Raw genomic sequence first — 56,051 nt, forward strand, 5'->3', positions numbered from 1 at the left:
TGGATGTGCTGACCAAAGTGGCGCCGCGCGTGACCGTGAGTTCGGTCCGCAATACAGCGGTCAACCTGCGCGATGAGATGGAGGCCGGCCACGTCGACCTGGCGATCGGCCTGCTACCGCAACTGAAGGCGGGATTCTTCCAGCGCAGGCTGTTCCACCAGCGCTACGTTTGCATGTTCCGCGCCGGGCACGCGTTGGATAAACCAGCAATAACGCTTGATGAATTCTGCGCGGCGGACCACGTGGTGGTGGTGGCAGCCGGCACCGGCCACGCCGACATGGATGCGACCATCGAACGCAAAGGCATCAAGCGCAAGGTCAAACTGACGGTGCCGCATTACGTCGCGGTCGGCCACATCATCAGCACCACCGACATGATCACCAGCGTACCGGAACGCTTTGCCCATGCCTGCGTGGAGCCGTTCAAGCTGCGTTACGTTGAGCATCCGGTGGTCAAGACGCCGATCAATATCAACGTCTTCTGGCACGCCAAGTACCACCGCGACCCCGGCAACCAATGGCTGCGCAGCCTGATCTTCGACCACTTCTCGGATCAGGCCACGCCGCCAAATGAATCCCCGTAGAGCGACGGGCAAGCTGCCTGTTGCCGCCATCGGTGGAAGACTGACTGCCAGCGAACCATGTAGCGCGCTTGATCGTTGAGGTTGCAAGCCATTGGATCGGCTCGACCTGGCATGGTGTTTTACGGTATCGGCTGAATGGGGGGCTGGTGCTCCGAGCCGGAATCGAACCGGCACGCCTTGCGGCGGCAGATTTTAAGTCTGCAGTGTCTACCAATTTCACCATCGGAGCCCAAGCTAGCCCGATATTATGACATGAACCAGCGATAACTGCCAGACAAGCAAACCAACCGACGTCATTCCCACGAAAGTGGGAATCCATAGAACGCCTGCAAGGCAAGCGCCGTCTTACGACGAAGGCGGCTTGCGGTCGCGCGCCACTGGCGGCAGACGGTGTTTAAGCAGGCCAATACGCTGCGAGCGATAAATCCCGCTATGGCCCGAAAACAGGTAAGCCACCACACAGGCCAGCGCCGCGAAAGGTCCGATCTGCGGGCCGAATAACTCGATAGCCATGATGGTCGACGCCAGCGGCGTGTTCGCCGCGCCGGCAAATATCGCCACAAAGCCCAGTCCCGCCAGCATCGCAAACGGCAGTTGCAGCAGCGGCGCCAGCGCATTGCCCAGCGTCGCGCCGATGTAGAACAGCGGCGTGACCTCGCCGCCTTTAAAACCGCTGCCCAGCGACGCCACCGTGAAAGCAAATTTGCCGAGAAAATCCCACGGCGCCACCGGCTGCCGGAACGCCTCGACAATCACCGGGATGCCCAGGCCGATGTAGCGCGTGCCCAGCCACCACACCGCCAGCGCCACCACCACGCCGCCTGCCATCGGCCGCAGCGGCGCATAGGCGATGTGACGCTTCATGAAGGCCGACGCGGCATGCGTGGATTTGGCGAAGGCCATGCCCGCCAGTCCAAACACGATGCCGGCCACCAGCACGGCAGCCACGCTCCAGAACGTGATCGGCGCGATGGTGCTGATGGCATAGTGCGTGTGATGCACGCCCCACGCCATGCCCACCTGGTCGGCCGCGATCGCCGCCACCATGCAGGGGAAGATGGCGTCGTAACGCAGGCGTCCGATGGCCAGCACTTCAAGACCAAAGATCGCCCCGGCCAGCGGCGTGCCGAACACGGATGCGAAGCCGGCGCTGATACCGGCCATCAGGACGATGCGGCGTTCGCTGTGGCGCAGCCGGAAGATCGGTGTCAGTTGGTCGGCCAGCGTGCCGCCCATCTGCACCGCCGTGCCTTCGCGCCCGACCGAGGCGCCAAACCAATGCGACACCACGGTGCCGAACAGCACCAGCGGGGCCATGCGCAGCGGCACGATGTTCTTGGGATCGTGGATTTCGTCGAGCAGCAGGTTATTGCCGGCCTCAACGCTGCTACCGACCTTCAGGTAAATCCAGCCGACCGCGAAACCGGCCAGTGGCAGCAACCAGATGATCCAGGGATGGGTTTCGCGCCAGTGGGTGGCGTAATCGAGCGACAACAGGAAGAACGCCGACGCTGTACCACCGAGCGCGGCGATCAGGCACGCCAGCACAGTCCACTTGCCGATATAAGGCAGCAACAGCAAGGGTTCCGGGTAGCGGGAGGGTTTGGTCATAGAGCTGTCCATGGTAGCAAATCCGTCGAGATCGATCAAATCTCATATCGGTTGCCCCATTCGCATCAGGCGAGGCTGGTCTGGATTGATGCGCAGACCAGATCCGGGACGGCATGCGTGCGGCCACGCCCCGCCGACTTGGCCTGGTAGAGGGCGACATCGGCACGCTGCAGCATGTCTTCAATGGTGTCGCTGTTGTGCATCCGCATGGCGATGCCGCCGCTGTACGAGAGCTCAAAGCCCAGTTCCTTCATCGCATGCTGCGCTAACCACTGGCGCATGCGTTCGTCATAAGCCATGATCGAGGCGAAGTCGGCGCGGTTGAGTAGCACACAGAATTCCTCGCCGCCGTAACGGCAGAACTGATCACCGGCGCGCCCCACAGCACGCAAGCAATTGGCAAAAACCTGCAGCGCGCTGTCGCCACCGGCGTGGCCGTGCGTGTCGTTGATTTGCTTGAAATAGTCGAGGTCAAGCATCAGCACGCCGAGCGGCTGCTGATAGCGCAAGCTGTTGGCGAGGTCGATGTCGGCTTTCAGTAACCAAGCCCGGCGATTCAAGGCGCCGGTCAAACCGTCCAAGGTAGCCAAGCGTTCCAACTCACGCGCCGCCTCGTCGCGGTGCGCCAGAAGGATGGCCACCACCGACATCATCATCATCGAGTTCGATGACAAGGCAAACACGCGGTTGACCATGTACGGTCCGAAAAAATTCGGGAACTCCGCGGTGTAGAACGCGCCGAGCACGGCGCGGCAGGCCAGCACCAGCATCTGAACTGTCAGGCATATGATTAAGAGCCAGCGCCAGCGCCCTACTGGCACCTTGGGCGCTCGGCACAGGGAAAATATGATGGCCGCAATCTGCAATGCCAGCAGGCCGTTGGACCAACCTACCCTGAAGGAATAACTGGAAAAACCGATGGTGTAGCCCACGGTCATCAGCACGGCGATAGCGACTGGCACATGAGCAATGGCCTTGCGGCCGTACCATAATTGAAAGGCCATGGCGTTGAACACCATGCCGCCCGAAACACAGCCCATCGAGATAGCCGAAAGCGTATGATCGACCCAGGCGCCCCGCTCAAAGGTGCTTGACCAGAGCAGCAGAATCCAACCCACCGTTTGCATCGCGATCCCGGCCTGTGCATACCGCGCGGCGAGATTCACTCGTCCCATGAAATACGGCAGTGCCACGGCCATGATCGACAAGTTGATTGTCATGCCGAAAAACAGGGTCGATACGTCGGTGGTAGCCACTCATCACACTTTCAAAACACCTCAAGAACCGCATTATCCCAACAAAACCACATCAACATGGAAAATTTGGAAGTAATTAACCTGAGGAAATTTTCTCTTAGTGTTTTTCTGTTTAGCCCCAATGGAATTCATGATGAGCGTGCGCAAGCCGTATCGCGTTGAGAAGGGAGGGAGCTATGAGCAAGGCGTCCGCGCGATAGTCTAGTTAAGGTGTGCTGACATCACTGGGCAAAACCGAGTTCGAGGAAGCCACCGACGGCCACCGCCTTCCACTTTTCGGTCAGGTCAGCAATCACATCACGCACTTCGGAGATCGCTACTGTATCAACATCGAGCATAGAGCACGATCTGGCATTGCACGTGACGCGGTACATTTCGAGCAGATCCGACGCGGGTGCGTTCCCACCAGACCACGCGTCTCCCTGGAAAACTTCGACAAGGCGCTCGACCGCATCGCTCTGTGCCTCGCCCTGCATTTGAAAAGCAGCCGCCTCGCCGTCCTTTACTCTGGTGAGAAATCCACGAGCATTCAGCGTGTGTTCCACCGCGTAATGCACCATGTCGTGCGGAATAATTCCCTGCTTCGGGCAATCGACCAACTCGGACGGCTGCCCTTCACGTACGACCTCCATCAGATCAGTTTTTCCACTGCCCTTTTTGAAGATGAGCTTCATTGCACGTTATCCTTTGTTTCCAATTAACTTGTTGGATTACTTGCGCCCCGTTATCTCAGCTAATAGCTCTGGTGGGATGGGCTGGCCATTCGAACTCAAATGACGTACTGTTTCATGCAATAAATTCATTCGTGTAATTTTTACTGTGGCCCATGCAATGACTCCCGCAATCGGGACAAGCAGCGCGATTATGGGAATTAACAGCGGTGACACATCGCTTAGAAAACTCATTTTTTCTCTATTTTGGCAATAAATTTAACTTCAGAATCGGCGGCGCAAGTGCGAGCGTCAATCATAATGATGCTCAGTTAAGCCGAAAACCACCGCGTCATTCCCGCGAAGGCGGGAACGACAGCGCTTAACTGAACGGCATTGGAGCACTAGAGCAGCACATCATACCGGCGTCTCGAAACTCTAACTCATCTGACAAGTTCTGTCAGGTGAAGTCTGCACCCGCAGCGTTAATGATGATGGTGCATATCACCGTCCCGCTTCACGTCCGCCGGGGTTGACGGCTTCGCTGGCGGCGCATCGGGCGCGCGCGGCGCGGCGGGAAGTTCGCCGGTCCATTCGCGGGCCACCGTGCCTTGCGGATGCGGGTACCAGCCCGGGTCCTTGTAGTCGTTGCGCGCCAGACCTTCCCTCACCTTCACCACCGTGAACATGCCGCCCATTTCCAGACCGCCGAACGGCCCGGTGCCGGTCATCATCGGCAGCGTGTTCTCCGGCAGCGGCATCTTCATGTCGCCCATGGCGGCGCCCTTGTCGCCCATGACCATGTAGCCCGGCACCAGATTGTTGATCTTCTGTGCCACGCCGCTATGGTCAACGCCGATCATGGTCGGCACGTCGTGCCCCATCGCGTTCATGGTGTGATGCGATTTGTGACAGTGGAAGGCCCAGTCGCCCGGTTCGTCGGCGATAAACTCGATCGCCCGCATCTGGCCGACCGCGACATCCGTCGTCACCTCCGGCCAGCGCGCCGATGGACGCACCCAGCCGCCATCGGTGCCGGTCACTTCAAACGTGTGGCCGTGCAGATGCACAGGATGATTGGTCATGGTCAGGTTGCCGACGCGGATGCGCACCCGGTCGTTTTTGCGCACCACCATCGGATCGATGCCGGGGAAGGCGCGGCCATTAAACGTCCACAGATTAAAGTCCGTCATCGTATTGATCTTCGGCGTGTAGCTGCCCGGATCGATATCGTAAGCGCTGAGCAAGAAGACGAAATCGCGGTCCACCGCATGCAGCTTCGGATCGCGCGGATGCGTCACCCAGAAACCCATCATCCCCATCGCCATCTGCGCCATCTCGTCGGCGTGCGGGTGATACATGAATGTGCCGGCGTTCCTGGCGACGAATTCGTACACAAAGGTTTTCCCCGGCGGGATGCCGGGCTGCGTCAGACCGGTCACGCCGTCCATGCCGTTCGGCAGGCGCTGGCCGTGCCAATGCACGCTGGTGTGCTCCGGCAGCTTGTTGGTGACGAAAATGCGCACACGGTCACCCTCCACCACCTCGATGGTCGGCCCAGGACTCTGGCCGTTGTAGCCCCACAGATTGGCGGTCATGCCCGGCGCGATCTCGCGCACCACCGGCTCGGCCACCAGGTGAAACTCCTTGACGCCATCCTTCATCCGCCAGGGCAGCGTCCAGCCGTTCAGCGTGACGACCGGGTTGTACGGCCGGCCGTTCGGCGGCGCCACCGGGGCTGCGGTGGTGGCGGTCGAATGCACATGCGCTTCCGGCAGCGATGCCGCCCCTGCCTTGGTCACCATGCCGGCGCCGATCAGGGCCGCGCCACTCAAGAAAGATCTGCGGTTGGTCATGGTTTTACTCCTGTATTGGTTGGCAGACGGCCGCCCAGCGCGGCCTCCAGGTTGGCTTGGGCGGTCCAGTAGTCTTTCAGCGCGTTGATATAGCCGCTGACGGCGGTAGCTTGTTCGCGCGCATCGGCCAGCAGTTCGAAGACGCTCATCAGCATGCCGTTGTAGCGCAGCAGCGTTTGATCCGAGATCTGTTTGCGCAGCGGGACCACATGGTCGCGGTAGTGGCGCGCCAGCTCGTAGGAGGCGCGATAGTCGGCATAGCTTTCGCGCGCCTCGCTGCGGGCATCGACGGCGGCTTGCGTCAGCAGATTCACCGATTGCATATACGTCGCCTCGGCTCGCGCCACGCGCGCCGAGCCCCAGTCAAACAACGGAATCTCCAGCGAGATTTCGTAACCGCGCGTGGCGGTGCCGCCTTCCGTATTGCGTACCGCGCCCAGATCGAGCACGTTGACGAAGCGCGTGGTGCGGGTCAGGCCCAGCGTGGATGCGGTGTGTTCGGTATCCAGCCTGGCGGCCTGAATGTCCAGCCGTTCGTTCACGGCGGTCTGCTCGACGTCCGCCAGCTCGCGCGGTGCGGCCGGCAAATCCGGCAGATGATCCGGCAGACGATAGGCGGCGGCCTGTTCGCCGCTCAGGCCCAGCAACCTTGTCAGTTTTTCACGCGCGGCGACAGCGGCTTTCTGCGCATGCGTGACCTCCGCCACCGTCTGCGCATGGTAAGCCTGCTCGCGCGCCTGATCCAGCGCGCTCCAGTTGCCGGCCTTGCGCATGCGTCCCGCCAGTTCCGCGCTGGCCTGCGCCGACGCTTCGACCTGTTTGGCGTAGTCGGCAAGCTGCGTGGCGGCCACCGCCTCTACCCACGCCCGGCGCGTGTCGGCGGCAACCTTCAGCGCCTCGTTGGCCACCAAAAGCTTGGTCTGTTCAAAGCGCCGGCCCTCGATGCGGCTAGCCATCGGCGCGGTGATCAGGCTGACCAGATTGAAGGTCAGCGTGCGCTCGTAGCCGACTTCACCGCCGCCGTGGCTGCGCTTGAAATCGAATACCGGATTTTGCATGCGGCCGGCCTGCACCAGATCCGCCTCGGCCACGCCCAGCGACCAGTAGCTGGCCTGCAGGCCACGGTTGTTCAGCAGCGCCACTTGCACCGCATCGTCGGCGGCCAGCGGCTGCGCCAGTTTTTTGCTGATGACGGCGGCCAGCGCGCGCGCGTCGTCTTCGTTGCGCGGCAGGCGTCCCTCGACGCTGGCGCGGGCGCCGGTGCGTGGCTCGCTGATGCCGGCGGCGGTGCTGAAGCCACCATCACCGGACAGCGACGCACAGCCGCTCAACAGCAGCGCCAATCCGGCGCCACTGGCGAATTTATACAGAGAAGTCATGTCCTCTACCTCAAAAATCAATGGAAAATCCAGCTCGTGGACGGAGCTGTCGCGTGATCAGGCGTAGTGGCCTTGAGGGGGACGTTCCGGATGGGCCAGATCGACCGCGGGCAGGAAGCCGGAATAGAAAGGAATCACGCGCGATGCCATCGGCAACGCGGGTTCGGCAACTTGCAGCGTCAGCACCGGCGCGGCGGCCGCGCAGCACGCGGAACCGCTGCATTTCATGCTGCTGTGGGAGGCCGCGCCATCGTTGGCTTTCGGCTTGGCTTGCGCCATCGCCGCCATCATGGCCGCGTGATCGTGCGGCCCGGATGGCATGACCATCTGCGCATGGCTGGCCGACGCTGGCGCCGCGACGGCGCACAGCATCATCTGTGCCGCCGCGTATCCCTGATAAGGGACCGCCAGCAGCACCAGCCAGACGACGAGGGATCGGAACAGGACAGTCATGCCGCAATCTTATCACAGGCGGCAAACGCCGATTCCGAGGCCATGCTTAATCCTGCTTCGGCGTGCGGCCGATATTCTCGTCCATATTGGCCAGGTACCAGGTCAGCGACGTCATGACGGCGACATGGCGCTTCAACTCCAGCGGGCTAACCTTGTCCAGCGTGTCGGCCGGCGTGTGGTGGTAGCTGAAGTACGAGCTGGCGTCGACCAGCGGCATGAACACCGGCACGCCGGCGTGTTCCAGCGGGCTGGTATCGGCCGCGCCGGTGTAGTCGCGGCGTTCGAAGATGCCGGCGCCGATCGGCTGCAACGCGGTCGTCAGTGGCGCGAAGTATTTGACCATCGGCGGCGTCACGCTGCCGACAAAGCCGAATGAACGACCAGCGCCGCTGTCGGACTCGATGGCGGCGAAGTGTTTTTCCACCTTGTTCTTATTGTTTTCAAAGTAGGTCTTGCCGCCCTGGGTGCCGTTTTCCTCGTTCATCCAGGCGATCACGCGGATGGTGCGGCGCGGTTTGAGCTTCAGTTTATTCAAGGTGTCGATCACCGCCATGGCGCCGGCCACGCCGGTACCATCGTCATGCGCGCCGGTGGACAGGTCCCACGAATCCAGGTGCCCGGAGACGATCACCACTTCGTCGGCCTTGTCGGTGCCCGGCAGGTCGGCGATGACGTTGAAGCTGTCGGCGTCGGGCAAGGTCTGCGGCGTCAGGGTCAGGTGCATTTTCAGCGGGCCGCGGGCCGACAGGCGATCAATCAGCATCGCGTCCTCCGCCGTGACGGCGGCGGCGGGAATGCGCGCGCCGTCGGCCAGCAGCGTCACACCAGTGTGCGGAATGCGGTAGTTGGCGCCGCCGACCGAGCGCACCAGCGCGGCCACCGCGCCCAGTTCAGCGGCCGCCTTCGGCCCTTGCGTGCGGAAGCGCGCACCGGCGCCGTAGGCCGGGCCGGCATGGCCGCGCTCCGCCATCTCCTGGTCGAACACCACGTCGAACAACACGATGGCGCCTTTGACCTGCGCCGCCTTGGCTTTCAGTTCCTCAAAGCTGCGCACCACGATCACCGGCGCGGTCAAGCCGGCGGCCGGCGTGGCGCCAGAGCCACCCAGCGCGGTCAGCACCACTTTCTGCGTGATGCCGGCGGGACGGCCGGCATACTCCACCAGCTCCGCTTTCTCTTCGCCGCGTACCCAATGCGGCACCTTGACCGGTTCCAGCGTCACCTTGGCGCCCAGCTTGCGCATCGCTGCCGCCACCTGCTCCACCGCCGCCTCGGCGCCGCGCGAGCCGGACAGGCGCGGACCTACCAGGTCGGTCAGGTCGGCCAGACGTTCGTAGGCCCAGTCGCTTTGCATGGCGCTGTCGCGGATCTGGCCCAGCGTGGCGGCATCGTTGGCGGCGGCGATAGCGCCCATGCTCAGCAAACTGCTGGCCAGCACGGTCAGCGACAGGGTTTTCTTGATAGCGGATTTCATGCGGTTCCTGTGGTGGTAAGAGGTCAGAGGTCAGCCTTAAACGATAACTCAACATGACGCAATTGTCATCATGTTGATTTGCCATCTCAGTTAAACTAGGATGTCGGTTCACCGTTCCGAAGGATGCGTCTATGCTCAAGGGTCAACTCTGCACCGTCCGCCATCTGCTGACCGCCGATCTGAATACCTTCATCGCCCTGGTCAACGACCTGCCATCGCGCGGCGACTATTTTTCGACCCATTTCAAATCCCCGGAAACGATGCGGCGGGAATTCATGCAGAACAGTTTCGTCACCGAGGACAGCGAACTGTTTGTCATCGAGGATGCGCTGCACCACATCGTCGGCGTCATCACCCATTTCAAAAGCCGCACGCCAACCTCGCGTGAAATCGGCTACCGGCTACTCGATACCAAATTGGCCGGACAAGGATATGTAACGGAGGCCTGCCGGCTGCTGGTCGATTATCTGTTCAATGTCCACCAATACCATCGGCTCGAATTACTGACAGCACCGGAGAACGTCGCCTCGGCGCGCATCGCGGAAAAATGCGGCTTCCGGGCCGAAGGCACGCTGCGCCAGTCCTTCTTCATCAATGGCCATTACCAGGATGTGACGGTCTTCAGCCTGCTGCGCCCGGAATGGGAAGCGCGGCGTCTTTGAAGGTGTCTCCAAATGTAACAAGCCATTACCAGCATGGCCGGTTTGTAAGCATCTGTATAAGACATGGCATTTCCCCGTCCAGGATTTATAGTGGAGTCACTGGCTGAAGGATCATTCCGGTCCCGCGCCACAGCAAGGGGATTACCATGTTGAGCAAAAAATTATTGGGTGTAGCGTTACTGGCCACTGCAGCGGTATCGTCGCCGGTATTCGCCAGCGACCGTGATTTCAACACGGTGGCCGGCGCTGTGGTGGGCGCCGCGATTGGCAACAGCACCGGCGGTCGCGATGGCGCCATCGTTGGCGGCCTGGTTGGCGCGGCGGTGGGTAACAGCATCCGCACCTCGGATGACCGCTACTATCGCGGCGGCGGCCGCGACTACGTGGAAACGCGCGTCTACAGCCAGCCGGCCCCGGTCTACTATGAACGTCCAGCGCCGGTCTACTATGAGCGTCCAGCGCCGGTGTACTATGCGCCACCTCCACGCTACTACGAGCCGCCACCACGCGTGATTTACGTTGAGCCGCGCCCGTCCTATCGTGAGTATCGCTACGAGCGCTGGGAACACCGCCACCGCGATCGCTGGGATCGTTAAGCGATAGACAAGACTACAACCAAGCCCCGATTCGTCGGGGCTTTTTTCATGATCCCTCCGCTAACGGTCTTCGACGGGGGAATCATGACGACAGCAGACACAATCATCGCTTTGGAACTGGGCCACTACCGGCTGCGCGAGCAGATCGGCGGTTCGGCCTACGGCATCATCTGGCGCGCCAGTGGGCCGCAGACCACCAGCGACGTCGCCATCAAGTTGATCAACCAGGAGCAGATGACGCGCGCCCTGCCCGCGCAACGGGACCGCTGGACCGCCAGCGCCCATAATGAGATCGCGTTTTTGCAGTCGCTGGAGCCGTGGGACGAGCGGCATATCGTGCGCCTGCTCGACAGCGGCTGGCACGATGGCCTGCCGGTGCTGGCGCTGGAGCTGATGGGGTGCGATCTGGGCAAGCACATGGTCGCGCTGAAGGGTCGCGGCGAGCGTCTGCCGCTGGCGCGGGCGCTGGGCTGGATCGCGCAGATCAATCAGGCGCTGGCCAAGGTGCATCAATACGGCTGGCGCTATCTGGACCTGAAGCCGGCCAATGTGCTGCTCGATCCGCATCTGAACACCGTCAAGCTGGCGGATTTCGGCACCAACCGCGAATTGGGCAGCCTGGCGGCGCATTCGTATGCCGGCACCGCCAACTGGCAGGCGCCGGAGCAGTTCTTCCCGGCGGACGGCGGCGGCTACGCAACCGGCGCGCGCAGCGACTATTTTTCGCTGGGCGCGATGCTGTACTTCCTGGTCACCAGCGGCACGCCGCTGCGCTTTGGCGCCGAGTGCGGGCAGGCCTATCGCGAGCATCATATGGCTGGCGCCGACCTGCTGCGCAGCCGGAATGGCGGCGCGATTCCATCGGCTTTACACGCGGAAGAAGAGGAACACTTCGCCGGCGCCATTCCGCCCGATCAGCGCGATGCGGCGCTGGCGCTGTTGCGGACCTTGCTGCATATCGATCCGGCCCGGCGTCCATGCCATGCCATCCAGATCAGCCGTATGCTCAACGCGATACTGGGCATGAAATCGGCCCGTGGCGCACTTGACGCGGCTGATCCGGTGCTGGCCATGCATCGGCCCTCGTCGGTCAACGGCTGGCAAGCCATGCAGGCGCCATGATGGCCGACGCCACCACTCCCCCATCGGCGCGCCCTGCGCCACGTCGCTTGCCCCAGCAGCCCTACGGCGCGCTGGCCGGCCGGCGTAGCGCCGGCATTATGTTCACGCTGACGGTACTGGCAGTCCTGTGCGGGCTTCAGGCGCTTGCGCTGCTGCGCGCGCCCGGCGCGTGGCTGCCATCCGCCATTACCGTCACGCTCTCCGCTGGCGACAACATCACCTTAGGCCAGCACGAACTGGCGGCGCCACAGACGGATCGCCGTCAACTGTCCCTCAGCCGCGATACGCATGGCGGCTGGATGCTGCGTAACCTCAGCGCATACAGGCCGGTGGTGCTGATGCGAGACGCGGCCGAGCAACGCATGGGCAGCACGGCGCTACAGGGCTTGCAAGGGTTCCAGATCGACGGCGCGGTGTTCGCGGTGCGCTCGGCCGATGCAAAAACCGTGACCTTCGCCCGCGACGGCCATGAATGGCGCTACGACGGCTCGGTGTTGTATCGCGATGGACGCCAGCAGGCCAGTTGTCCGGAATCGCGTCTGTCCACCAGAATGGTAGCGGCGTGGAATCGCACGATGCCGCTGCCAGTGACGATCGCGCGTCCACTCAGCTTCGGCGGCAACCTCTATTGCGACAACCGGCTTGGCCTGGCGCAGGTAACGCCTGGCGCGGTGCAGATCGCCCGCGTGAACGGTAGCTTGCAGCTCTCTGCCGGCAATCCGGACGGCGACCGCGCCGCCTTGCAGGTCCTCAGCAGCGCCGGACCGCGGGAGTTGAGCAAGCAGGAAGCATCACTGGCCGGCGTGAACGCAATCGCGGTCGGCCGCACGCGCTTCCATCTGTCGGCCAGCGGCGATCAACTGACGCTGACGCCGAGCCGCCACGTCAAGCTATTCAGCGAGCCTGAACTCAAGCTGCCGCCTCAGGTCCGTTGGAACTGGCAGCAGCGCTCTCTATGGAGCGGCGCCCATGTGGACGCCGTCTGGATCGGCCTCGCCATCGGCGCAGTTGGTCTGGCAATCGGCGCACTGGCCCGCATCGCGGCAAGCATGAGCCCGGGCACGACCGCGCCGTGGAGCGCGCGCGCGGCGCTAGCCGGCGCGTGGTTGGCGACAGCCAGCTCGCTGGCGGCCGGCCTGATCGCGCTGATTTTACAGCGGGCCGGCCATCCGCCCAGCGCCGCATGCTCGCTGGTGCTGGGTGCCAGTGCGCTGCTGCTATGGCTTGCGCTGCCGGGCCGCCTGACACTGGCGACGGCCGCCGGCGCCATTCTGCTGGCAGCCGGCCTGCTGGCGCAACTGGAACTCGGCCTCGCCGCACCAGAATCATCCTGGTTACGCTTCTATCAAAAGAGCGCCGCGATGCTCGCCATGGGCGCGGGCTTTGGCGGCATGCTCCGACTGCTGGCACAACACTTGATGGCTCGCGGCACCCGCTTGGCACAACGCAGCATCGAATGGATACTGGCGCTGTTCGCCGCCGTGGCATTGGCAGCGCTGGCCGCTCAAGTCCTGTGGGGCGACGAAACCGGCGTCTTCGACCTGCAGCCGGTGGAACTGGCCAAGCTGGCACTGACCGCCCTCACCGCCCACTGCCTGGCGCTGCGGTTCAACTGGCACAACGGGCCGCAGCGACTGGCCGAGCACGGCGCCCGCTGGCTGCAACTGATCGCGCCCGCGCTGCTGTTCCTCGCCCTGCTTGGCCTCGCGCTGGTGCAGGTGGACGACTTCTCGCCACTGATCCTGCTGCTGGTGTGGAGCACCGGCATGGGGCTCGCCTACGCGCTCGCCGCCGGCAATCGCCTGCTGGCCGCGCTGCTGATCTGCGGCGCGATGAGCGCCATCGTCGCCATCGCCGGCCTGCGCGTGGCCGGCACCGATGACCTGATCCGCTGGGGTTTCTACGCCGACCGCTTTCTGGTCTGGCTCAATCCCGCCGAACATCCGCACACCGGCCAGCAACTGCTGCTGGGCGCACGCGCCATCGGTGAAGGCGGCTGGCTTGGCGCCGACCACTGGCTCGGCCTGCGCGCGCTCGGCCAGTCCGCAGGCGGCGCGGTCAACATCCCCGCCGTGCAGGACGACTTTGCGGCGTCCTTCTTCCTCAACCGCCACGGACTGCTGGGAGGACTGCTGCTGTGGACCGTGCAAGCCGCCTTCCTCTGCGGGATCGTGCTGGCCGCAACGCACGCCCATCGCGGCGGCGTCCAGGCCCGCAACTTCCACCACGCCTGGCTCGGACGCTTCCGCTACTTCGCCCTGTGCGGCGGCGCCGCCTTCGTGTTCGCGCACTTCCTGCTGTCGTGGGGGACCAACCTGGCGATCTTTCCCATCATGGGGCAGCCGATGAGTTTTCTATCGGCCGGCGGCAGCCACCTGCTGTTTTTCCTCTGCCCCCTGCTTACCTTCGTTGCGATATCTACTGAAGGAGTCTGAATCATGCCGACCTATGTTCAACACGCCGTCCTGGGGCGCATTCCGGACGTATTCAACGCCGAAGCGATCTGGCAGGCGCCGGGCCTGTCGCTGTTCTCGCGCCGCCCGCTGCTGCGCGACCTGCTGGAACGCAGTCCGCGCGAGCACAAAGGCCGCGCCGCCACCCGCTGCTTCTCGCACGTGACGCTGATGCTGCCGCAGGAAGATGTCGATGACGACTACCACCTGAGTCGCGGCGCCCGCGCGCGCGATCTGGCGCAAACGCTAGCGGCATTGCATCAAAAGGACTTCGGCGACCTGCTCGGTGGTGATCAGGTGCGCTATGACGTGGTGGGCACGGAGGCGCTGGCGCCCGGCGAAATCGAGGTCAAGTTCGGCCACGCCGTGTATCTGCCCGCGCCCGGCGAGAAAATTCTCTACAACGTCAACGTCTCGCGCGACAGCGCCATCTGGCATCCGGTATGCCCGGTCTACCCCAGTCAGCGCCTGGCGCTGATCGGCGGCGAAGGCGGTGAAGCCAGCGCCGTGGCGCAGGTCTGGCCATTCGGCCCGGACGCCGCGCTGCTGCTCCTCAACGATGGCCCGGACGCGCCGCCGGTGCTGCAAATGCGTCCCAAGGACGCCTTCGACTGCCGCTACGATCCGCGCAGCGGCTACTACACCATCAAGTCGCTGCGCGAGCCGCAAGGCGGCCAGCGGCTGCTGGTGAAAGTCGTCCGCGCCTCGACGCTGCCGGCGCGCGTACCGTCGCAAACCGCGCCGTCCAACAAACCAGCCGTGTGGCAAAGCCGCGCTGGTGCGGCGCCGATCGACCTGACCGCCGTACCAGCAGCCGCCAGCCACAAACCGGCCAACCGCGCCGGCGAAAGCGACGCCACCTACGCACCGGTATCCCCGCAGCGCGTCTCGCTGGTGGCACTGGCGCTGCCGCGTTTGAGCCGCTATCGCGACACCGGCGCGCAGTCGCTGGAGCTGCCGTTCGACCGGGCGCTCGCACTGTCGGCCAACGGACAGCCGGCCATTACCCTGGCGGTGGACGCGACCGACGATTTGTACGCCTGCACGACGGAAGGCCGGCAGCGCATCGACGCCCCGGCCACCTTTGCGCCAGTCGATGCGCGCGCCCTGCGCCTGCTGCCCGCCGCCCCTGAAATGGCGGACCGCTATCGCGCCGTGGTCTGCCTGCCGGAACCGGTCAGCGCCGGCGTCGCCACCGGCGTGCGCTTCAGCTTTGGCCGCAACTCGCCGATGCTGGCGTCCCTGCGGCTGCTGGACTCCCCACGTTTCATCAAGCGCGCCGAAGGTGTCTGCACCGCCAGCGCCGACCGCATCGGCTTGTCGCGCAACGCTTTCAGTTTTGAAGCGACCGACAAGGGGTACACCATTGCCCGCCAGAGCGCGACGCAAGCGCTGTACCACCTGGACGACAAGCTGCAATTCGTCGCCGGCATCGGTGATGCCCCGTACCTGCTGCCGCACGGCCACCATCTGGTCGCCGGCCACTACGTGCTGCGCTTCGAGGCTTGAGCACCATGGACGCCGCCAACCTCAACGCCATCGCCGCATTCACGGCGGGCCTGATCGTTACGCTGTTCCTGGCGGCCTACCTGACGCCGCGCGCGTGGTGGCGCCGTCCGAACGCGCGCGCGCTGTGTATCATGCTGACCGGCGCATGGGGATTCGGCAGCCTGATACTGTACGCCACGCACAGCGCATACGCCGTCGCCGCAGCACCGGCGAAGAATGAGGTAACCACGTCGGCCAGCACGCCCGTCAATCCCGGCACACTCACCGCCGGCCTACCGTTCCACGTCCACCGCGACCTGAATCTGCGCTCCGCCCCCGGCGTGCAGGCCGGCCGCGTGACCACCGTGCCCGCCGGCGCCGAGGTCACGCCGACCGGCGCGCGCGACGGCGACTGGTGGCAAGTGCAAACCATCATCGACGGCAGCGTCAGCACCGGCTGGGTCAGCAGCCTGTGGTTGCGCAGGAGTGGCGAATGATCCACACTCTCCCCACCGCCGCCGGCGGTTTTTCGGCTAAGCTGTGGTCTTTCGCCTCCCGCACCACGCCGCCCGCATCGATGACACACATCACCGACCATCTGAACTTCGGCCCCTCGCTGGACGTCGCCGCCCGCAGCGCCGCCAGCATCAGCAAGCTGCAGGAGCCGGAAAATCAGGACAACCTGCTCATCATCGACGCCGACGGCGCCGCCGTCCTGCTGCGCGACCAGCAGCCGCACACCACCACCGTGCCGGCCTGGCCGCAAGGCCACGTGCGCCTCGCTGTCCTCGACGGCATGGGCGGCCACGGTCACGGACGCGAGGCCGCCGAGGCGGTAGCCAGCGGCCTGCTGCGCATCCCCGCCTGCGTCACGCCGGAAGAACTGGGCGCGTACCTCGACCAACTGCACTACGAACTGCAAACGCACTTCAGCCGCCCGGACGATCACGACACCTTCCGCCGTCCCGGCACCACGCTCACGCTACTGGAAATCCCGCCTGGCGGGGCGCCACTGCTGTTCCACGCCGGCGACTCGCGGCTGTACGAAATCACGCCGCACGCCGCCACACCGCTGACGGTCGATCACGTTCCGGCCACCGCCTTCGCCATGCATGGGCTGCTGGGCGAGGACGAATGGCGGCAACAGGTGCATGGCGAGCACCGCGCGCAGATTTCGCAGGCCTACATTCTGGGCAATGCCTTCGCCAACCCGCAAACCCTGGACGACGGCCTGCTGCCGTTGGACGCCTCCAACCTGCCGCCCTTCCTGCGCCAACTGGCAGACCGCCGCGCCGTGGAAGTGAGCGCCGACGCGACCTACCTGCTGGCCACCGATGGCTTCTGGTCCTGCGCCCGCCCGCAGCCATGGATCGCGCGCTGGCCGCAACTGCTGGCCGGATCGGCGGCGACGGCGCTCGACGCGCTGTTCCGGGACTACGCGCACAACCCGCCGCCCCAGCTCCACATCGACAACCTGAGCGCCATCGTGATCCGCTTCGCGCCGCCCGACAACACCGGCAATATTGACGAAACAGCACTACCCACAGCACCAATTGCGTCGCATTTTTGATACCCGCACAGACGGCATTAAAAAATGGTTGCAAAGTTTGCCAAACACCGTGAAAACCGCATAAACTGACGGGTATTCCTTCGGTCGGTTTGTCATGAAAAAATGCAGTAATGCCCAGCACCCGCATTGCACTTTCTGGGTCTTGCCCGGAGCGCACACCTGCGAAGGCGGCCACGCCCAAGCGGAGCCCTCCAGCTTCGATCTGCTGACTGCCTTGCGTTCTACCCGTGCCGCCTCGCCGGCCACGGTGCTGGATGTCGTCCCTGCCCAATCGCCAGCCGTCGAACCGTCCCACAACTACGCCCGCCCGCACCAGCGCGCCCAAGCCGCCCGTCCGCAAGTGCACATCAGCGGCTTCGACCCGCGCGCCGCCGGCGGCCGGCAAACGCTGAAGATGGAACTGCGCGGCATGCCCGAGGCCTGCGCGCCGCAACTGACGCTGCAACTGCAATCGGACCTGATTCCCCACGGCGCGGCGCGCCAGCACTTCGTGCGCGCCGTCGGTGGCGAATGGCGACCGGTGTTCGCCGAGTTTTCGTCGCGCGGCAGGGAGCATGGCCAGTACCAGATCAGCATCGAGCTGCTTAGCCAGCATCCCGGCATGGCGGCGCGCAAATGGGTGTGCACCTTCGTCATCCTGGTGCCGCGCCTGGACGCCACGCTGACCGAAATTCACCGCATCTTCCTCAGCACCCACAAGAACGTGCGCGTGATGGCGGACGACGCCTCGATTGCCCGCGTCAGCGCGCAAGGCGGCGACAGCCTCGATATCGATGTCACGGCCCGCAACGCCGGCATCGCCCATCTGGACCTGAACGCGCCGTCCGGCAAGGTGGACCTGGGCTTCTCGACCATCGCCTGGGATGAGGACCTGATCGAAATCGATATGCCGCAAGCGGTAGCGGTGCATCCGCACGCCAGCCGCGCCGCGTCGCTGGTCAACGCCGCGCCCGAAGCCGGCGCGCAGCGCCAGATCCGCCTGTTCGCGATGGAAGAATGCGTGATCGGCCGCTTCGAACTGGTCGATCCGGAATCGGATGTCATGCTGACCCACTACACGGCGGACGGCCAGGACACCAATGGCCTCACGCGCCGCCTGTCCGGCCGCCATGCCGTCATCCGCCGCTCCGGCCTGGGATTTGAAATTGAGGATGTGTCGCGCTACGGCATCCTGCTCGATGGCGTCTGGCCGGGCAAGCACAAGCCAACCGCGCTGCGGCTTGGCATGCGGATCGAATTCAGCGCCAGCATCAAGGGCATCGTGACGTTGTCGGTGTCGGCCATCATGCCGCATGGCGTGATCCTGCACCGCGTTGACCACGGCGCCAATGCCGAGTGCTTCTGCCTGCTGGCGCCGGACACGCATCCCGGCTATCCGGTCAAATCGTTCGCCGCCGCGCCGCATGCGGCCGCGCTGCCGCTGATGTTCCACCGCGACGGCGGCTTCTGGCACCTGGACCAGTTGACCGGCAAGGAAACCGCGCTGGCGCCAACCGTCCCGCTGGATAAACTGAGCCGCGTGCCGCGTCACACCCGCTTCGCCAGCGATCCGTATCCGGAACACTGGATCATCCGCACCAGCGGCAACGATATCTACAGCACGGTGGCGGCGAACGCCATGTCCACCGCCTGATCCTTCTCTTTTAGGCCAAAGGCTTTTTGGGCGGCAGCGGAATCCAGTCCGTCTCTCCCGGCACCTTGCCAAAGCGCTGCGCTTCCCAGTCCTCCGCCGCCTGCGCGATGCGTTCCTTGCGCGACGAAACGAAGTTCCAGTACATGAAGCGATGACCGTCCAGCGGCTCGCCGCCAATCACCACGAAGCGCGCTTCGGTGTTGGCTTTCACGCGCTGCGGGCCGGCGGTGTTCAGCAAGGCCATGGTGTGCAGCGCCAGCGGTGCGCCGTCGATTTCCAGCTCGCCGACAATCGGGTAGATCGCCGCTTCCGCCGGCAGGTTGGCCAGCACTAATTCATGGCCGGTCTGCAGCACCACGTCCAGATACAGCGTCTGGCTGTAGGTCTGCACCGGCGAGGTCTGGCCGAAGGCCGAGCCAATCAGCACGCGCACCTTGGCGCCGTCCACCTTCAACTCGGGAATCGCGTCGGCGGGCGTGTGGCAAAAGCCCGGCGCCTCCTCCTCGTGCGCCACCGGCAGCGCGGCCCACAGTTGCAGGCCGTGTGTGCGGTGTGGCTTGCCGACCAGATCCTGCGGCGTGCGCTCGGAGTGGACGATGCCGCTGCCGGCCGTCATCCAGTTGACGGCACCCGGCTCGATGCGCTGGAAAGTACCAAGGCTGTCGCGGTGATCCATCGCGCCTTCAAACAGATACGTCACGGTGGCCAGGCCGATGTGCGGGTGCGGACGCACGTCGTGGTCGGCATCCAGCGGCACATCGACGGGACCAAAGTGGTCGAAGAAAATGAACGGGCCGACCGCCTGTTTGACGGCCGATGGCAAATAGCGGCGCACCATCAGGCCACCGCCCAGGTCTTTTTCGTGGCCCTTCAGCAGATTCGAGATGCTCATGATATTCAGCCCAGGACGGTGGTCACTTCGGTGGTCACGGAGGTCATCAGCTTGTGGACCGGGCATTTCTGCGCGGCCGACAGCAGTTCGGCGCGTTGGGTCTCGGTCAGGTCGCCGCTCAGGTGCAGCGTGGCGGCCAGGCGGTAGGTACCCTGGCGCTCTTCGCTGGCGTCGCGCTCCATGCTCACTTCCACATGCTCCAGCGGGATGTTCTTGCGCTTGGCGTACCACACCACGGTCAGCGCCTTGCAGGCGCTTAGCGCGGCGTCGTACAGGTCATGCGGCGATGGGCCGGCGTCGTTGCCGCCCTCTTCCACCGAGCCGTCGGTGGAGATGATGTGATTGCGCACATGAACGATGTGGCGCATCGGCAGGGATTGATCGCGCAGGGCTTTGATAGTCATTCTGTGTTCCTTGATGGCGTTAAATCAGAACCGACAATGTACACCAGTTGCACTCCGCACGCATGTAGGTCAGACTTTGGTTGGAAACGGTCGTTTAACTGAATATTGAAACCAAATGGATAACGTGAGTCCGCAACTGTTGGCAAGCTGGCTGTCGGCCCGCTCGCTCGCGCGCGGCTTGCCCGCGCCGGTGCCGGATCGCGGCGGCCTGCGTGTGGATACCGGCTTGCCGGCGGAACGGCGGCGCCATGTCTTCGCCGGTCCAGATCAAGGCATCAGCGCGCTGGCGCGGGACATCAATGAGCCGCATGTGTTCATCAAGATGTGCGGCCCGCGCGAACAATTGCTGTCGCGTGTGACGCCACGCTGGCACCTGCATCCGACCGCGTATCTGATGACGAAACCAGCGGGCATCAATCCCGTGCCATCGCTACCGCCAGGCTATTGGCTGAAGCTGACGACCGATGCCGGTGTGATCAGCGCGCGCATTTTTACCGAAAACGATATACCGGTCGCCAGCGGCTGCGCGGTGGAACATGAAGGCGTGTTCATATTCGACCGCATCACGGTCGACGTCATGCACCGGCAACAGGGATTGGGCGCCGCCCTGATGGCGGCGCTGGGAACGGCGCAGCGGTCGCAGGCGGCGCAACGCGTGCTGGTCGCGACCGAAATGGGCCGCGCCCTGTACTCCACGCTGGGCTGGCATGTGCTATCGCCGTATTCGACGGTGGCGCTTACGCCACCGAACGAATAATGTCGTGCAGGCTGCTGACCTCAAACGTCGGCACGGCCTCGGACGCGTTGGCCGAACGCTGCGGATTGAACCAGCAGCTTTCAATGCCGTAGCGGTTGGCGCCGAGGATGTCGGCATCAAGACGGTCGCCGATGATGATGGCTTCCGCCTTCGCGACCGGCCGCGCCATCTGCGCCGCGTATTCAAAGAAGCGTACGTCCGGCTTGGCGTAGCCGCAAGCCTCCGAGGTCGCCACAAACGAAATGGCATCGCGCAGGCCGGACTTGACGATGCGCCGATTCTGAATCGACTCCATGCCGTTGGTGATGATGCCAACCTCGCCGACGCCAGCCAGCGTTGTGCACAACTCCACCGAGCCGTCGATCAGGACCACCGTATCGGCCAGCGAGTCCAGATACAGGCGGCTGGCCGCCTCGGGGTCAAGCTCCAGGCTATTCTCCACAAAGGTCTTGCGGAAGCGCTCCACCTTGAGGAAGTCCTTGGACACCGAGCCGGTTTCAAATGCGCGCCACAGCGCGACATTGATCGCCTGATAGTGCAGGAACAGCGCCGTCAGATCGCCGGACAGCCCCAATGCCTGCAAGGTGCGGTCAAACGAAAGCTGCTCGGAAGCCTTGAAGTCGAGCAGCGTATCGTCCAGGTCAAACAGGAACAGCTTGTGCCTCATACTACTTTCTTGACGAATTCCGTCTTCAGGCTCATGGTGCCGAAACCATCGATCTTGCAATCGATATCGTGGTCGGCATCGACCAGACGGATGTTCTTGACCTTGGTGCCGACTTTGACGGTGCCGCCACCGCCCTTCAGCTTCAGATCCTTGATGACGGTGACGGTATCGCCGTCCTGCAGGACGTTGCCGACCGAGTCGCGGTAGACGCGCGCGCCTTCTTCCGCGTCCGCCGCAGCACCCGCAGTCCACTCATGGGCGCACTCGGGGCACACCAGCTGCGCGCCGTCTTCGTAGGTGTATTCGGAACCGCATTTAGGGCATGGTGGCAAAGCGCTCATATCAAATCCTGACTTTCAAAGCCCATCAGTATACCTCATGCGAGCTTGCGAGCGACTCTAAAGCCGACGATGTCATTCGCCAGCACGGCGGAAAAGCCGTTCCTCACCGCCGAGCGCAGATAGCGCGGGTTGTACAACCACGAGCCGCCGCGCAGCACACGCCGCACCGGATCGCCACCCTCTTCCCACGCGGCGCCATCGGCCGGTGCGCCGATGTAATTGTCGTGCACCACGTCCTGCGTCCATTCCCACACATTGCCATGCATGTCGAACAGTCCCCAGGGATTGGGCTGATAAGCGCCTGCCTTGCTGGTCCCCTGCAAATACCTGCCGCGCTGGCCGCCGTTGTAGGTGTAGTGGCCGTCGTAATTGGCCTGCTCGGTGCTGATCGTGTCGCCGAAGCTGAACGCGGTCTTGGTGCCGGCGCGGCAGGAATACTCCCACTCCGCCTCGCTCGGCAAGCGATACAGCTGGCCGGTCTTTTCCGACAACCATCGCAGATACTGCTGCGCGTCGATCCAGCTGACGCCCACCACAGGATGCTCGTCGGTCTGCGCGAAGCCCGGCTCGCGCCAGTCGGTGTCGGACTGCGACTCCCAGCCGCTATCCTGGACGAAGCGCCGCCACTGTCCCACCGTGACAGGGAAGCGTCCCAGCGCAAAGGAGTTCTCGATACCCACCCAGTGCGGCGGCTGTTCGCGGTCCAGCCATTTCTTTTGCGCGCCGGCTTTAACGGCAAGCGCCTGCTCATGTTCGTGAGACCCCATCTGGAAGCGGCCGGTGGGTATCAGCACCAGATCAGGGCCAAAGCCGCTGCCATCGAGGAAGCGGTCTCGCAGCACGCCGTTGGCGTCGGCCACCGGCGTGTTGGCGGTCAGCGCCGCCAATTCAGCCGCGTGGCGCTCCGCCTGCTGCTTGCGGTGACGCTCCTGCTCCAGGCGATACGCCGCTTCCGCCTTCAGCTGCGCGGCCCTGCGCTGCTGCTCCTCGCGTTCTTCACGCGCTTTTTTGGCGTCGGCATCCCGGCGCGCCTGCAACTGCTCGCGCAGCACCTGCTTGCGTGCCTGCGCGGCGGCTTCCGCCTCGGCGCGCTGCTGTGCTTCCAGCGCGCGGCGCTGCTGCTCCTGCCGTTGCTTGTCCGCTGCCGCAGCCTGTATCTCGGCCTGGCGGCGGGCCGCCAGTTCGGCCACCATGGCTTTGCGCTTTTCCTCGGTCTGGCGAGCCTGCTCCGCTTGCGCCGCCAGTTCCTTCCTGCGCTGGTCATCGCGCTCCACCTGTTCGCGGGCGGCTTGGGCGGCCTGCGCGGCCACTTCCTCATCGCTAGGGCCGGCGGCGCGGCGCAGTTCCGCTAACAGCTCGTTGACCGATGCGGGCCGCCGCACGCTCAGGTACGCGAAGCCTTCCTGCAGCACTTTCCACTGCCGCGCATTAAGGCCGCGCGGCGGCGACGGATGAAAATCAGCCGCACGCATATCGTCAAACGGCATGCGGCCTTCCAGCAATTGGTAAATCATGACCGCGACCGCGTACACGTCCAGCTTGGGCGCGGGCTGACGTTGATGCGTGCCCGCTTCCGGCGCGCGGTAGCCGGCGGTGCCGGCGTTCGGCGTCTGCAAGCCAAGACTGCTGCCAGCGCTGCGCGCGCGCGAAGCGATGCCGAAGTCCAGCAGCTTCACCTCACCGCGCTTTGTCAGGAACACGTTGCCCGGCTTGATGTCGCGGTGAACCAGCTTGTGCTTGTCCCAGGCGTAGTGCAGCGCGTCGCCGACCGGCGACAGCAGCTTGTAGATCGCTTCCAGCGACAGCGTGCCCTGCTCGGCCAGATATGCATCCAGATCCTGCCCTTCCAGATACTCCATGATGATGAAGTAGCTGGACGTAGCGGGGTCCTGCGCCCATTCGTAGACACGGACGATATTCTCATGCGCCAGCTTGCGCGCCTGCGTGGCTTCCTCGATCAGCAGCTTGGCGTGGGTAGCGCTCTGCGTCAGCTGCGGCGGCAGAATTTTCAGCGCGACCATGTCGCTGTGGCCCAGCTCCGCGTGCGTCGCCAGATCGGTCGCCAGCCACACCTGCCCCATGCCGCCCATGCCGATCAGGCGCTCCAGCCGATAGCGGCGGTTCTGCGGGCCGATCTCCTGGCCGGTCATCAGGCCCAGTTCCGTGCCCTGGCGCTGCGGCAGTTGCGCAGGCGCGGCTTGCCCTCCCGGCGGCGCGTACTCCGCATCCAGGATAGCGTTCTTGCGACGGTCGAACTCTTGGAGACTCAACAAACCGTCATCATGTAAGGCCCGCAGTTCGCGGATCTTGTCTCTTGCTGTTTGCATCTTTACCCGATAAGTTACTGCAGGGGCGCGCCGCATTCGGCGCAAAACTTGTCTTGTTCACGACCCTGCGGCGCCAGATGGCCGTTCGGGCAGCGGCGCGACGCCACCATGGTTGCCGCAGCCTCCGTCTTGGTGACCTTGATCAGATCGACCTGATGACGGCGGTCCTTGTCCAGTTCCGCGTCGCGGTGCGCGCGCTCTTCAAGCACCTGCGCATGGGCGATACGCGAGGCCTCCGCCGGCGTGACGCCATGTTCGGCGGCCACCACCTGCGACAAAGCCTGTATCTGCTCGGCCGTCATGCCGCCCTGGATTTGCAGCTTCATGATCTGCGCCACCGCCTCCACATTCGATGGTGCGGCCACCGCGGCGATCGCCATGTCGCTCAGGCGATTCATGGTTTCCATACGACGGATTTCGTGATCCTGCTGCGATTGCTGCGTGGTGAATGCGGCCGCGCGTTCCTGCTCGAATTTTCGCAGCTCGTGCTGCCATAGCGCTTCCTGCTCCCGCTGCTTCAGCGCCAGGCGCTGTTCATCAATCGCCAGCTGATCCAGCATCGCCTGTTTGGCGTTGGCCTGGTTCTGGCGCGCGTGAACGCCATCGGCATCGATGGTGCGCAGCAGCTTCTCGTACTGCGCCACCGCATCGGCCTGCGCGCCGGCGCGTTTCAGGTCTTCGATCTTCTGGTTGATTTCCCCGACCTGCACCGCGTTGGTGGCGTCCTTGACGGCGTCGTCACGCAGCAATTCGCGTTGACGCGCGAGGGCCAGTTGATCCTCCCACTCCTGCACGCGCTCCGCCTCTCGGCGACGGGCGGCGTTGGCCATGGTCATACCCTGAATGCGGGCGGCATGCGCTTCCGCTTCGATTTGCAGCGCGCGGGCTTTCTCGTCCTTTTCGCGCTGACGCAACGCGGCCAGCTCGTTGCGCTTGTGCGATTCGTCCTCGATCAGCAGCGCTTGTGCGATCTGGTTCTCGATCGCCTGCTGACGCAACTGGTGCGACAAGCGTTGCTGCGCGATCTGACGCTGCTCGGCGGCGTTCTGCTGCAGCACCTCCAATTCGGTGCGCATGCGAATCTGGGCCAGTTGACGCACATGGTCCCACTCGGCCTGCTCGCCATGACGGAGCGACTTATTCTTTGCCAGTTCATGCTCCAGGTCCGCCAGCACGGTACCCGCGCCTTTATCGATGGCGACCTTGCGCGTCTTGGCGTCCATCACGCGACTGTACAACTCCACTTCACGCGCGCGCAAGGCTTGCACGCGCTCCGCCTCTTTCAGCGTCAGCTCGGCCTTGTTGACGCTGGCGTCCTGGCGCAACTCCGCGCGGCGAAAGTCGGAATGCATCTTCTGCTCTTCGCGGGCGATGGCTTGCCACTCTTCGTCGTTATAAATCTGGTCTAGCTGCTTGGTGTGCTCCAGTTGCACATGGCGCTCGTCGGTCACCAGCCACAGCGTGCCGATGCGGGCGCGGTTATGGTCAAATTTATCGTGGCGTAGCGCAGCGGTTTCCACGCCATCCACCGCCAGACCATAGGTGGCCAGACGCAGTTTGAGCGCGGCTTGCAGACGTTCGTTCAGTTGCAGGCGCAGGTCGGTGTTGCCGGCCATTTCGCGGATCGAGCGACTGCCGACAAATTCGGCGGCCAATTGGCGTACCGATGGCTCCAGCAGCTCATGCAGGTGCGTGGTATTGACCACGCCCGGCACGGTCATGAAGTGCTGGGCGAAGGCCGGCACGTTTTCGATCCGAATGGCGACCGTGAAGCGGGCCGATATTTTCAGATGCTCGGCGGTGTGCAGGTCATCAAACGAGAATTCGACGGGCAGCGGCAAGGTGCGCGTGATGAGGATTTCCGCATGCTGGTTGCGCAGCAGGTGGTTCAGCCGGGTGAAGAAGCCTTCGATTTCGTATTCGCCCTGCGGCACTTCGGTGGCCTTGTCGGCCTGCAGAATATAGGCGCGCGTGGTGGCCGGCACGCGCAGTGTCTTGGTGAAGATGCCGGACAGCGTGCTGACGCCGAAGTACACGGCCAGCTCGTTATCGCCGGGTATCCAGCGGTTGTCGCGCAATACGGATTCGCTGCGCGGCGCTCCCAGCGTCAGGCCGCAGTGCTTGCAGTAGCCCGACTGGTCGCCGTTTTTGTGCTCGCAACGCGGGCATTTAACGCCGCCAAAACCAAACATTTGGAACATGCCAGACTCCTTCTACGATTCATCTTCCAGGCTGCCCTTCGATCTGCCGATTTTAGCAGGGCGAGCCCGATTTACTTCTTGTGCACCGTTTAAATCATGCCAATCTTGTCAATACAGGCCAGTGTCGCACCTTTTTGACGCAACCCGGCGGCGAATCCGGGGGGCAGCAGCTCTTGCCAGTCCCTGGGCAAGAGCACGCGGTCACCATTGTTTACTTGATTGAATATTAATTCCAGCTTCGGTTCGCGGCCATCCACGGTGTCGACGCGGCCCGCATGCCAGGCGCTGGAGCAACCGGTGGCGATGATGCGGCCGCGCGGGACAAATTCCCTGCCCCTTGCGATGCGGTCGGCCATGACCAGCGCCAGTTGGTAAGAACCGCCCTGGAAACGCGGCTGGCCAAAGCGGACCACGGTACGCCAGCGGCCCAGGCCCTTGCCGTCGTAGTGGCGGGCGGCGCTCAGCGTTTGCTTGACTTCCTGCTGCGCGGTCAGCTCCAGCCCCGGCGCGGCGATGCTGTCTTCTTCGCTTGTCGCCGGCGCTTCCAGCGGGAAGACGCTGACTTCGAGCCAGCCGAGGGTATCGTTGACGCCACCACTATGCAGCGGGAACCAGGTACGCACCGTGGAGACGGCGGCCGACGGGTCGGCGTGGCCGCTCAAGGCGCCCAGATGGGTGATGTCCAAGGTTTCATCCACATCGCTGGCGACGCTCACGGTGCCGGTCACGCGGCCGAGATGCCAGGCGTCCGAACTGCCTTGGGCCCAGGTCGGGCGGACAGGCTGGAGGCCACGCACGATGCGGTCCGCCAGGACGGCGGCCAGTTCCCAGTCACGTTCATTGTCGGCGGGGGCGATGTCCATGCTGAGCACCACCTGATCGCGACTATCGAGCCGTGCTTCGGTGTGGCGCGCGAGGCGGACGACTTGCTGCATGCGCGCCGCGATCGCGGGAGCGTTGGGGGCAATGCATTTGACATCGGCGCGATTGGCGCGCGGCCGGCGACTGGCGGTGATGGTCAACGTGCGGCCGTCGGCCAACTTGGTGCGGCATTCGGCGTTGGTTGGGACGACGCTGGTCGAAATGGTGCTCATAGCGAGGGCTCCGTGCGCGGTACATAGACGCTCCGGCGCAGCGACAGGCCGGTTTCCAGGTTGGCGCAAATGCGGTCCGCTTCGTCCAACAATAAAGGCCACTGCTGATGCTCCGCGAGCTGAAGGCGGGCCAGCAGCGACCATGCCTCGTCCAGCGCTGACTGCGCGATCAGCGTTTGAGCGCTGCGCATAGCCTGGTCAGCGACGGGCAGCGGCTGGCCTGGTGCAGCCCATGCCAGCGATGGCATGGTGTTGACGTTGAGTCCAGCCATGCCGAGACGGAGCAACAGGGACGCATGTCGCTGGAATATCTCCAGGCCTTCGGGCAGCACCAGCAGACGCAATTCACCGCTCAGGGCCGGCAGCTCAAGGAACAGACGGCGCAACGCGCGCGCATCCTGCTCGGCGATGTTCATCGCACCCGCCGATGGCTTGTCGTCGGCGTCCGTGATGGCAGGCGTGGCGATGTCGGCGACGCACCCGGCTTCTGCGGCTTGTTGGGTGCGGGCTTGCAGAATAGTGGCGTAGTCGATTTGCTCGCCCAGGTCCACCGGCACGCAATCGTCCACCGTCACGCCGTAGCGCGTGTACATCAGCTGATTCAGGCCGGCGCGGAAAGCGTGCCACTCTTCCAGCGAGATACAGGGCGGCAAATCGAGCGCGCCTTGCGCCAACTCGGCTTGCAGCGCCATCTCGGCAGCCGCCGCAAAATCGGCGAGCTCCAGCCGCCCCGCCGTCTCGCTGTACAAATACAAATCAAACCGCTGCTGCGACACGCGCGGATTGGCCGCATCCACCACAAACCGCAAGCGCAAGCCCCATTCCGGCGCCGAGGCGAAAGGAATCAAATCCACGGTGTACGGCCCCGGATGGAAGCAGAACGCCATCTCGCCCTGCTCGCACGACACCTTGCCAACCGCCACACGGCGCGCGTGGCCGGCAGCATTGAACATCACCATCGTGCTTTGCGCGGGCGCGAGGTCGCCATCATCGAGCCGCAGCGCGATCAGAGTGGCGCCAAGGCCACCGGTATCGGTGGCCTGTTTGCGGCGACGGCTGAATATTCGCATCATCTATGGCGCTACCGGTTCGACGGCAAAGCCGGCTCCATAAAGTTGAAAATGCTGACCCGGCGCGGTGTCGAAAGGCCAGGCACGCTCACACTCGCCGTCCGCGTCCAGGCGGCCTTGCAGCACGATCGCGCCGCCGCCGTCGATCACGCGCAACCGCGGCTGCTCGCGCAGCAGACGTTCCGCAAACGGCGCTTCGGCGGCAAGGCTCAGAATCACCTGCCAGCCGCCGTCCCGCGGCAGGAAGTGCAACGTCCAGTAACCATCATCGGTGGTCAGGGTTTGCAGCGCTTCGGCGGTGGAAGCCGCGCGCAGCATGCCGCTGCTGCCGGTCCATACCGGATCATTGACGGCCTGCGGCTGTGTGGCAGCGCGGCGTTGCAACGACAAGTGACGGAAGCGGCGCAATGTCAGTGGTGACGCGGATAGTGCCTGGCGCTCGTTCGACGTCAGCGCGCGGGTGCCGTCCAGCGCCGCCAGCAGCGTGGCGTCGGCCAGCATCAGACGGTCGCCCGGCGCTTCGCGCGACAACAGCAGGCGCTCTCGCAAGCGCGCATCCAGATCATCGTGTGGCAAGTTCAAATCGTTCTCCTTCATTGCGCGCCGGCTGCCTGCAGCCTTGCGATCGCTTCATTACGGCGCTTGCGCAGCGTCGGCATCGAAATCTGGTCCAGCGCCGCCAGTTGCTGCAGGGTTGGCAGCTCGCCGGTGGCCGGGTCCAGCCAGGCGTCCGGATACGTGTCGTCCGTCGCGCCCAACAGTTTTTGGTACACGGCCAGGCGAATCGGCAGCGATTCATCGCGCAATATGCGCACCGTCCAGCTGCCCGCATCCTGCGCGGCACGCGCCATTTCCAGATAGCGGAGGGGCAGGGAAAGGTCTTCGGCGCGGGATTGTTCAAGGGCCAGTTGTTCTTCGTCGACCAGCGGGCCGCTATCCAGGAGGTCATCGCTGTCTTCAGCGGCATCATCCTCGTCCGGCTCCGGGGCGGCGAGAATGCGGTCGTCTCGCGGTTGTCCGGCGCCGGCCGCCTGGGCGGACTCGCCCAGCACGCGCCAGTAGTCCTCCAGCCATAGCGCGGCTTCGCCTGCATCCGCTTGCCAGTCCTCGGCGCTGTCCATATTGGCCGACAGTTCTTCGTAATCGCCGATCTCCGCCAGCAGCGCGGCAATCTTGTCAGGGCTGTTTTTCAGACTGGCGAAGCGTTTGGATTTGGTGTGCAACGGCCCTGGCGTGCCGCCGAACCGCTCCAGTGTTTCGCTCCAGCGGATGATCCACTCGGCTTTGCAGCCGCTGATGGTTTTCATCTGCCGCACCTCGATCGGTGAGCCGGCCAGCGGGCGGCCCAGGATGGCGCCGACTTGCGCGGCATTCTGCTCCCAGGCCGCAAACAAGCCGGCGATCTCGCGATACGCCGTATCCAGCATGCGATAGGTGTAGATTTTGTTGGGCGAGCAATCGCGGCCTGTGGCGGCGATGTAGCTGTCCGCGTCCACCTTGTCGCGCAAGGTCGCGTACATATCGTTGACCTTCTTGCGCAACATGCCCTCGGCCGCCGGATCGTGCCAGAAGGCGCCACTGCGCGCATGCTCGCTGGCCATGGCGGCGATGAAGACAGTCCAGTAAGTAGTCTGCGCCTGCAACTCGTGCAGCAGCCCTAGCGACAATTCATACACGCTCTCGCCATAGCTGTTGCCTTCGGCCTCGCCGCGTGCGCTGCGGGCGCTGGCGCGCAAGGCGGCGGCCACCGCTTCGGTATAGGCGTCGAGCAGCGCCGCGTGCCGCGCGGAGTCGAGCACCTGGTGCATCTCAATCTGCCGGAAGGCCTGCAACGAACATAGCCCCAGCAGCTTGCGCACTTGTTCCCAGCCGTGCTCCTGATACCGGGTTCCTGGCAAGCGCATAAAGTCCTGTATATAAAGATAAGTCAAAAGGCTTTGCAAGCATGCCACAAAAAGGCGCCCGGCATTATCCCGTTTACAAGGCTATTTCCGCTTCTGTTCACCGTTCTGCGTTGCCAGCGTGGAGAGGATGGCGGCAATCACCGGCGCCGCATGTTCGCCACCGGTGGCGTCGGAGTGGCTGACGAAGGCCGCCATGGCCAGGCGGTGATGCTGGCCTGGCAAGCTGCCCGGCTCCAGCCAGCCGGTGAACCAGACGGTTGCCGTGTCCTCGCCGCTAGGCGCGGTGCCAGTCTTGCCATACAGGCCGGGACGCACGGTTGTCAGCGCAGCACCACGGAAAGCCCCTGCCCCTGTCCCAACATCGACCACGCCCTTCATGCCGGCCTTGATGCGGTCCAGGCGTATGCCCAGCGGCGGCGAGGCCGGCACCGTGCTGCTGACGCGATCCAGCGACAACAGCATGCGCGGCGCCACCACCCGGCCCTGCCCGACCGCCGCCGACGCCAACGCCATTTGCAGCGGCGTGACCTGCATGCGCAGGCCGATCGACATCTGGCGCAGTTCGTGGCGCGTGTGGATCGGATCGATGCGGGCTGGCGTGGCTTGCAGCGCATCCCAGGCGCGCCATTGAAATTCCGGCGGCAGCAGGCCGCCGTCCAGACGCAGTACTTGCTCGAAGCCCAGCCGGCGCGCCGCGCCAACGATGGGGCGCACGCTGTCCAACGCGCCGGCGTCCAGCGCTTGCAGATCGGGCGCGCCGCCGTCCGGACGGCCGAACAGGCTGCGGTCGCTCAATTCGCTGGACCAGGCAAACCAGGTATTCAAGCTGTAGGTCAGCGCCTGTGCGAGTCCGAGACGCCCCTCCTGCGCCCGACGATCCAGGCTTTGCTCGCGGTAGTTGGTGATGTGCGCCAGGCGCGGATTCATTGGATAGCTGGCGGCGTCGGTCTGGAAACCGTAGCCGCGCTGTACTGCCAGGCGGTTGATGGCCGGCAGCGGCAAGCCGCCCAGCAGAGCATCGATCTGCGGATCGTCTTGTGCGGCCAGTTCCAGGCCCAGCGCGCTGATTACTTTGAAGGTTGAGCCAGGGCTTTGGTGCGCGCCGCCATCGTGCTGCAAGGCTGGCAGGCGCAATGGGCTGCGCGCGGGGCTGGTGCGATCAAAGTCGCGCACTTCGGCCCAGTTGACGGCGTTGACCTCGCCCGCGCCGGCGCCCGCTGCGGCGAGAATGTCGCCGTTTTCCGTGTCGAGGATGATCAGACCGGCATGACGGCCTTCAGGCGCGGGCTGGCTACCGGTACAGCGCCCCTCCTGCCAGCGCCCGCGATGCATGGCGACGCATTCGAGCACGCGCTGGCTGAGGGTTTGCAATGGCAGGTCGAGCGTCAGTGTGGCGCTGGCGGTGCCGGAGGGCGCGGGCAACCGTGCCAGCATGCCGGCGACGCTGTTGGCGTGCTCGGTGCTGATGCCGATCAGTGGCGCGAGGCCGGCTTCTATCGCGGATTCGCTGGGCGCGCCGTCGGTCCATAACGTGGTGCCGTTGCGGTCCTGCAGCTGGACTGCCGCGCGCGTGCCGCCGCGTGCGGCGCTGTTCTCGCCGGGCGCGAGCGGCTGCCACATCAAGCGGCCGTCGGCCACGCGCAGGTGACGGTATTTCTGATCTTCCGGCGCATTGAAGTCCAGCGCTTGCAGATCGAACTGGATGCTGCGGACGCCGGCTTGCGGTGTGAGCGTGATTTGCTGAACATCGGTGCTGCTGGCGCAGGCCCGCCCGCTGCAGGCTGGCGTCAACTGGGCGCTGGCGCCGCTGATGCCGCGCGTGCCAACGCGGCCCGCCACCAGCAGTTGCAGTTCCTCACCACCGCTGGCCGCACGGGGCAGATTGAGCGTCAAGCGTACGACAGGATCATCACCAGTCGGCGGCCAGTGCGCGACGCGCGTCCATGGCTGCCAGCCTTGCGGCAAGGATGCGAACAAGCGCGATGCCGCCACCGGCATCTGGCTGGTGGTGGCGATCATGACCGGCGCGTTGCCGTTGGTGGCTCTGGTGGTGGCGCTCCATTCCAGCGGCAGGTCCGCCGGGCCTTTGACGCGCCAGGCCAACAGGCGGCGTTCGCTGTTGTAGATGTCGATTTGCTGGCGGACGTAGGCGCCGTCGGCCTGGTAGTAAAGGCGCTTGAAGAGTTTTTGCGTGACGGGTCCTGACTGGACCTGCTGCCAGCCATGCAGTTCCGCCGCCCGCTCGCTGGTTTGGGCGGCCTGCCATTGCGGCAGGTCACGTGGCGCAATGGCGACATTGCCGCTGGCGGTGAGACGAATCAAGCCCTGGGCTTGCAGTTGTTCGAACAGCGTCTGGTCTTCCAGCGCGCCGGCGGCGGCCTTGGGCACTTGATAGTCGCCGGCGGCGAGATAGGCGCTGACAGCGCGGCCGCGCGCCGGAAAGGCGGTGACCAGCGCGGCGGGCCGGCCGGCCGGCATGGTAAACGCCGACGGCGCGGCAGGACGGTACATCTGCACCACCAGCTCACCGGCTTGCGGACACATGGCGTTGCTGCGGCGCTCGATCCGCAGCGCGGTGTTGGCGCCCCATAGCAGCCAGCCTTGCTGACGCAGCGCGACCTGGCCACTGGCGCCCTGCTCGATCTGGCCGAAACTGGCGTCGCTGAGCCAGCGGGCATCGCCCTGGCGCACGCGCCAGCTGAGTTGCAACGGCTCGCTCAGCGGGTCGGTGAAGTCGGCGCGGGCGGCGCCTTCGATTTGTACCTCGGGCATGGCGTCGGCGCCGTTATCGCGGTCGGCGATCAGCAGCACGTTGCGCAGGGAAATCTGCGCGCCGCCTTCTTCATTGCGCTTGACCCAACGCTTGACATCGTCGAAGCGGTAGCCGATGCGCAGCGGCAGCAGGCGTGGATCGGTGGGGCTGCGCAGTTGGCTGCACAAGTCCACGCGGACCGCTGGAGCGGCTTGCAGGTTGGAGGCGATCAGCAAGGCGCCGCCGGGGTGCAAGCTGGCGCTGATGCCGGCGTCTTGCGGGACGCTGAAGGCGATACCCGGCAGGACGGATTGGTAGACATGGGCGGCGCGAATGTTGGCGGCCGATTGCGGCGTGCTGGCGGTGGTGGCGGCCAAATGACGGGCATGGCCGGCGATCAGCACACCGCCGCCCGCAGCAAACAGCAGGCCCACCACCGCGATCCAGACGCTGCGCGATGCGCGTGGACTGGCGGGCGCGCCGCGTGACGAAACCAGCCGGACCGCCGGACCGTCGCGCCGGCCGGCGCGCAGGTTGGCGCTACGGCGGCGCGTGCGCCGGCGCTCGGCCCAGGCTTGCAGGATGGTGCGGATAAATGGCGGCATATGCCCTCGCTATCGGTTTGCACTCCTTAGCCGGGGGAGGCGGAAAAACGGACCTTCGTCGCGGCAAAACGCATTTCGGGGCGCGGAAATCGCATCTCGTCGCAATCCCGACGCAGCTTGCGCGGCCTTTAGATACAGTGACTACATCGAAACTCACTCACCCACCGAAGGAGATTAAAATGAACGTCCTGAAAAACTTTGAAGCCCTGTTCGTCGTTGCCGCCACCCTGACCTGCGGCGCCGCTTACGCACTGGCCAGCCATACCGCCGTGACACAAGATCCAACCATGCAAACGGTCGTGGTCAGCGCCAAGCGCATGACGCCTGAACAGAAGCTGCAATCGGTGCTGGAAGAACGCGCCACCATGATGGCGGCGGAATCCAGCAAAGCCGGCACGATCTGATTCCGTACGCCAGCGCACATGAGAATTGCGCGGCTTTGTGTCATATGTAAAAAGTTGCATCAGACAGCACCACAACGAAACTCGCTTGATATAGTTCGTTCATCAGCAGTTCAAAGGAACGGAGGAAGTCATCATGATCAAGCCAATTTTCGTCACCGCCATGCTCGCACTGAGCGCAGCGGCATTTGCTCCCGCCACCGCCTCGGCGCAGGTCGGCGTGAGCATCGTGATCGGTAACGCACCGCCACCTCCACGCTTTGAAAGTCTGCCGCCGCCGCGCAGCGGCTACGTCTGGGCGCCGGGCTATTGGAACTGGGACGGCTATCGCCACGTCTGGGCCGCCGGCCACTGGGAGCGCGCGCGCCCGGGCAATTACTGGCGCAAGGCAGAATGGGTACGCGAGGGCGGCGGTTGGCGCTTTGCCCCCGGCGGCTGGGTGGTCACCAGCGGTCCGACCCGCGTCGATTACATCACCGTCGCCCCGCCACCGCCACGCTATGAGCGCGTTCCGCCACCACGCCCAGGCTATGTCTGGTCACCAGGCTACTGGGATTGGCGCGGCAACAGCCACGTATGGGTAGGCGGCAACTGGATCGCCTCGCGTCCCGGCTATGTCTACCACCAACCGGGTTGGGAACGGCGTGACGGCCACTGGTATCGTCAGGAGGCGCGCTGGGACCGTGGCCCGAACGGCGACCGCGATCACGACGGCATCCCGAACCGCTACGACCGTCACCCGAATAACCCTCGTCGCGATTAATGGACAACACGGCATTTGAACAATTGGCCACGGCCGCCTTCAAGGGCGAGCGCGTGGCCGCGCGTCGTTTGGCCACCCGCACGGACGTCAGCGAGGCGCAGGCACTATCGCAGGTGCTGACACTGGCCGCCGGCGCGCCCGGATTGGCGCATTTGCTGGCGGAGCGCGCGCTGCTTCGCCAGCGCGACGAACAGCGACGCACGGAGCGACAGGAAAACGCCGCCCACAAACTGGCGCGACGCCAGGCCGGCCGGCAGCCATCGGCCGCGTGGCAAGGCTGGTTCGACGGCTCGGCGCATCCGAATCCGGGCCGTATCGGCATCGGCGCCCTGCTGTGCGGGCCGGATGGGCAGCGGATTGAAATCAGCCGCCGCGCCGGACATGGCAACAGCAGCGAAGCAGAATATCTGGCGCTGACGGCGCTGCTCGAAGCGGCGAAACAGATGGGCGTGACCGGGCTGGCCGTGCGCGGCGACAGCCAGGTGGTGATCAACGATGTGAATTTGGGCGCGGCGCGCGGCGCCAAAGGACTGGAAGAACATCGGGCGCGCGTGCAGGCGCTGATGGCGGCGCTGGGCGAGGTGGAACTACGCTGGCTACCGCGCCACCGCAACGGCGAAGCCGACCGCCTGTCGCAACAGGCGGCAGGTCACGAGGATTAGGCGCCGATACGCAACGATGCCTTCTGCGCGCGCGACGGTTGCAGACGCGGCATGCCGTCCACCTTGAACACACTGACCGCATGCGCCAGCGCAGCGGCCTGCTGCTGCATCGATTCGGCGGCGGCGGCGGCCTGCTCGACCAGCGCCGCGTTTTGCTGCGTCACCGAGTCCATCGAGCCGATCGCCTGGTTGACTTGGGTGATGCCGGCGCTTTGCTCGCTGCTGGCGGCGGTGATTTCCGAAATCATGTCGCTGACCTTTTGCACGCTATTGACAATTTCGCCCATCGTGCTGCCGGCATCGGCCACCAGCTTGCTGCCCTGATTGACCTTGTCCACCGAGTCGCCGATCAGCGCCTTGATTTCCTTGGCGGCGGAGGCGGAACGCTGCGCCAGATTGCGCACTTCGGACGCCACCACCGCAAAGCCGCGGCCCTGCTCGCCGGCGCGCGCCGCTTCCACGGCGGCGTTCAGCGCCAGAATATTGGTCTGGAAGGCGATGCCATCGATGACCGAAATGATGTCGACGATTTTGCTGGACGACTGGTTGATCGAATCCATCGTGCCCACCACTTCCGCCACCACGGCGCCGCCCTTGACGGCAACCTGCGCCGCCGATGCCGCCAGCTGATTGGCCTGGCGCGCGTTGTCGGCGTTGTGCTTGACGGTGGACGTCAGTTCCTCCATCGACGACGCGGTTTCCTCCAGCGCGCTGGCCTGCTGCTCGGTGCGGCGCGACAGGTCGTGATTGCCCTCGGCGATTTCGGTCGACGAGGTGGTGATGTGATCGGTGCCGGTGCGCACCTCGGTGACGATGTTAAGCAGACTGGCATTCATTTCCTTCAGCGCCGACAGCAACTGGCCCGTTTCATCCTTGGCGCTGTCGTCGATATGGCCGGTCAGGTCGCCGCTGGCGACGCGGCGCGCGGCGGCCACGGCTTCCTGCAACGGCCGCACGATGCCGGTGGTGAGCAGCCAGGCGCAGGTGATGCCGAACACCAGCACCAGGGCGGCCAGCGCGAACAGCAAACGGCGGCTGCTGGTGGCCACTTCATCGATGTGGGCGGCGCTGGCGTCGATCTTGGCGCGCTGCATTTTCAGCAATTCGACGATCAGTTCCTGAAACTTGGCGGTGCCCGGCCGGAAGACGTTTTCAAAGATGCGGGTGGCCTCTTCCAGTTCGCCGGCGGTCTTCAGCTTGTTGATCTGGTCGCGCGAGGACAGGTAAATTTTGCGCTGCTCACCGATACGGATGAACAGCTCCTTCTCGTCGGCGTCACTGATCAGGCCCTCGATGCTCTTTTGCAGCTGGGACGAAACGGCCGACGAAGCCTTTGCCTCTTCGGCGAAGTAGGCGCCGAGCGACGGGTCGCCGCTGCGCGCGACGGCGGTGGTGCGGCGGATGCCGCTGTCGATCTTGCCCGACCAGTCGGAGATCATGCGCTCCTTGGCCAACGGCACCTGCATCATTTCGCTGGTGGCCGACGCCACGCCCTGCAAACGCCACACGCTGATGCCGGTGATCAGCATCGCAAACGCCAGAATGATCGTGAAGCCCAACCCCAGGCGTTTGCCGATACTGATATTCGCCAACCTATTCATTCGTGCACCTACCTCTCGGAGTAACAACAAAAACTACACTACGGCATCAGCACCGGGTTCTGCCCGCTGAGATCTTCGCTGGTGGTTATGCCGCCAGCGCCGTGCTTTCGATCAGGCCCATGTCCGCGCTGGACATCAGCTTGTCGATGTCGACCAGAATCAGCATGCGCTCGTCGATCGTGCCCAGGCCGACAATGTGTTCGGTGTTCAGCGCCGAGCCGATTTCCGGCGCCGGTTTGATTTGTTCGTGGGTCAGCGTGGTCACGTCCGACACGCGGTCCACCACCATGCCCACCACGCGGTGGCCGATGTTCAGGATGATGACGACGGTGAACTGGTCGTAGCTTGGCTCACCCAGGTTGAACTTGATGCGCATGTCGACGATCGGCACGATGATGCCGCGCAGGTTGACCACGCCCTTGACGAAGCCCGGCGCGTTGGCGATACGGGTGGGGGTTTCGTAGCTGCGGATCTCGCTGACTTTCTGAATGTCGATGCCATACTCTTCCTGGCCCAGGGTAAAGGCCAGGTATTCGCCGGCGGTGGATGCCGAGGCGTTAAGTTCGGTTACGTTGGACATAGGTTTTCCTCATTACAAAGTTATTGGGCATAATGTTACCCCAAGTCAAGATCAAAGACACCAGATAAATGCACCAAAGCAATAAATAAGCTTATTGCAATTTTCAGATTGCCAATTCGACCACTATTTCTGCTGCACAAGGCTGCCGCCAGCCTGTATGATTTGCCACCAATCGCCAATATTTCAGGGAGACTGATGAATAGCTTGCTTACTGGCTGGCACCCACGCCTGGTCGCCCTTGCCGCCGCCGCGCAGGGCACCGACGGCGCGCATGACACCAACCATCTGCACCGCGTCTGGCGCAACGCCAGCCTGCTGCTGGACGATTATCCCGAGGCCGACGCGCTGGTGGTGCTGGCTGGCTGCTATCTGCACGACCTGGTCAACCTGCCGAAGAACGATCCCGAGCGCCATCTGGCGTCGCGCAAGGCGGCGCTGCTGGCCAGCCGCCAGCTGGCGGCACTGGACTTCCCGCCGAACCAGCTGGCCGCCGTCGCGCACGCCATCGAAAGCCACAGTTTTTCCGCCGGCATCCGCCCGGAGACCATCGAGGCCAAGATCGTGCAGGACGCCGACCGGCTGGACGCGCTGGGCGCGGTCGGACTGGCGCGGCTGTTTTATACCGCCGGCCGCATGGATTCGGCGCTGGCCCATCCGGACGACCCGATGGCGCTGCAGCGCGACCTCAATGACAAGGCCTATGCGCTGGACCATATCGACACCAAGCTGGCCACGCTGCCCGGCAAGATGCAGACCGCCGCCGGTCGCCGCCTGGCCGAGGCGCGCATGCAGGAGCTGATCGCCTTCCGCGACAACTTCATCGCCGAATGGGCCGCCAGCCCGTCCTCGCCGTAACCTTTTCGAGCTTCCATGAGCAAAACCGACGCGGCGGCAGCGCCAGGCAATCTGAATTTTGTACTGGTCTGCATCTTTATCGACATGCTGGGCATCGGCCTGATTGTGCCGGTGCTGCCGGTACTGGTCGGCGAATTCACCGGCACCCGCGAAGGCCAGGCCTATTGGTATGGCATGATGAGCGCCGTTTTCGGCCTGATGCAGTTTCTGTTCATGCCGATGCTGGGCGCGATCAGCGACCGGGTCGGGCGCCGCCCGGTGCTGCTGTACTCGATGGCTGGCATGTGCATCAACTTCCTCACCACCGCGTGGGCGCCGAACCTTGCGTGGCTGTTCCTCGGTCGCGTGATCGGCGGCATGTCGTCGGCCAGCATGTCGGTGGCGTCGGCCTATGCGTCGGATATCTCGACGCCGGAAAACCGCGCCAAGAGCTTCGGCAAGATCGGCGCGGCGTTTGGCCTGGGCTTCATCTGCGGCCCGATGCTGGGCGGCCTGCTGGGCAGCGTCGACCTGCACCTGCCGTTCTATGTGGCCGGGACGCTGTCGGCGGCCAACTTCGTCTACGGTTACTTCGTGGTGCCGGAATCGCTGCCGGCCGACCGCCGCGCGCCGTTCGCGCTGGCCAAACTGAATCCGCTGGCGGCGCTGTACAAGCTGGCGCGCCGCACCGACATTCGCGGCCTGCTGGTGACCTACACGCTGGTGACGCTGGCCGCCATGATGTTGCAGACCACCTGGGTGCTGTACACCACCTTCCGCTTCAACTGGACGCCGGGTCAGAACGGCGCGGCGCTGTTCTGCGTCGGCCTGACGGCGGCGGTGGTGCAGGCCGGCCTGTTGGGCATGCTGATCAAACGCTTCGGCGAGGTGCGGCTATCGGTGCTGGGCCTGGTGTCCGGCACGATCACCTATCTGCTGTATGGCCTGGCGACGCAGGGCTGGATGATGTATGTGCTCATTCTGTGCAACGTGCTGTCGTTCGCCATCGGCCCCGCCCTGCAGAGCATCGTCTCCAAGAGCACGGCGGCGCATGAACAGGGCGAGTTGATGGGGTCGCTGCAATCGATCAGCAGCGTGGGCGTGATCATCATGCCGCTGCTCGGTTCCGCCATTCTGGGCGAAGTCAGCCACCTGCCCGCCGACGACTGGCGCGTGGGCAGCACCTTCTACCTGTGCGCGGCGATGCAGGCGATCGCCATCTTTGTCGCGCGCGCCTACTTCCGCAAACACGCGGCGCCGGCATAAAACCGCGCTAACGCATCGCCATTTCGGCGATGAACTGGCAGTAGGCCGGCCGCGCCACGGGATTCGACAGCACATCATTATGTCCCGCGCCAGGCACCAGCACCAGCCGCCTGGCGGGCGATTGCAACGCGGCATAGACCTTGCTCGCCAAACGCGGCGGCGTCACACCATCGTTCTCGCCCACCAGTACCAACGCCGGCCCAGCGTAGGCCGAAGCGGCGGCCACGTTGTCGATCCCCTGCAATTCAGGACTGGTCCGCAGGCGCACGAACGGCCACACATACCAGGGCAGCATGGCATTGCTCCAGTCGCGCGCATTGGTGGTGGTCGATTCCAGTATCAGGCCGCGCACGGCCGGCCGTTGCTGCGCCACATAAGCGGCGACAAAGCTGCCAAGCGACTGCCCATGCAGCACCACCTTTCCCGGATGGCGGGAGTTGACGTCATCGAAGATCCGCAACGCGTCCTGCTGCAACGCGGCGATGCTTGGCTGGCCCTTGCTGCGGCCATAACCGCGGTAGTCAAAGATCGTCACGTCAGCGCCGCATGGCGCGACGGCGGCCAGCACCTCGGCGCCATGCTGGTCCAGATGAAAGGCGTTGCCGCCGAAATAAAGCACGGTCAGCGCGTTGCCGGGACGGCTGGCGGCAACGCCGTGCAGCGCCGCGCCGGCGCTGGGCAATGCCAGCTCATCGAGCTTCCATCCGGGCGCGCTGGCGGCGTCCAACAGCTGGGTGCGCGGCGGATCATCCGGCCGGTCAGCACGCAAAACATTGCGCTCCCCTACCTGTACCGCACATCCCGACAAGCACACCACCATGGCTAGCGCCAACCGCATACTTTTCATGCCCCACTCCCGTTTTTAAATGTACAATTCACTATATAACAGCAAAAACTTACTGTAAAACGATAATTTAAGAAACATGAAAATTTCTCTGATCCGCGCCTTCCTGTGGCTGTGTGTTGCCGTGCAGGCGACGTTCTTCTTTTTCGCCTGGACCCGCTTCACGCCGGCCATTGGCGGCATCAGCATCGACATCACCGGTGAAGGCGTTAGTGGCGCGGCCAGGCTGGCAATGTCCGCGCGGCAGCGCGCCATTGGGGCGGCGCTCGCTGGCGTGCCGTTGCTGGTGCTGGGATATGGTTTGTGGCGGCTGGACCAATTGCTGCGGAACTTTCGCCGCCGTGATTGGTTCACGCCGCAATCGATCGGCCATCTGCGCGCCTTTGCCGGCGCCACGCTGGCCTCGACCTTGCTGACGATGATCGAGCCGCCGGCGCGCGCCCTCGCCTTCTGGTTGCTGGCCGGCGGCGAGCGTCACCTGTCGGCGGCAATCCGTTCGGAACAGTTGATCTTGCTGCTGGTGTGCGGTCTGTTTTACCTGGTCACGCGGCTGATGCAGGAAGGTAGCCGGCTGGCGGCGGAAAACGAGGCGTTCATCTGATGGCCATCGTCATCAACCTCGATCTGATGCTGGCCAAGCGCAAAATCAAATCGCGCGAACTGGCCGCGTATGTCGGCATCACGGAGCAGAATCTGTCGCTGCTTAAATCCGGCAAGGTGAAAGGCATCCGCTTTGCCACGCTGGAGAAAATCTGCGAGCGGCTCGATTGCCAGCCGGGCGATATCCTGGAACGGACGCCGGACCAGGATAGCGACACCGGCGAGCCGGATGCGACGTTGTAATTACTTCGCTTCGATCACCGGCAGTTCGACCGCGCTGTTGTGGTAGACCTTCAGCGTGGCCTTCTGATAGTCCGCCGGCTTGGCATAGAAGATATTCGGCACATAGGTTTGCGGATTGCGGTCGTACAGCGGGAACCAGCTCGATTGCACCTGCACCATGATGCGGTGGCCCGGCAGGAACACGTGATTCACGTTCGGCAGCGAGAAGCGGTAGCGCTCGACCGCGTTGGGCGGAATCGGCGACGGCGTTTCCAGGCTGTTGCGATAGCGGCCGCGGAAGATGTCCATGCCGATGCCCAGCTGGTAGCCGCCCAGCTCCGGCTGCGACGGCACTTCGTCCGGGTAGACGTCGATCAGTTTCACCACCCAGTCGGCGTCGGTGCCGGTGGTCGAGGCGAACAGGTTGACGACCGGCGCGCCGGCGATCTGCACCTTGGTTTTCAGCGGCGCGGTCACATAGGTCAGCACGTCCGGACGGTCGGAGAAGCTGCGCTGGTCGGACACCAGCCATGGCTGCCAAACATTGCGGTCGCCCATGCGCACCGGACGCGGCACGAACGGCACCGGCTTGGCCGGGTCGGACACGTATGCGTCATAGCCGGCGCTGTCCTTCGGCGCCTCGAAGCCCAGCTTGAAACCATCCTGCAGATAGATCGGCTTGAGCGGCGCGGCGCAGTTGTCAGCGCAGGCCAGCGGCCATTGCGGCAGCTTCTGCCAGCGATTGACGCCGGTCTGGTAGAACAGCACCGGCGGCGTGTCGGCCACCGGCGCGCCGTCCTTCAGATATTGATCGAGGAAAGGCTGCATGAAGTCGCGGCGGAATTCCAGCGCGGTGTCGCCGGTGAATTTGAGCGCGCCGAGCGTCGAGCCTTCGTAATTGACGCCGCTGTGACGCCACGGGCCGACCACCAGGTAGTTCTTGTTGTTGTCCTTGTCCTTCGGCTCCAGCGCCGCGTACACGGCGTAGGCGCCGTAGATGTCTTCCTGGTCCCAGTAGCCGACCACGGTCATGGTGGGCACTTTCAGGTCGCGCTTGGCGAGAATTTTGTCCAGCGCCTGATGCTGCCAGTAGCTGTCGTAGGACGGATGCTCGAACAGTTTTTTGGTGAAGTTGAGCTTGTCCAGGCCGAATTGCGCGGCGTAGCTGGCGGCCGACCCGGCGCGCAGCACGCCTTCGTAATCGTCGTAGACGCCGGTGGCCAGTTGCTTGCCGGCGCCGCGCGCGGCGTTCTGGCTGGCGATGTAGCTCAGGTTGGGCATGCGGAAGGCGCCGTTGTGGAACCAGTCGTCGCCACGCCAGCCGTCGACCATCGGGCTCATCGGCACGGCGACTTTCAGCGCCGGGTGCGGATTGGTCAGCGCCATCAGCACGGTAAAGCCTTCATACGACGAGCCGATCATGCCGACCTTGCCGTTGCTTTCCGGGGTATTCTTGACCAGCCAGTCGATGGTGTCCCAGGCGTCGGTGGACTGGTCGTTGCGGGTGTTGTTCAGCGGGCCGATCAGCGGGCGGGTCATCACGTAGTCGCCCTCGGAGCCATATTTGCCGCGCACGTCCTGGAACACGCGGATGTAGCCTTCGCTGAGCATGGTCTCGTCGCCCTGGGCGCCGGTGGCCAGCACGCTCGGGCTGACGTTGCGGCTGGCGCGGCCGCTGGCGTTGTACGGCGTGCGGGTCAGGACGATGGGCGCGTGTTGGGCGCCGTTCGGGATCAGCAGCACGGTGTGCAGCTTGACGCCGTCGCGCATCGGGATCATGACTTCGCGTTTGACGTAGTCGGCGTTGGGGATGATGGTGTCGAACTGGGCGGGAATGTCAGGCGCCATGGGCGGCGTTTGCGCAAAGACGGGGAAGGACAAGGCAAGCAACGCTGCAACGACGGTAAAACGCATGACGGCTCCACAAGAAAATTTCCGATGGAGCAATATACCACTAATGCAGCAGCTTGAAGAGCACAGCCGTCATGCCCGTCTGGACAACAAGTATGCCGCACATCCATTGTATTAGCTCAGCCTTGAGGGCTGCATGCGATTCGCGAAACTCCGCTCGCAGCTCGGTAAGGCGAATGTCCAACTAGTCTTTTGTGACCAAATGGCTATCGATCAATTGAAACAGGGCCGAGGCAAGTGACTTGAAAGCCACCGTATTGAAGTTGTTCGCCATTTTGGTCTCCTTTTCAGCTTAGGCGCGCGCGCAGAATGGTTCCTGAACTTGACAGACCGGTCATGACCTGCAACCATACGGCCATGATTTTTTATGCCCCGCTTCACACCCGCATGTATTGGCGCCGCTCCTAGCGAGCGCGGCCACTGTACACCCATAGTGATGTGATATTTTTATCAACGCCGCCCTAGTCTGGTGGCGTTTTTGCATCTCAAGCGCCAGACTCGGGGCAACGTTAAGGAACCTTGATGAGTCTGACCGAACCAACCACCGACGCCGTCGCCACCGCACTCGCCGCCGCACCGAAAGGTCCGCAAATCATCCTGACCGGCGACCGTCCGACCGGCCCGCTGCACCTGGGCCACTATGTCGGCAGCCTGCGCAACCGCGTCGACTACCAGCACCAGTTCAAGCAGTTCATCATGCTGGCCGACTCGCAGGCGCTGACCGACAACATGGACGACACCAACAAGGTGCACCGCAACGTCGTCGAAGTGGCGCTGGACTACCTGGCGGTCGGCATCGACCCGGCCAAGTCCACCATCCTGATCCAGTCGCAGATTCCGGAGCTGGCCGAGCTGACTTTCTACTACCTGAACATGGTCACCGTCGCCCGCCTGGAGCGCAACCCGACCGTGAAGGCCGAGATCACCCTGCGCGGCTTCGAGCGCGACATTCCGGCCGGCTTCCTCACCTACCCCGCCTCGCAGGCCGCCGACATCTCGGCCTTCAAGGCCACGCTGGTGCCGGTGGGCGAAGACCAGATTCCGATGATCGAGCAGACCAACGAAATCGTGCGCCGCTTCAACCGCATCGCCAACCAAGACATCCTGGTCGAGTGCAAGGCGCTGGTGCCGGACATCGGCCGCCTGCCGGGCATCGACGGCAAGGCCAAGATGAGCAAATCGCTGGGCAACACCATCAACCTGGGCGCCACCGCGCAGGAAATCAGCGCCGCCGTGAAGAAGGTCTACACCGACCCGCTGCACCTGCGCGTGGAAGATCCCGGCCACCTGGAAGGCAACGTCGCCTTTATTTACCTGGACGCCTTCGATCCTGAAAAGGACCAGCTGGAAGAAATGAAGGCGCACTACGTGCGCGGTGGCCTGGGCGACTCGATCGTCAAGAAACGCCTGGAAGTGGTGCTGCAAGAACTGCTGGCGCCGATCCGCGCGCGCCGCGAAGAGCTGGAAAAAGACAAGGGTTACATCATGCAGATGCTGAAGGAAGGCACCATGCAGGCGCGCGAAGTGGCGGCAAAAACCGCCGATGAAGTCAAGGCCGCGCTCGGCCTGAGCTACTTCTGATCGCGCCCGACGCGGCGCTGACCTTGCTGTGGCTGGCGTCATTCTACGGCGTCGCCAGCGTCGCCTGTTTTATCGCCTACGCGATCGACAAGTCGGCGGCCGTCGCGCGGCGCCGCCGCATCGCCGAACGCACCTTGCTGCTGATGGGGCTGTGCTGCGGCTGGCCCGGCGGCCTGCTGGCCCAGCGTCTGCTGCGGCATAAAACGGTCAAGCCCTCGTTTCAGCTGGCCTACTGGTGCAGCGTGGCCGCCAACGTCGCCGGCGTCTGGTGGCTGAGCACTGTCTACTAAGGATTTGCGACGATGTGGCAAGGCGTGTTGTGTGGTTTGCTGGCGGGTGCGCTGTGGGGCATGGTGTTTGTGGCGCCGGTCTTCCTCAGCCACTTCACGCCGCTGGAAATGGCGTGCGGGCGCTACATCGCCTATGGCCTGATCGCCGCCGTCGTGATGTCGACCCGCCTGCCGCCGCTGCTGCGCCGGTTGGACCGGACCGACCTGATCGCCATGGTCAAGCACGCGCTGAGCGGCAACATCGTCTATTACATGCTGCTCGCGCTCGGCGTGAAGTTCGCCGGCGTGGCGGCCACCTCGCTGATCATCGGCGTGCTGCCGATCTCGGTCACGCTGATGGGCCAGAAAGATCACGGCGCGGTGCCGCTCAAGCAGCTGGCGTGGCCGCTGCTGCTGGTCGCGGCCGGCATCGCCTGCATCAATATCGATGTCTTTACCCACGATGTCGGCAACGGCATGCCGCTGAACCACAAACTGTTCGGCGTGCTGTGCGCGGCCGGCGCGCTGGCGTGCTGGACCTGGTACTCGGTCGACAACGCGCGCTACCTGAAGCGCAATCCGCATTTCAGCAGCGGCGAATGGTCGGCGCTATATGGCGTGTCCAGCGGCCTGATCGCGCTGGTGATCGCGCTGGTGGCGCTGGCCTTCTTCCACGGCGACGTGACCGGCGCGGCGGCGGTTGCAAGCGGACGCGACTGGGCCTTGTTCTGGATCGTCAATGGCGTGATCGCGCTGGGCGCGTCGGCCATCGGCAACCATCTGTGGAATATCGCCAGTCGCAAGGTGCCGCTGACCTTGTCCGGTCAGTTGATCCTGTTCGAGACGCTGTTCGCGCTGCTGTACGGCTTCATCTACAAGCAGCAATTCCCGCGCGGCCTGGAAATCGCGGCGATGCTGCTGCTGGCGGCCGGCGTGATGTGGTCGGTGCGCATCCACGCGCTGGACGACCCCAGCGCGGCGCACGCCAATTAATCGAGCAAGCCGTTCTCGCTCAACACGTCCTGCACCAGCTCCAGCCGTAGCACCGGATTTTCCTGTAGCAGCAGACGCTGCTTCTCTTCCAGGTCCAGCCGCAGCAGTTCACACCAGCGGTTGGCCACCCAGCCGGCCTCATCCAAGCGGTACGGCGGCGCCAGCGACATGTTGGCGGTGGAAATCTGTTTCTTCTGTAGCGAGCGGATCAGCGCGCCCAGCGCGTTGGCCACGTCCTGCTGTTCGCTCGGGATGGGGACCACCATGTCTTCCGCCACCTCGTCCACCTCGGCCATCCAGAGGCCGTGTTTCAGCTGTTCGGCGGACTTGACCTGGAAGCGCGTGGTGCCGATGCAGGAAATTTGCAGCAATCCCGGCAGCGGCGCGCTCCAGTCGAGAATGCGCGCCATGGTGCCGCAGGCCGACAGTGTTTCATGCTGATCCGGCACGCGCACTTCGCTGCCGTCGAGCAGCGAGACCACGCCGAATTCCTCGCCTTTGGCGATGCAGCGTTTAATCAAATCAAGATAGCGCACTTCAAACACCTGCAACGGCAAATGGCCGTCAGGGAAGAGGATGGTTTTGAGTGGAAAAAGTGGAATGGATGGCATTTCGCAATCATCTCACGAAACGCTTCAGTCCGGCTCATTGCCGGATGAAAAAGCGACGCGGCGGCACGGCGCCGATTAAATAAAAAAGCTGGCGCGGGTTTATCCGCGATAAACCCGATCGACCAGCTTTTGCGCAGCGATTACTTAATCAGATAATCGTCTTTGTTCTTGCCTTCGAGCCATTTTGGAGCGCGGCCACGGCCGGTCCAGGTTTGGCCGGTCGCGTCATCGCGGTATTTGGTTGGCACCGGCGCGCGCGGCTTGGACGTCTTCACCTTGGCCGGGCCGCCCAGGTCGGCGATGGTCAGGCCATATTCGCGCATGATGGTCGCGATTTTATCTTTCGCCTTCGAGATTTCATCTTTGCGGGCGGTTTCGGCCAGATTCTCCAGTTCGGCGATCTTGGCTTTGTATTCCTGGTAAGTCGTCATCTTATTTCCTTCTTATCGATGGGTCAGATTTTATAAAAACCACAAGTGACAATGTGTGAGATTTGATAGGCGCAATTTACCATAAGTCAGCAGGTATATTCCAGATATATCCTAACAAATACCAATATAGCGATAAAAACGAATATTTTCCACAACTGTTTGCTGGTGAATATATAAACGCACCACATAAACAATCGAATCGCCTTTGCCGCGAATACGCTTTAGAAGCGGGTTTCCACGGTAAGGCGAAATTGCGCCTCGCCGTTGTTCACCGTGGTGCGGTTAAGCGCGCCGTTGGCGTCGGTATAGATGCTTTCGCTGGTGTAGTCCTGCGCCAGCAGGTTGGAGACGGCCAGCCGCAGCTTGTTTTGCGGATCAAGTTGCCACAAGGCGTAGACGTCGAGGTCGCGCCGCACCGAGGTGTAGCCGCCCTGGGTGCCGCTGATGCGCGCCAGGCCGCCATTGCGGAAACTGAAATTGCCGCCGGTGCTCAATTGGCCGCCGGGCGCCTTGTAGTCGACGCCCAACGTGGCGCTGAGCGGCACCTGCTGATCCAGGCGATTGTCCGGGCCCGGCACGGAGTCGACCCGCGACCAGTTGCGGCTGACACTGGCGCGCAGGTCCAGCTTGGGCGCGTTATCCATCAGCACGCTGGCCGGCAGCTTGGCTTCCAGTTCAATGCCGCGCGTGACTGCCAGGCCATCGTTGATGGCGTTCGCGACCCAGCGGCCCGCTTCGTAGAACAAGCCCTGACGGGTGTAGTTGCCGATGCGGCGGACCGAGGCGCTGGCGCTCAGCAAGCCGCCCTCGCCCCAGTAATGTTCAAACGATGCGTCCAGGCCCAGCGCCAGTTCCGGCTTCAGATCGGGATTGCCGCGACGGTCGGGTTCGGTCGGGCTGTTGTTGGTGGAGGTGAATCTGCGCGGAATCAGCGCGGCCGCCGAGGGCGCCTTGTAGGTGCGGGTCAGCGCCAGGCGGATCTGGTCTTTTTTGTTGGGCAGCTTGAGCAGCGTTTGCATCAGCGGGCTCAGCACGCTGGAACGGTTTTGCACGGCGTCGATGCTGCCGCCGTCGGCGCGGGTGTCCAGCCCCTCCCAGCGCACGCCGGTGTAGATCGACCAGTTGGGCGTGATATTCCACTCATCCTGGCCGTACAGCGCCAGCCGTGTGACGCGGGCATTGAAACCCTCGTCGCTATTCATCGGCACGCTGCCCGGCAGATCGGCATCGCGCTGGATGCGGCGGTCATCCCGTCCGGTGACGCCGGCGTCCCAGCCGAGCGACAGCGCATGTTCCACCGCCGCCTCGGTGCTGGCCGGCGTGCCGAAGGTGAACGGTGTCGAATACTTGCCCTGGCTGCTGAAGCCCTGCTCGCTGCTCGCCGAGTGCACGGTGCGGTACAGCGTGGCGGGCGCGCCACGGTTGCCGCCCAACTGCTGCGAATCGGTCGTGTTGCGGTTGGCGCTGACGGCGGCTTTCAGCTCCAGCCTGGCGCCCGCCTCCAGTTTGTGCACCCAGTTCAGGTCGGTGCGACCAAAGCCGCTGTGGCTGCTGTGGCTGCTGTAGCTGCTGTCGATACGGTCGTACTCCGGCCACGCGCCGAATCTCACATCGGTGCGGCTGCGGCCGTCGCTGGCGAAGCTGTTCCAGTTGACGAAGGATTGCGAGGTCAGCGTATCGCCGTTGTCCAGCATCCAGTTGATGCGCGGCGACAGGTTGATGCCGTCGCCGTGGCCGGCGTCCTGCGAGGTGATGTCGCGGCCGAGATTCGGGATGCCGGCGGCGTCGGCGCCGATTTCGCTGGTCGGCGTGGCGCGGTCGTACCGGAAACGCCAGGCGTTGGCGCCGAGCGAATACGAGCTGGCGCCATGTTTGTCCGACATTTGCAGGCTGGCGCTGGACGAACTGGCGCCGCTGCTCTTGGCCTGGCTGAATTTGGCTTCGCGCTGGGCGGATTTGATCGCCTTCTTGAGCACGATATTAATCGTGCCGGCGATCGACTGCGTGCTGAACTCGGCGCTGGCGGCGCGCAGCACCTCGATGCGCTCGATCACATCCGGCGACAGCGAGTCGATGGCGAACCCGGCCGGCGCGCGTTCGCCGTTGATCAGGATCTGCGTGTAGCCGGCGCCCAGGCCGCGCATGCGAATCTCGCCGCCGCCACGTCCGGCCGCGCCACCGACGGTAATGCCGGGCAGGCGCTTGAGCACATCATTAATCGAGGTGTCGCCATATTTCTGGATTTCCTCGGCGCTGACCACCGTTTTGCTGGCGGTATCATCACGGCGCGGATCATATTTGGCGGCGGAGCTTTTGATTTCCACCTTCACTATTTCCTGTTGTTTCGGCTGCTCCACGTCCGCCATGGCGGCGGATGCAACCCCAACAGAAAACACAGCGGCGGCGATTCGCGTCAAACGGATAGGCATCAGGCAAGCTCGGGCAAGTTTTCAGAATGCCGGAATTATGCCTTGGTTCAATAGAAAATATTCAATATTTGGCAATGAAATTTTGCCTGCAATCAAGCTAGCGCGGCTGGCCGCCGCACAATCGGCGATTTTTAAAACAGGTTGAGGAATAAGTCCGTGATCAGCCCCACCCATGAGAATGTGATCAACCTCCGCGCCGTGGTGCGCAAGGCAACGTTATAATGCGCGATCATTAATTTGTATGGATTGCCATCGTGTCCGATCGCCTTGCCGTTTTGCCGCAATACCTGCTTCCCAAGGGAGCGCTGACCAATCTCGCGGGCCGCATCGCCGGCGCCAGGGGCGGCAATTACACCACCGGGCTGATCCGCTGGTTTGTCGGCCGCTATAACGTCAATATGGACGAGGCGCTGGACCCGCATATCGCCCATTACAAAACATTCAACGACTTCTTTACCCGCGCGCTGCGCCCGGACGCCCGCCCGCTGGCCGACGCCGCCTACATCTGCCCGGTCGACGGCCGCATCAGCCAGTTCGGCGACATCGAGGACGACCAGATCTTCCAGGCCAAGGGCCATCGCTTCAGCACCACCGCGCTGGTCGGCGGCGACGCCCAACTGGCGGCGCAATTCCAGCACGGCAGCTTCGCCAATCTGTACCTGAGCCCGCGCGACTATCACCGCATCCACATGCCGGTCGACGGCAAGCTGACCCGCATGATCTACGTGCCGGGCGAACTGTTCTCGGTCAACCCGACCACCGCGCGCGGCATTCCCGGCCTGTTCGCCCGCAACGAGCGCGTGGTCTGCGTGTTCGACACCGCCCACGGCCCGTTCGTCATGACGCTGGTCGGCGCCACCATCGTCGGCAGCATGGCCACCGTGTGGCACGGCGTGGTCAACCCGCCGCGCCTGGCGCAAGTCACCGAATGGCAGTACGGCGACCAGAACATCGTGCTGAAAAAAGGCGATGAACTGGGCCGCTTCCTGCTCGGCTCGACCGTGGTCATGCTGTTCCAGAAGGATGTGCTGAAGTTCAATTCCGGCTGGCAGCCGGCAGCACCGGTCAAACTCGGCGAAACGATGGCCGACTTGAAATAAGCCCCCTGCGGATCGGCGGCTATGCGGACTGCGCGAAACTCTGCTCCAGCATATCGAGAAACGCCCTGGTCTTGGCCGGCATCAGCCGGCGGCCGGGGAACACCGCCCACGCAACCACGGTGGGAAACGCCCATTCCGGCAATACCCGGACCAGCTCCCCCGTCTGCAGCGCTTCCCGCGCAAACACCTCGGTCGAGGCGGCGATGCCGGCGCCGGTCTTGGCCATGCGCACCAGCATTTCCGGCGAGTTCGCCAGCAGCCTGACCGGCAACTCCCGCTGCCATTCGGTTTTACCACGCAGCAGCTTCCAGCGTATCAAGCCGTTCACGCGGGGCGGCAGACTCAGTAAATCGTGACGGAACAGATCGTCCGGATGCTCCGGCAGGCCGCGCAGGTTGGTGTACAGCGGCGAGGCGTACAGTCCCAGCGAGGTCAGCGTGATGCGCCGCGCCGCCAGCGTGGCGTCATCCGGCAAGTTGCCCATGCGGATAGCCAGGTCGAAGCCCTCCGCCACCAGATCCACCCGCCGCGGCGACAAATCCAGCTCCAGCGAAATGGCCGGATAGCGGTCCATGAAGCTTGCCATGGCCGCACTGACCGCGCCGTTGACGAAATCGGCCGGCATCGACACCCGCAGCAGCCCGGCGGGCGCGACCTGCCGGTGCTGCACCAGCGCGCCAGCGGCCTCGGTCTCGTCGGCCACCTTCTGCGCATGGTCCAGCAGGCTGGCGCCGAATTCGGTCAGCACCAGTTTGCGCGTGGTGCGCTGGAGCAGGCGCTCGCCCAGCTTCGCTTCAAGCAGCGTGATCCGCCGTGATACGGTCGATTTCGGCAATCGCACCCGCTCCGCCGCCAGGCTGAAGCTGCCGCATTCCACGATACGGGCGAACAACAACAGATCACCAGGGTCGATATCCATACAATTGTTCCATTTTTGGATTAATGTTATCCATTTTAGCCTCTTCCGGATGGTTTTTGAAACGGTTAAAGTGACTCCATCGACGCAGCACTCACCAACATTTAGGAGCAACACCATGAACATCCTGCAAATCAACTCCAGCGCACGTAGCACCGGTTCCGAATCCACCCGTCTGGCCGATGCGCTGGTCGCCAAGATCAGCGCCACCGCCCCAGGCGCCGCCATCACCCGCCGCGACCTGGCGGCGAACCCGCACCCGGTACTGGACGAGCTGGCCCTGCAAGCCCTGTTCACCCCGGCTGATCAGCGGACGCCGGAACAAGCCGCCCGCGTGGCGCTGGACGACGCCCTGATCGCCCAGGTGCAGGCGGCGGATGTGATCGTGATCGGCGCGCCAACCTACAACTTCGGCGTGACCGCCCAGCTAAAAACCTGGTTCGACGCGATTGCCCGCGCCGGCGTGACCTTCAAGTACGGCCCGACCGGCCCGATCGGTCTGCTGACCGGCAAGAAAGTCTACGTTGCCCTGTCGCGCGGCGGCATCCATCGCGACGGTCCGACCGATACGCAACTGGCACACATCAAGATGTTCCTGAACTTCGTCGGCCTGACCGATGTGCAGTATGTATTCGCCGAAGGCATGGGCATGGGCCCGGAAGCCGTGGCCAAGGCGCAAGCCGAGGCGGCAGCAGAAATCAACGCGGTTCTGGTGTAAGCACCAGCGGCGGCGCAATCCACTAACGAATGGAGAATGACATGACCGATCAAGCAAGCGACAAAGTAAGCACCCCGCGCAGCGTGGAACGCATCATCACCGGCCAGGCCGTGATGGACGGCGCCGGCGTCAAGATCAATCGCGTGTTGACCCAGACGCTGCAGCGCCGCCTCGATCCCTTCCTGATGCTGGATAACTTCGGCAGCGACCAGGCCAACGATTACATCGCCGGCTTCCCGAGCCACCCGCACCGCGGCTTTGAAACCGTGACGTATATGATCGAGGGCCGCATGCGCCACAAGGACAGCGCCGGCAACGAGGGCCTGCTGACCAACGGCGGCGTGCAATGGATGACCGCCGGCCGCGGCGTGATCCACTCGGAAATGCCGGAGCAGGAAGACGGCGTGATGGAAGGCTTCCAGCTGTGGCTGAACCTGCCCGCCCGCGACAAGATGCGCGCGCCGTGGTATCGCGACTTCAACGGCGCCGACGTGCCGGCCTTCAGCACGGCGGCCGGCGCCAAGGTCAAGGTGATCGCCGGCCGTTCGCACGGCATCGACGGCGCGGTGCAGCGCGCAGTGACCGAGCCGCTGTACATCGACGTCGACCTGCCGGCCGGCGCCTCGTTCAGCCAGCTGCTGCCGGAAGGCCATAACGCCTTCCTCTTCACCTACCGAGGCACGGTGAGCGTCGACGGCAAGGCGGTGGCGACCGGCCGCATGGCGATCCTGGCCAACACCAAGGGCGCCGACGGCGTGGTCATCACGGCCGACGCGGCCAGCCGCTTCATCCTGATCGCCGGCCAGCCGCTGAACGAGCCGATCGCGCAGTACGGCCCGTTCGTGATGAACACGCAAGCCGAGCTCCAGACCGCCGTGGAAGATTTCCGCGCCGGCAAACTGGGCGAAGAAGCCCAGGCGTAAGCGTTACCACAGCCACCAGGCGCAGGCCACCTGCTCCTGGGGCTGCCGATTTCATCTCTCCCTGTTTGGCCGGGCTCATGCCCGGCCATTTTTTTGAGATAATCGCCGGATCAATGGAGAGATACGATGGACAGAGACATGAAACAGGGCTTATATCCGGGCCTCGCCCCGCAAGCGGTTGCCCGCCGATGATGCCGATCCTGCTGCAATGGCTGCGCCGCCTGAGCCACCTGCTGGGCTTCGAGACCGCCGACGCCTTCCCGCCCGGCCATCCCTACGAGCGCACGCGCTGGAACGGCGCCTATTTCGATATTGCCTCCGACGTCAAGCCGGAGCAGATCGAAAGCCGCCTGTGCGAGGCCATTGCCAATACGCCGCTGGTGTTCGGCTACATCACCAATCCCACGCCGCGCATGCAGCGCGCACTGCTGGCGGTGCTGGAGGAACGCATGCGCGTCAACCGCGGCCGCGCCAGCGAACTGGCGGAGCTGCTGGTGCAGGCGTACGAAAGTCCGCACATCACCGAGGTGATTCCCGGCCTGCGCGGCGTGGTCGCCTCCACCAGCGGCCACGACATGGGCGACCGCGCGCGCACCGTCATGGCCTTCCTCGGTTCTACGCAGTCGCCGTTTGACGTGATTGAGATGCGCTAACAAAGTTGCTTGGCACATAGCGGTCACGCAGTCGCATGAACGGCGTCTCCACCAGCCGATACAGCAGCCACCCGGCCAGCAAGCTGGCCGCGCCCAGAATCAGCAGCGCCTGCCAGCTCTCGGGGCCCCACCCCTGCTCCCGCAGCGGCGCGCTCAGCAGCACGCACAGCTGCTTGTGCGTCAGGTAGATGGCATACGACCACAGCGCGATGCTGGCCGCGCCCGGCACACGCCAACGCTGCAGCAACGATCCCGGACTCAGCGCCGCCAGCAGCAACAGGCAGAAACTCAGGCCCAGCAGCGGATAGCCGTACACCGTCATCGTGTAGCCGTAATGGTCTTCCAGCAGGTAATGCCAGGTCAGCGCCGTCAGCGCCACGCCGGCGGCCAGGGTCCAGTTGCCATGGGCGGTGATGCGCGACCAGGCGGCGGCGTGATAATTCTTCAGCAGCGCCAGCCCCACGCCGCAGACCAGTTCATCGAAACGGCACCACGAGGCATAATAAATCGTCGTGTAGTACGTGCCGCCGCCCAGTTCGCTCTCGCTGAGGCCGCTCCACAGATGGCTACGCAGGGCCATCCCCGCCAGCAGCGCGCCCGCCAACGCCAGCCAGGCCCAGACCAGCGACTTGCGCAGCATGGCGATCCCCAGCGCCAGCGCCGGCAGCAGGAAATAGAACTGCTCCTCCACGCACAGCGACCAGGCGTGCGAAAACGCCGTGCCCGGCCGGAGATCGATATTCTGGGTGAACGTCAGGAATTTCCACAGCGGCGGCAGCTCGCTGACGCCGCGCATGGCCGGCCACAAGGCATACAGCGCCAGCACGAAGTAAAAATTCGGCAGCGTCCGCAGCAGACGGCGGGCATAAAACCGCGCCAGCGAAAACCGCGCGTCGCCGGCCTGCTGCTTGCGCAGCGCCGACAGGATCTGGTTGCCGATCAAATAGCCGCTGAGCGCGAAGAACAGGTCGACGCCGGCCCAGCCGATCTCGCTGAACCAGCCGAAGGTCGGCCCGTGGCTGACGAAAATCATGTAGTGGTTGGCGAACACCAGCAGGATGGCCAGCGCGCGCAGCGTGTCGAGGCCGGAGTTGCGGCCGATGGGAGCAGTATTCATCGGCGCTATCTTAACCGTATCAGGACGATACGGCCATCGTCAGCACGCTGTTGGAATAGCTCAGTACCGCCGTGCACTCGCCCGGAATGGCCACGTTCTGGCTATGGCAGGAATAATAGTCGGCGACGCCCAGTCGAATGTGGTCGATGGCCGCGCTGACGCCGCTGCTGATGGTGTAGGCCCGCAGCACCAGATCCGGCGCGGTGACGAATTTCAGCGTCACATCTTGCCCGGTGTTGTTCAGAAAAACGGTCTTGGAAGGCTTGACCGTTTTCAGCGACGGGGTTTCAGTGAAGCAGATATTCATCGTCACAGCACCCGGAACAGGCCGGCCGGACGATCCGCGCTGTTGCACAGCAGGCCGACGCTGATGCGCTGGCCGTCATCGACCGGCAACGTCGCCGCCGCCAATTGCTTCAGGTTGTACTCCACGCCGCTTTCGTCCGCCAGCCAGGCGACGGTGGCCAGACCGCGCGCCAGCATCGCGTCGCAGCAGGCGTTGCAGCCGTATACGCCGACCTGGTACTTGCGCTCGGCAGGACCGGCGGCGCTGAAGGCCTGGTTGACGCCCTCGAAATAGCGCAGCGCCGCCTCGCCGTCGACGGCCAGGTCCGGCACCGCGAAGTAAATCGCCGAGCCGGACGGCTGGGCGATCACCGACTGCGCCATCAGGTAGGCGGCGGCGCCGTCGGCGCAACCCTGCGCGCGGCTGAAATAGCTCAGATGCGCGTCGGGCGCCTCCCACACCGCGCCGATCTGGATGCCGGCGTCGGTCAGCGCGCGCGCCTCGGCCAGCGACAGACTCTTGCCGGCCTGATGGGTGTA

At 64.0% G+C, this 56,051-nt stretch carries 54 protein-coding genes and 1 tRNA gene (2 of these 55 only partly in view); 25 read left to right on the forward strand and 30 right to left on the reverse strand.

Going from position 1 to position 56,051, the window contains the following annotated elements; translation table 11 throughout:
* Positions 1–584, forward strand: the 3' portion of a protein-coding gene (locus tag GTP44_RS07965) for a LysR family transcriptional regulator (RefSeq protein ID WP_161019013.1). The gene continues 346 nt to the left of window position 1, outside the view; the window shows 584 of its 930 coding nt (coding positions 347–930); its start codon lies beyond the left edge, outside the window; it ends in the stop codon at positions 582–584.
* Between the two features lie 144 nt (positions 585–728).
* On the opposite strand, the gene GTP44_RS07970 is transcribed toward GTP44_RS07965, so the two are convergent.
* The 8 genes from GTP44_RS07970 to GTP44_RS08005 all read right to left on the reverse strand — a co-directional run bounded on the left by GTP44_RS07970 (position 729) and on the right by GTP44_RS08005 (position 9,263).
* Positions 729–813, reverse strand: a tRNA-Leu gene (locus GTP44_RS07970).
* A 116-nt stretch (positions 814–929) separates the two neighbouring features.
* A complete protein-coding gene (locus GTP44_RS07975) occupies positions 930–2,195 on the reverse strand; it encodes a voltage-gated chloride channel family protein (RefSeq protein ID WP_161019014.1) in 1,266 nt (421 codons plus the stop codon).
* 65 nt (positions 2,196–2,260) lie between these two features.
* Complete coding sequence (locus tag GTP44_RS07980; protein WP_161019015.1) at positions 2,261–3,451, reverse strand: GGDEF domain-containing protein; 1,191 nt, start codon at positions 3,449–3,451, stop codon at positions 2,261–2,263.
* Between the two features lie 221 nt (positions 3,452–3,672).
* Positions 3,673–4,125: a hypothetical protein gene (locus tag GTP44_RS07985; RefSeq protein WP_161019016.1), complete on the reverse strand. Its 453-nt coding sequence runs from the start codon at positions 4,123–4,125 to the stop codon at positions 3,673–3,675.
* Between the two features lie 461 nt (positions 4,126–4,586).
* Entirely contained in the window at positions 4,587–5,957 is a 1,371-nt protein-coding gene (locus GTP44_RS07990) for a multicopper oxidase family protein (RefSeq protein WP_161019017.1), read from the reverse strand.
* Complete coding sequence (locus GTP44_RS07995; protein ID WP_161019018.1) at positions 5,954–7,336, reverse strand: TolC family protein; 1,383 nt, start codon at positions 7,334–7,336, stop codon at positions 5,954–5,956. The genes GTP44_RS07990 and GTP44_RS07995 overlap by 4 nt, the downstream gene beginning before the upstream one ends.
* A gap of 57 nt (positions 7,337–7,393) precedes the next feature.
* A complete protein-coding gene (locus GTP44_RS08000) occupies positions 7,394–7,789 on the reverse strand; it encodes a hypothetical protein (protein ID WP_161019019.1) in 396 nt (131 codons plus the stop codon).
* A 46-nt stretch (positions 7,790–7,835) separates the two neighbouring features.
* Positions 7,836–9,263 carry a M20/M25/M40 family metallo-hydrolase gene (locus tag GTP44_RS08005; protein ID WP_161019020.1) on the reverse strand — a complete coding sequence of 476 codons (1,428 nt, stop codon included), beginning with the start codon at positions 9,261–9,263 and terminating at the stop codon, positions 7,836–7,838.
* Positions 9,264–9,394: 131 nt separating this feature from the next.
* Between GTP44_RS08005 and GTP44_RS08010 the strand changes: the two genes are divergently transcribed.
* The 8 genes from GTP44_RS08010 to GTP44_RS08045 all read left to right on the forward strand — a co-directional run bounded on the left by GTP44_RS08010 (position 9,395) and on the right by GTP44_RS08045 (position 18,787).
* Complete coding sequence (locus GTP44_RS08010) at positions 9,395–9,925, forward strand: GNAT family N-acetyltransferase (protein WP_161019021.1); 531 nt, start codon at positions 9,395–9,397, stop codon at positions 9,923–9,925.
* A 146-nt stretch (positions 9,926–10,071) separates the two neighbouring features.
* Positions 10,072–10,521: a glycine zipper domain-containing protein gene (locus GTP44_RS08015; RefSeq protein ID WP_161019022.1), complete on the forward strand. Its 450-nt coding sequence runs from the start codon at positions 10,072–10,074 to the stop codon at positions 10,519–10,521.
* 84 nt (positions 10,522–10,605) lie between these two features.
* On the forward strand, positions 10,606–11,643 hold the full coding sequence (locus GTP44_RS08020; RefSeq protein ID WP_160989812.1) for a serine/threonine-protein kinase: 1,038 nt from the start codon (positions 10,606–10,608) through the stop codon (positions 11,641–11,643).
* Entirely contained in the window at positions 11,640–14,078 is a 2,439-nt protein-coding gene (locus GTP44_RS08025; RefSeq protein WP_161019023.1) for an FtsW/RodA/SpoVE family cell cycle protein, read from the forward strand. Before GTP44_RS08020 ends, GTP44_RS08025 begins: the two co-directional genes overlap by 4 nt.
* 3 nt (positions 14,079–14,081) lie before the next feature.
* Positions 14,082–15,605 carry a hypothetical protein gene (locus GTP44_RS08030; protein WP_161019024.1) on the forward strand — a complete coding sequence of 508 codons (1,524 nt, stop codon included), beginning with the start codon at positions 14,082–14,084 and terminating at the stop codon, positions 15,603–15,605.
* A 5-nt stretch (positions 15,606–15,610) separates the two neighbouring features.
* Positions 15,611–16,081 (forward strand): SH3 domain-containing protein, encoded by a 471-nt coding sequence (locus GTP44_RS08035; RefSeq protein WP_161019025.1) that lies wholly within the window; start codon positions 15,611–15,613, stop codon positions 16,079–16,081.
* Positions 16,078–17,154: a PP2C family protein-serine/threonine phosphatase gene (locus GTP44_RS08040; protein ID WP_229256829.1), complete on the forward strand. Its 1,077-nt coding sequence runs from the start codon at positions 16,078–16,080 to the stop codon at positions 17,152–17,154. Before GTP44_RS08035 ends, GTP44_RS08040 begins: the two co-directional genes overlap by 4 nt.
* A gap of 214 nt (positions 17,155–17,368) precedes the next feature.
* Positions 17,369–18,787, forward strand: coding sequence for an FHA domain-containing protein (locus GTP44_RS08045; RefSeq protein ID WP_371867178.1), 1,419 nt, complete (start codon positions 17,369–17,371; stop codon positions 18,785–18,787).
* A 10-nt stretch (positions 18,788–18,797) separates the two neighbouring features.
* Here the strand turns inward: GTP44_RS08045 and GTP44_RS08050 are convergent, their stop codons facing one another.
* Together GTP44_RS08050 and GTP44_RS08055 are read right to left on the reverse strand one after the other, a co-directional pair.
* A complete protein-coding gene (locus GTP44_RS08050) occupies positions 18,798–19,679 on the reverse strand; it encodes a pirin family protein (RefSeq protein WP_161019027.1) in 882 nt (293 codons plus the stop codon).
* Between the two features lie 5 nt (positions 19,680–19,684).
* Positions 19,685–20,083 carry an OsmC family protein gene (locus tag GTP44_RS08055; protein WP_161019028.1) on the reverse strand — a complete coding sequence of 133 codons (399 nt, stop codon included), beginning with the start codon at positions 20,081–20,083 and terminating at the stop codon, positions 19,685–19,687.
* A 115-nt stretch (positions 20,084–20,198) separates the two neighbouring features.
* Here GTP44_RS08055 and GTP44_RS08060 point away from each other — a divergent pair, with 115 nt between their 5' ends.
* The gene (locus GTP44_RS08060) at positions 20,199–20,840 is read left to right on the forward strand and encodes a GNAT family N-acetyltransferase (protein ID WP_161019029.1); all 642 of its coding nucleotides are present in this window, start codon (positions 20,199–20,201) and stop codon (positions 20,838–20,840) included.
* Here the strand turns inward: GTP44_RS08060 and GTP44_RS08065 are convergent.
* The 9 genes from GTP44_RS08065 to GTP44_RS08105 form a co-directional block, all read right to left on the reverse strand.
* Positions 20,821–21,507: a YjjG family noncanonical pyrimidine nucleotidase gene (locus GTP44_RS08065; protein WP_161019030.1), complete on the reverse strand. Its 687-nt coding sequence runs from the start codon at positions 21,505–21,507 to the stop codon at positions 20,821–20,823. The two genes, GTP44_RS08060 and GTP44_RS08065, sit on opposite strands and share 20 nt — an antisense overlap.
* The gene (locus GTP44_RS08070; RefSeq protein WP_161019031.1) at positions 21,504–21,848 is read right to left on the reverse strand and encodes a zinc ribbon domain-containing protein YjdM; all 345 of its coding nucleotides are present in this window, start codon (positions 21,846–21,848) and stop codon (positions 21,504–21,506) included. The genes GTP44_RS08065 and GTP44_RS08070 overlap by 4 nt, the downstream gene beginning before the upstream one ends.
* 35 nt (positions 21,849–21,883) lie before the next feature.
* A complete protein-coding gene (locus tag GTP44_RS08075; protein ID WP_161019032.1) occupies positions 21,884–24,175 on the reverse strand; it encodes an SUMF1/EgtB/PvdO family nonheme iron enzyme in 2,292 nt (763 codons plus the stop codon).
* 14 nt (positions 24,176–24,189) lie between these two features.
* Entirely contained in the window at positions 24,190–26,376 is a 2,187-nt protein-coding gene (locus GTP44_RS08080) for an SPFH domain-containing protein (protein ID WP_161019033.1), read from the reverse strand.
* 89 nt (positions 26,377–26,465) lie between these two features.
* Positions 26,466–27,470 (reverse strand): hypothetical protein, encoded by a 1,005-nt coding sequence (locus tag GTP44_RS08085; protein ID WP_161019034.1) that lies wholly within the window; start codon positions 27,468–27,470, stop codon positions 26,466–26,468.
* Positions 27,467–28,540 (reverse strand): hypothetical protein, encoded by a 1,074-nt coding sequence (locus GTP44_RS08090; RefSeq protein WP_161019070.1) that lies wholly within the window; start codon positions 28,538–28,540, stop codon positions 27,467–27,469. Before GTP44_RS08090 ends, GTP44_RS08085 begins: the two co-directional genes overlap by 4 nt.
* Before the next feature lie 3 nt (positions 28,541–28,543).
* Positions 28,544–29,122: a hypothetical protein gene (locus tag GTP44_RS08095; RefSeq protein WP_308494323.1), complete on the reverse strand. Its 579-nt coding sequence runs from the start codon at positions 29,120–29,122 to the stop codon at positions 28,544–28,546.
* An 11-nt stretch (positions 29,123–29,133) separates the two neighbouring features.
* The gene (locus tag GTP44_RS08100; RefSeq protein ID WP_161019036.1) at positions 29,134–30,444 is read right to left on the reverse strand and encodes a hypothetical protein; all 1,311 of its coding nucleotides are present in this window, start codon (positions 30,442–30,444) and stop codon (positions 29,134–29,136) included.
* An 81-nt stretch (positions 30,445–30,525) separates the two neighbouring features.
* Positions 30,526–33,801, reverse strand: a complete 3,276-nt coding sequence (locus GTP44_RS08105) for a penicillin-binding transpeptidase domain-containing protein (protein ID WP_161019037.1) — start codon at positions 33,799–33,801, stop codon at positions 30,526–30,528.
* Positions 33,802–33,980: 179 nt separating this feature from the next.
* On the opposite strand from GTP44_RS08105, the gene GTP44_RS08110 reads away from it, so the two are divergent.
* The 3 genes from GTP44_RS08110 (at position 33,981) to GTP44_RS08120 (ending at position 35,627) form a co-directional block, all read left to right on the forward strand.
* Positions 33,981–34,205, forward strand: a complete 225-nt coding sequence (locus GTP44_RS08110) for a hypothetical protein (RefSeq protein WP_161019038.1) — start codon at positions 33,981–33,983, stop codon at positions 34,203–34,205.
* A 133-nt stretch (positions 34,206–34,338) separates the two neighbouring features.
* Positions 34,339–34,965, forward strand: coding sequence for a YXWGXW repeat-containing protein (locus GTP44_RS28000; protein WP_160989795.1), 627 nt, complete (start codon positions 34,339–34,341; stop codon positions 34,963–34,965).
* Positions 34,965–35,627 (forward strand): ribonuclease HI family protein, encoded by a 663-nt coding sequence (locus tag GTP44_RS08120; protein ID WP_161019039.1) that lies wholly within the window; start codon positions 34,965–34,967, stop codon positions 35,625–35,627. Before GTP44_RS28000 ends, GTP44_RS08120 begins: the two co-directional genes overlap by 1 nt.
* Here GTP44_RS08120 and GTP44_RS08125 read toward each other — a convergent pair.
* Positions 35,624–37,228 (reverse strand): methyl-accepting chemotaxis protein, encoded by a 1,605-nt coding sequence (locus GTP44_RS08125; protein ID WP_161019040.1) that lies wholly within the window; start codon positions 37,226–37,228, stop codon positions 35,624–35,626. The two genes, GTP44_RS08120 and GTP44_RS08125, sit on opposite strands and share 4 nt — an antisense overlap.
* A gap of 85 nt (positions 37,229–37,313) precedes the next feature.
* Complete coding sequence (locus GTP44_RS08130) at positions 37,314–37,808, reverse strand: chemotaxis protein CheW (RefSeq protein ID WP_160989792.1); 495 nt, start codon at positions 37,806–37,808, stop codon at positions 37,314–37,316.
* A gap of 195 nt (positions 37,809–38,003) precedes the next feature.
* Here GTP44_RS08130 and GTP44_RS08135 point away from each other — a divergent pair, with 195 nt between their 5' ends.
* Both GTP44_RS08135 and GTP44_RS08140 read left to right on the forward strand, forming a co-directional pair.
* Entirely contained in the window at positions 38,004–38,663 is a 660-nt protein-coding gene (locus tag GTP44_RS08135; protein ID WP_160989791.1) for an HD domain-containing protein, read from the forward strand.
* A gap of 15 nt (positions 38,664–38,678) precedes the next feature.
* A complete protein-coding gene (locus GTP44_RS08140) occupies positions 38,679–39,908 on the forward strand; it encodes a TCR/Tet family MFS transporter (RefSeq protein ID WP_161019041.1) in 1,230 nt (409 codons plus the stop codon).
* A 7-nt stretch (positions 39,909–39,915) separates the two neighbouring features.
* Here the strand turns inward: GTP44_RS08140 and GTP44_RS08145 are convergent, their stop codons facing one another.
* Complete coding sequence (locus tag GTP44_RS08145; protein WP_229256831.1) at positions 39,916–40,677, reverse strand: alpha/beta hydrolase; 762 nt, start codon at positions 40,675–40,677, stop codon at positions 39,916–39,918.
* Between the two features lie 154 nt (positions 40,678–40,831).
* On the opposite strand from GTP44_RS08145, the gene GTP44_RS08150 reads away from it, so the two are divergent.
* Positions 40,832–41,353 (forward strand): DUF2975 domain-containing protein, encoded by a 522-nt coding sequence (locus GTP44_RS08150; RefSeq protein WP_161019042.1) that lies wholly within the window; start codon positions 40,832–40,834, stop codon positions 41,351–41,353.
* A complete protein-coding gene (locus GTP44_RS08155; RefSeq protein ID WP_161019043.1) occupies positions 41,353–41,595 on the forward strand; it encodes a helix-turn-helix domain-containing protein in 243 nt (80 codons plus the stop codon). Before GTP44_RS08150 ends, GTP44_RS08155 begins: the two co-directional genes overlap by 1 nt.
* On the opposite strand, the gene GTP44_RS08160 is transcribed toward GTP44_RS08155, so the two are convergent.
* A complete protein-coding gene (locus GTP44_RS08160; RefSeq protein WP_161019044.1) occupies positions 41,596–43,488 on the reverse strand; it encodes a CocE/NonD family hydrolase in 1,893 nt (630 codons plus the stop codon). It lies immediately after the preceding gene.
* 519 nt (positions 43,489–44,007) lie between these two features.
* On the opposite strand from GTP44_RS08160, the gene trpS reads away from it, so the two are divergent.
* Genes trpS through GTP44_RS08175 form a run of 3 tightly spaced genes read left to right on the forward strand, consistent with a single transcriptional unit; the run spans position 44,008 to position 46,328 of the window.
* Positions 44,008–45,066 carry a tryptophan--tRNA ligase gene (gene trpS, locus GTP44_RS08165; RefSeq protein ID WP_161019045.1) on the forward strand — a complete coding sequence of 353 codons (1,059 nt, stop codon included), beginning with the start codon at positions 44,008–44,010 and terminating at the stop codon, positions 45,064–45,066.
* A gap of 23 nt (positions 45,067–45,089) precedes the next feature.
* A complete protein-coding gene (locus GTP44_RS08170; protein ID WP_229256832.1) occupies positions 45,090–45,356 on the forward strand; it encodes a DUF1294 domain-containing protein in 267 nt (88 codons plus the stop codon).
* A gap of 12 nt (positions 45,357–45,368) precedes the next feature.
* The gene (locus GTP44_RS08175; RefSeq protein WP_161019046.1) at positions 45,369–46,328 is read left to right on the forward strand and encodes a DMT family transporter; all 960 of its coding nucleotides are present in this window, start codon (positions 45,369–45,371) and stop codon (positions 46,326–46,328) included.
* Here the strand turns inward: GTP44_RS08175 and GTP44_RS08180 are convergent.
* The 3 genes from GTP44_RS08180 to GTP44_RS08190 form a co-directional block, all read right to left on the reverse strand.
* Positions 46,325–46,939, reverse strand: a complete 615-nt coding sequence (locus GTP44_RS08180) for an LON peptidase substrate-binding domain-containing protein (protein ID WP_161019047.1) — start codon at positions 46,937–46,939, stop codon at positions 46,325–46,327. The two genes, GTP44_RS08175 and GTP44_RS08180, sit on opposite strands and share 4 nt — an antisense overlap.
* Before the next feature lie 140 nt (positions 46,940–47,079).
* Complete coding sequence (locus GTP44_RS08185; protein WP_161019048.1) at positions 47,080–47,370, reverse strand: H-NS histone family protein; 291 nt, start codon at positions 47,368–47,370, stop codon at positions 47,080–47,082.
* Between the two features lie 221 nt (positions 47,371–47,591).
* On the reverse strand, positions 47,592–49,694 hold the full coding sequence (locus GTP44_RS08190; RefSeq protein ID WP_371867179.1) for a TonB-dependent receptor plug domain-containing protein: 2,103 nt from the start codon (positions 49,692–49,694) through the stop codon (positions 47,592–47,594).
* Between GTP44_RS08190 and GTP44_RS27170 the strand changes: the two genes are divergently transcribed.
* Both GTP44_RS27170 and asd read left to right on the forward strand, forming a co-directional pair.
* Complete coding sequence (locus tag GTP44_RS27170) at positions 49,684–49,944, forward strand: hypothetical protein (RefSeq protein WP_202424027.1); 261 nt, start codon at positions 49,684–49,686, stop codon at positions 49,942–49,944. The two genes, GTP44_RS08190 and GTP44_RS27170, sit on opposite strands and share 11 nt — an antisense overlap.
* 109 nt (positions 49,945–50,053) lie before the next feature.
* Positions 50,054–50,899, forward strand: coding sequence for an archaetidylserine decarboxylase (gene asd / locus GTP44_RS08195; RefSeq protein ID WP_161019050.1), 846 nt, complete (start codon positions 50,054–50,056; stop codon positions 50,897–50,899).
* A 19-nt stretch (positions 50,900–50,918) separates the two neighbouring features.
* Here the strand turns inward: asd and GTP44_RS08200 are convergent, their stop codons facing one another.
* Positions 50,919–51,818, reverse strand: coding sequence for a LysR family transcriptional regulator (locus tag GTP44_RS08200; protein WP_160989781.1), 900 nt, complete (start codon positions 51,816–51,818; stop codon positions 50,919–50,921).
* Positions 51,819–51,933: 115 nt separating this feature from the next.
* Here GTP44_RS08200 and GTP44_RS08205 point away from each other — a divergent pair, with 115 nt between their 5' ends.
* The 3 genes from GTP44_RS08205 (at position 51,934) to GTP44_RS08215 (ending at position 54,109) form a co-directional block, all read left to right on the forward strand.
* Positions 51,934–52,533 (forward strand): FMN-dependent NADH-azoreductase, encoded by a 600-nt coding sequence (locus GTP44_RS08205; RefSeq protein WP_161019051.1) that lies wholly within the window; start codon positions 51,934–51,936, stop codon positions 52,531–52,533.
* 41 nt (positions 52,534–52,574) lie between these two features.
* Positions 52,575–53,456, forward strand: a complete 882-nt coding sequence (locus GTP44_RS08210; protein WP_161019052.1) for a pirin family protein — start codon at positions 52,575–52,577, stop codon at positions 53,454–53,456.
* Between the two features lie 188 nt (positions 53,457–53,644).
* Positions 53,645–54,109 (forward strand): hypothetical protein, encoded by a 465-nt coding sequence (locus GTP44_RS08215; protein WP_161019053.1) that lies wholly within the window; start codon positions 53,645–53,647, stop codon positions 54,107–54,109.
* On the opposite strand, the gene GTP44_RS08220 is transcribed toward GTP44_RS08215, so the two are convergent.
* The 3 genes in view from GTP44_RS08220 to GTP44_RS08230 are tightly spaced (at most 19 nt apart) and all read right to left on the reverse strand, a layout consistent with a single transcriptional unit that may run on beyond the window.
* Complete coding sequence (locus GTP44_RS08220) at positions 54,072–55,226, reverse strand: acyltransferase family protein (protein ID WP_160989777.1); 1,155 nt, start codon at positions 55,224–55,226, stop codon at positions 54,072–54,074. The genes GTP44_RS08215 and GTP44_RS08220 overlap by 38 nt on opposite strands.
* Positions 55,227–55,245: 19 nt before the next feature.
* Positions 55,246–55,533: a hypothetical protein gene (locus tag GTP44_RS08225; RefSeq protein ID WP_160989776.1), complete on the reverse strand. Its 288-nt coding sequence runs from the start codon at positions 55,531–55,533 to the stop codon at positions 55,246–55,248.
* Between the two features lie 2 nt (positions 55,534–55,535).
* Positions 55,536–56,051 carry the 3' portion of a glycoside hydrolase domain-containing protein gene (locus tag GTP44_RS08230; protein WP_161019054.1) on the reverse strand. It continues 93 nt past the right edge of the window, so only the last 516 of its 609 coding nucleotides appear in the window; its start codon lies beyond the right edge, outside the window — the gene reads right to left on this strand; the stop codon is at positions 55,536–55,538.

Origin of the sequence: Duganella lactea, from assembly GCF_009857505.1 — a bacterium.
GTDB classification, from domain to species: domain Bacteria; phylum Pseudomonadota; class Gammaproteobacteria; order Burkholderiales; family Burkholderiaceae_D; genus Rugamonas; species Rugamonas lactea.

What these genes read in the sequence shown, in the direction of transcription:
- GTP44_RS08225 (WP_160989776.1), bottom strand. Translation starts at nt 55,533, where the DNA reads ATGAATATCTGCTTCACTGAAACCCCGTCGCTGAAAACGGTCAAGCCT.
- GTP44_RS08155 (WP_161019043.1), top strand. Translation starts at nt 41,353, where the DNA reads ATGGCCATCGTCATCAACCTCGATCTGATGCTGGCCAAGCGCAAAATC.
- GTP44_RS08030 (WP_161019024.1), top strand. Translation starts at nt 14,082, where the DNA reads ATGCCGACCTATGTTCAACACGCCGTCCTGGGGCGCATTCCGGACGTA.
- GTP44_RS08060 (WP_161019029.1), top strand. Translation starts at nt 20,199, where the DNA reads ATGGATAACGTGAGTCCGCAACTGTTGGCAAGCTGGCTGTCGGCCCGC.
- GTP44_RS07995 (WP_161019018.1), bottom strand. Translation starts at nt 7,336, where the DNA reads ATGACTTCTCTGTATAAATTCGCCAGTGGCGCCGGATTGGCGCTGCTG.
- GTP44_RS08100 (WP_161019036.1), bottom strand. Translation starts at nt 30,444, where the DNA reads ATGCGCTTGCCAGGAACCCGGTATCAGGAGCACGGCTGGGAACAAGTG.
- GTP44_RS08020 (WP_160989812.1), top strand. Translation starts at nt 10,606, where the DNA reads ATGACGACAGCAGACACAATCATCGCTTTGGAACTGGGCCACTACCGG.
- GTP44_RS08075 (WP_161019032.1), bottom strand. Translation starts at nt 24,175, where the DNA reads ATGCAAACAGCAAGAGACAAGATCCGCGAACTGCGGGCCTTACATGAT.
- GTP44_RS08175 (WP_161019046.1), top strand. Translation starts at nt 45,369, where the DNA reads ATGTGGCAAGGCGTGTTGTGTGGTTTGCTGGCGGGTGCGCTGTGGGGC.
- GTP44_RS08160 (WP_161019044.1), bottom strand. Translation starts at nt 43,488, where the DNA reads ATGCGTTTTACCGTCGTTGCAGCGTTGCTTGCCTTGTCCTTCCCCGTC.
- GTP44_RS07990 (WP_161019017.1), bottom strand. Translation starts at nt 5,957, where the DNA reads ATGACCAACCGCAGATCTTTCTTGAGTGGCGCGGCCCTGATCGGCGCC.
- GTP44_RS08010 (WP_161019021.1), top strand. Translation starts at nt 9,395, where the DNA reads ATGCTCAAGGGTCAACTCTGCACCGTCCGCCATCTGCTGACCGCCGAT.
- GTP44_RS08215 (WP_161019053.1), top strand. Translation starts at nt 53,645, where the DNA reads ATGATGCCGATCCTGCTGCAATGGCTGCGCCGCCTGAGCCACCTGCTG.
- GTP44_RS07975 (WP_161019014.1), bottom strand. Translation starts at nt 2,195, where the DNA reads ATGACCAAACCCTCCCGCTACCCGGAACCCTTGCTGTTGCTGCCTTAT.
- GTP44_RS08085 (WP_161019034.1), bottom strand. Translation starts at nt 27,470, where the DNA reads ATGAGCACCATTTCGACCAGCGTCGTCCCAACCAACGCCGAATGCCGC.
- GTP44_RS28000 (WP_160989795.1), top strand. Translation starts at nt 34,339, where the DNA reads ATGATCAAGCCAATTTTCGTCACCGCCATGCTCGCACTGAGCGCAGCG.
- GTP44_RS08200 (WP_160989781.1), bottom strand. Translation starts at nt 51,818, where the DNA reads ATGGATATCGACCCTGGTGATCTGTTGTTGTTCGCCCGTATCGTGGAA.
- GTP44_RS08090 (WP_161019070.1), bottom strand. Translation starts at nt 28,540, where the DNA reads ATGCGAATATTCAGCCGTCGCCGCAAACAGGCCACCGATACCGGTGGC.
- GTP44_RS08105 (WP_161019037.1), bottom strand. Translation starts at nt 33,801, where the DNA reads ATGCCGCCATTTATCCGCACCATCCTGCAAGCCTGGGCCGAGCGCCGG.
- GTP44_RS08120 (WP_161019039.1), top strand. Translation starts at nt 34,965, where the DNA reads ATGGACAACACGGCATTTGAACAATTGGCCACGGCCGCCTTCAAGGGC.
- GTP44_RS08040 (WP_229256829.1), top strand. Translation starts at nt 16,078, where the DNA reads ATGATCCACACTCTCCCCACCGCCGCCGGCGGTTTTTCGGCTAAGCTG.
- GTP44_RS08005 (WP_161019020.1), bottom strand. Translation starts at nt 9,263, where the DNA reads ATGAAATCCGCTATCAAGAAAACCCTGTCGCTGACCGTGCTGGCCAGC.
- GTP44_RS08130 (WP_160989792.1), bottom strand. Translation starts at nt 37,808, where the DNA reads ATGTCCAACGTAACCGAACTTAACGCCTCGGCATCCACCGCCGGCGAA.
- trpS (WP_161019045.1), top strand. Translation starts at nt 44,008, where the DNA reads ATGAGTCTGACCGAACCAACCACCGACGCCGTCGCCACCGCACTCGCC.
- GTP44_RS08220 (WP_160989777.1), bottom strand. Translation starts at nt 55,226, where the DNA reads ATGAATACTGCTCCCATCGGCCGCAACTCCGGCCTCGACACGCTGCGC.
- GTP44_RS08185 (WP_161019048.1), bottom strand. Translation starts at nt 47,370, where the DNA reads ATGACGACTTACCAGGAATACAAAGCCAAGATCGCCGAACTGGAGAAT.
- GTP44_RS08050 (WP_161019027.1), bottom strand. Translation starts at nt 19,679, where the DNA reads ATGAGCATCTCGAATCTGCTGAAGGGCCACGAAAAAGACCTGGGCGGT.
- GTP44_RS08070 (WP_161019031.1), bottom strand. Translation starts at nt 21,848, where the DNA reads ATGAGCGCTTTGCCACCATGCCCTAAATGCGGTTCCGAATACACCTAC.
- GTP44_RS08210 (WP_161019052.1), top strand. Translation starts at nt 52,575, where the DNA reads ATGACCGATCAAGCAAGCGACAAAGTAAGCACCCCGCGCAGCGTGGAA.
- GTP44_RS08125 (WP_161019040.1), bottom strand. Translation starts at nt 37,228, where the DNA reads ATGAATAGGTTGGCGAATATCAGTATCGGCAAACGCCTGGGGTTGGGC.
- GTP44_RS08080 (WP_161019033.1), bottom strand. Translation starts at nt 26,376, where the DNA reads ATGTTCCAAATGTTTGGTTTTGGCGGCGTTAAATGCCCGCGTTGCGAG.
- GTP44_RS08205 (WP_161019051.1), top strand. Translation starts at nt 51,934, where the DNA reads ATGAACATCCTGCAAATCAACTCCAGCGCACGTAGCACCGGTTCCGAA.
- GTP44_RS08025 (WP_161019023.1), top strand. Translation starts at nt 11,640, where the DNA reads ATGATGGCCGACGCCACCACTCCCCCATCGGCGCGCCCTGCGCCACGT.
- GTP44_RS08035 (WP_161019025.1), top strand. Translation starts at nt 15,611, where the DNA reads ATGGACGCCGCCAACCTCAACGCCATCGCCGCATTCACGGCGGGCCTG.
- GTP44_RS08000 (WP_161019019.1), bottom strand. Translation starts at nt 7,789, where the DNA reads ATGACTGTCCTGTTCCGATCCCTCGTCGTCTGGCTGGTGCTGCTGGCG.
- GTP44_RS08140 (WP_161019041.1), top strand. Translation starts at nt 38,679, where the DNA reads ATGAGCAAAACCGACGCGGCGGCAGCGCCAGGCAATCTGAATTTTGTA.
- GTP44_RS08065 (WP_161019030.1), bottom strand. Translation starts at nt 21,507, where the DNA reads ATGAGGCACAAGCTGTTCCTGTTTGACCTGGACGATACGCTGCTCGAC.
- GTP44_RS08135 (WP_160989791.1), top strand. Translation starts at nt 38,004, where the DNA reads ATGAATAGCTTGCTTACTGGCTGGCACCCACGCCTGGTCGCCCTTGCC.
- GTP44_RS08055 (WP_161019028.1), bottom strand. Translation starts at nt 20,083, where the DNA reads ATGACTATCAAAGCCCTGCGCGATCAATCCCTGCCGATGCGCCACATC.
- GTP44_RS08180 (WP_161019047.1), bottom strand. Translation starts at nt 46,939, where the DNA reads ATGCCATCCATTCCACTTTTTCCACTCAAAACCATCCTCTTCCCTGAC.
- GTP44_RS08150 (WP_161019042.1), top strand. Translation starts at nt 40,832, where the DNA reads ATGAAAATTTCTCTGATCCGCGCCTTCCTGTGGCTGTGTGTTGCCGTG.
- GTP44_RS08110 (WP_161019038.1), top strand. Translation starts at nt 33,981, where the DNA reads ATGAACGTCCTGAAAAACTTTGAAGCCCTGTTCGTCGTTGCCGCCACC.
- GTP44_RS07985 (WP_161019016.1), bottom strand. Translation starts at nt 4,125, where the DNA reads ATGAAGCTCATCTTCAAAAAGGGCAGTGGAAAAACTGATCTGATGGAG.
- GTP44_RS08015 (WP_161019022.1), top strand. Translation starts at nt 10,072, where the DNA reads ATGTTGAGCAAAAAATTATTGGGTGTAGCGTTACTGGCCACTGCAGCG.